The following is a 49,296-nucleotide window of genomic DNA, read 5'->3' on the forward strand; positions in this document are numbered from 1 at the left end:
GTGGTTCACGCTCCACGCCTGCGCGTCGTTGTGGATCCGCGCGATGTCCTGGTCCGCCTGGATCTTGTTCACCGTCAGCGACGCCGAATCGCTCAGCAACTGCCGCGTCGCGCTCAGGTCCTTCCAGAACGGCATCTTCACCTCGCGCCCGCCCTGCGCCGCGATCCGGTCAAACGCATCGCCCGTCTCGACGATGCCCGATCTGCCAAAGCGCGACAGCTCGGCTGTCCGCTCGATGGCGTATTTCTCAAACTCCGTGGGGATGATAATGTCCGCCACTGCTGTCTTAGCCATACTTCACAATCTCCGGTTGTGATCCGCAAAGTAGGGCAGGCGTCTCGCCTGCCTTCCCCTATGCAGCCGCCCTCAATCGGGCCGCCAACTGCGGATCGGATTTCTGCAACTTCATTTGCTCCGTGAGGTTCCACGTCTCCTTCCGGAACGGATTCCTCGCGGACCTGCCTGCTCGCGCCCCTGCGCCTCCCCCGGAAGCGTCGCCGGCAGCCCCGCCACCGGCGTTGGACTCGAACAAATGAGGAGCGTCGGCGACCTGCAGATCCACCCACTCCTCCAAATTCAACGGCGTGAGGCCATCCTTGCCCATGCGCACCGTCTGCCCATCCGCCTCAAACGCGGTGGGAACACCCTTCTCCAGCCGGAACACGCTCCGCGCCCGCGCCGTGATGTCCGGGATCGCCGTCGGCCGCAGCCCCCGCTTCGACGCCGCCGCCGTCACCCCCTGGTCAATTTGGATCGCCGTCAGCCGCGCATTCAGCGCATCCCGCTCCGCCACCACCGCCTGCACCTGCTCCGACTCCGACCGCTCGAACCGGCGCTTGATCTCGTCCCGCTCGCGCCTCAGCGCCACGTTGGCGTCCCGGAACTCGTCCACCTTCGACCTCTCCACCGCCCCCTCCACATCCAGCACCCAGGCTCCATCCCGCTCCACATACAGCCCCTGCAACTCCGCGGGGATTTCCTCCTTCGACTTCGCTCGAAACTTGATCGCCATGGCGCAAGCGTAGCATCGGTTTTGGCGAGCAAGTCCGGCCCGGAGCTGGACTACCGTCAGGAACCGTCAGGAGCCGTCACGGGCCGTCAGGAGCCGTCATTTTTGTTTTTGACGACCTCTGCCCGCCGCGAAGCCCTTGACATAGAAGGTGGTCTTCTATAAAAGCCGCTCAACTATGAAGGCACTCAGAGCGACCCTTTCAGCTTTCGCACTCTTCCTTCTCGGAGCCCCCAGTCTCCAGGCCACCACGGTGGCGTCCAACCTGGACCGGCCCTACGTCGGTTTCTATCGGAGCGTCACGTCCGGCGAATGGGCCGCCACTTCCTTCACGACCGGCAATCAGCCCGCAGTGTTGCACGCGGCCAGCCTCGAACTGTTCGCCCAAGGTGGCACCGCCACCTTTGTGCTGGACCTGCGACAGAACGCCATCGCGTTTCCAGGCACCGAGCTGGGGCAATTCCTCAACACCCCTTCCACCAGCAGCAGCAGCGCCGTGCTCCTGACCTTTGCCAGCGCTTTCACCTTGCAGCCCAATACGACTTACTGGCTGGCGCTGACGGCCACTTCCGGAACCGGAGCCTGGCTGCAAACCTCCGTTGGCCCCCCCGACACCTGGGCCATCAACGCTTTGGCCTACAGCCCCGATGATGGCACGGCGTGGGAGGGACCCTTTGCCCAGGCAGGCTATCTCAGCCTGGAGGCAACCATCATCCCTGAGCCCTCCGCCTGCGCGCTCCTGGGCGCGGCCACCGCCGGCCTGGCTTGCGTGCGCAGAAAGCTCCGGCGCTCGGCTGCTCCGGCGGCCGGAAAAAGGAAAAAGGGGTCAGACCATAGTTTGGTGCGATTCCCGCACCGGTGAGAGCAAACACACGAGCAAAACCGCACCAAACTATGGTCTGACCCCTTCATTCTAATGAAACCAGGAATTCTTTCCCAGTTTGTCCAGCATTATCCAATAACTAGGAATTCTTTCCTAGTAATCAAATAGTTCGGCGGTTATGCGCGTCTCCATTCTGATTCTCACGCTCGTTGTTCTTGCGACCGGATGCTCCGAGGGGCGCTTCCGGCAGAGCGGCTCGTCCGCCATGTCGCCAACCATCCAGCCGAATGAGGGCTTTGTGGCGGATATGTCCGCATTTCGTAAGGCCGGGCCGCAGCGATGGGATGTTGTCGTGTTTCATCCGCCGCCGAAGGAGACACTGACGCAGCCCCAGGAGATTTGGGCGATGCGAGTCATCGGTCTTCCGGGAGAGAGTTTGGAGATTCGAGACGACGGTGTTTACATTGATGGGAAGCGCGAGGCACAACCTGACCGGTTGGCAGGCATTCGCTACGTCGCGATTTCCCTGCCCACCGTCACCTACCCATACAAGATTGCAGCCGACGCGTACTTCCTAGTCGGCGACAATACCACGAACTCTTTCGACAGCCGGTTCTGGGGCGGGTTGTCGAGGCAGAGCATCTTGGGCAAGGTGAAGAACAAATGAGACCGCCGAACCAGATCACTGGACCGAACGCGGGCGGGCCACGTCAGTTTCCAATTCGGATGCCACTGGCCGCCCGCGTCGGTCAGTTCTGGCGTTCGACTGTGAAGATAATCTTCGCCTCCCTGTTCGCGTTGGTGCTGGTTCAGAGTGCGGCTGTTGCCGGCCTTGCCACCGATATCCCACAGACGAATCGAGTCATTCTGGATGGAAAATGGAAGCCATCCGAGCAGGACACCCAAGAAGCCCTCGTTGACATCCAAGCCTATTTGGAAACGCCGAGCCGTTCCACAAATGCGTGGACCTCCCAAGAAATTAGGGAAATCCTGGCGCATACAAAAGACTACCGTGTGAAATTCCAGGGGATGGTCCTTGAGGGAAGGAAAGTGATTCGTTGCTTATTTCTCTCCGGTTCTGATCCCGACCCTTGGTCTATCTTTTATGATCCGCGCACAGCCAAGTGTGCGAGATACTTCTCCCTTGGATATACATGACCCAGCCGAACCAGTCGCGTCAGCCAACTCCGGGAGAGCGTCTCAGTTGCAGTCGGACGTCAGCGGCCCGGCATGGCTGCGCTCACCGTTCGCCATAGTATGGAACACACCCTTCAGCACGCCTGTTTCACCTGTCGGAAGGTGTTCAAGAAGACGGTCCCCGGAAAGAGCAGAGAACTCCACAGGGATTGTTACGTGCTCGGCATGACGGAGACCGTTTCTTTCCGATGCCCGGAATGTGGCGGTTCTCTTCATGCGATGGGAAAGACTTTTCGCGCCCCTCGCTCATCCCAGCTCGAGCAGTGGAAAGTGGTCGAAGCCCTGTTTCAGGCAGGATTTCGCTTCATGAGCGGGCGAGGCTCCCACGCTGAGTTGCCAACCCGACTCCGCGATGTGGAGCAGTTCATCCGCGAGAATCCCGATCATCCTTTGAAGCTCACAAAGGCGAACCAAGCGCTGCACCGAATGGCGGCCCCCGCACGCCGTTCGCCAGTTCGGAGGTCGCGGAGGGGCCGCCATCGGTGAGCTGTTCGTTCGGCATTAGAGCATGGCTGAAGAACTTCCAACCCCATTTTCCGGGTCATACTGGGTGGTGCCGGAGCAGCTTCTGGCAGGCGAGTATCCGGGAGAGGTCAACCCTGAGATGACGCGCAAGAGGCTGCAGGCTCTCATTGCTCGTGGCATTAGGACGTTCATCGACCTTACCGATGAGGACGAAGTGAACGAGGATGCGAAGGTCATACCTCCGTATCGGAGCGTGTTGCGCCAAGTTTCCGAGCAGGAGTCCGTTCAGACGACTTACGCAAACATTCCGGTAGAGGACCGCGGTGTTCCGTCCCCGTGGACCCTGCGCTGTATTCTCGATGTAATCGACCGGTCCATTGCTGATGAGAATCCAGTTTACGTCCATTGCTGGGCCGGTCGGGGGCGGACCGGCACGGTGGTCGGCTGCTATCTGAAGCGCCACGGTATGGCGGAAGAAACGGATGTGATTCAAAAGCTCGCCGCTTTGCGACGAGGCACGCCCAACGGCAGGCAGACATCCCCTCACACGAAAGAGCAAGTCAGAATGGTTACGAACTGGAAGAAGGGGGTATGAAACCGAACCAGGCGCCTGCACCTAACCGCCGCCCGCGCTTTCCGCTCGGCAGTCCGGAAGAATTCGAATATCCTGTTTGCGCTCCATCTGCCTCCCCGGCGGCGGTAGGTGAGGCGCAGCGTTCGGCGGCGCATGCTAGTCGCAAAATGCTCAATCTATGAAGAAACGAATCATTATCATCGCAGTCACACTGATCGGCCTTGTTGCCATCTTGGTTATACTGACCGCATTCCCCACTGCGTCGGCCGCGACTCGTCCCGTGAGCTTGGTCATCGCTGGGCCGGATGGTCAGCGATTCACGGGTAGCTACGTGGCCGACGGCATCACAAATTCTGTAAGCGCCGTTGCTCCCGCGACGATCAGCCTGCAAGCCAGAGAGGTCGGTTATGAGTTCAAGCGGGAAGGGGGCGTCGGCGAGTTTCGTGTCGCCTTATTTGTTGGGGATCTTTGCCGAACGTCCACGACCAGCCACGAGCAGCCGGGCGTGCGTGGGGAATTGCGTTTCGCCGCCGGCAGAGAGAGTTACTGGGCGGCTGGTTTTTGACGGTTATCGGGCCGAACCAGATCACTGGAGCGAACAGCCGCCCCGCTTCGCCGTTCGAGAGTCGCGGACTTCGCCGACGCGCCCCGGTAGTCGGGAGTCACAAGCGTTATCACGGCGGGTCGGCTGTCGCTCGGTTCTGTCGTTCGGCGGCAGCATCCTGAGCATGCACCAAACCATCGAGCAGCAAGTGACGGAAGACGAGCGGAAACGCTTGCTCGATTCGATGCCGCTTACACCTTCCCCTTTCCGAACCCGGCAGTTTAAGCTCAGGCTCGTCGGCACAACCATCGGCGTGCTTGCAGCCGTCGCATTTGCCATAGCCACCAAGAGGGCGTCCGCTGGTGTCGCCATCGCCGTGGGCCTCCTCGTCTTCGCAATCTGGTGGCTGCTTGATCTCAAGAGCCGGGTGCTTACCCCCTTGCGCAGATACCGGGAGGCGAACGAGCGAGTGTGGAGGTTTCGCGGTGTGGTCAATGCCGCCAAAACCGTACGCGTCCATCGGGTTCAGTCGGATGCCGTTGTTCAAGTGGTGCATGATGAAGGAACCATCTGCCTTTTCGATGTCGGCGAGAACCGCACTTATTGGATTGACCCTTACTTTATGGTTCCCGGCCGCCCCCCCGAGGACTGGCCCAACCGCGAATTTGATGTGGTTGAGATTCCCGGCTGGGAGGGCGAGGTCGGCCCGTTTTCTCGCGGTACAAGGCTGCGGCCGCGAGAAACGCTGGAATTTCGGGACATGTTCGAGCACTATGATTTTGAACCGCCGGCGGACGGCATTATCCGGCAATCGCTAGACGCCTTTTTGCAGGATGTACGGGCGCGGAATCGTCCGACCTCAGGGGCCTCGAGGACATGAGACTTTCGTCAAAGGGGTCAGACCATCAAAGGGGTCAGACCATCAAAGGGGTCAGACCATCAAAGGGGTCAGACCATAGTTTGGTGCGATTCCCGCACCGGTGAGAGCAAACACACGAGCAAAACCGCACCAAACTATGGTCTGCCCCCTTCATCGAGCACGTGCAGGAATTCAAATGACCCAGGCCAGGACGCTTAACCCGCCTGCTTCAGAGCACGCGGCGATAGCGCTTCTGTTTGTATGCCGGCATTTTGGGCGCGGCGCCTCTGAGCAGGTTCGTTGGGCGACTACTGCGTGATGCGGCGCACTCTACCCTGTCAAATCGATATATGAACGAAATGAACGTTCCCGAAACAACCTTCGCCAACAGTCGGACCCGCAAGCGTGGTTTTGCGTTGTTTGCTCTGGGTGCCATTCTCTATGTCCTGGCTGTGTTCGTTATGGACCGATGGAGGGCTAATCGAGGTGCCTTCCACTACGCGCTCCTTCCCGCCTGGATACCTCTTGCGATGGCCTGCCTTGGTTATGTGGAGTTCGTCAGCGGCGCACCCTGCTATCAACTCAGGCAAAGGTGGGCAGAGCTACATGGATGGCAGTGCGCCGTGATCGGCGTGTTCCTCGCCGTGACCTCGCTGGTTGCCATCTTCTGCATCGCCGCGTTCTTTCTGATTTTGCGCACATGAACCAGCATTGGCCCAAAATCATTACAGCCAACGCCGGTTGGCCGCCTCAGTTCCGCTGTCGCGGTTCATGTCGTTGGCCCGGCGTGGCTGAGTTCTATCGTTAGGCGGACACGCGACGTTCACTGCCATGCGCTTTCATCTTGGAGCTATACCTAGTTCGCCAGACTTCGTGCCGGACACGCCGTGGAAGCCAGTGAGGCAGCCTTCACCTTGGATGGGGCTTTTGGCCGCGTATCCGATTGGCATTGTGACCGCAGGGCTGGTCGCCGTGCTTTGGTTGGCCATTACACCTTTCCAGTTACAGGATGTGACCTCCACCATGTCCTTGCGCGGCTTTTTAGTTTCGTTTGCAGGTATGGTCGTTGTCCACGAACTGATCCATCTGGTTGTTCACCCAATGTCAGGACGGTCGCCGCATTCGATTGTGGGTGCGGGAGGGCCGACAACGGGAGTTTACGCCCACTACGCCGGAGAGATGGCACGCAACCGCTTTGTCGCCATCCTCCTCATGCCTCTGGTGATCATCAGCTTTGTTCCATTGTTTGTGGCTGCCGTTGGACAGGTTTCCTCTGGCTGGATAGCGTTTATCTCCGCCTTCAACGCTTTTGGAGCTTGCGCAGATACACTCGACGCAGGGCTAGTTCTGTTTCACATTCCAGCTACCGCGACCGTTCGCTGTCGGGGCTTGAGGATATACTGGAGAGAGCATGACACACTGGCCGCCTACTTTTCGGTCGAGCGAATGGCGGCGGGCGATACCCGTCTGCAAATTCGAGCGCCTGGTGTCCGCCGCCATCGCTCACCTTCGCGTTGGCCGTGATGAGCAGCGACGAGTCGCGCGCGAGGGCTTCCAGAAGGCTGAGCACCTGCGCGGCTCTCATCACTCTCGGGGCGACGGTGGTCATTCCGACTCTCATTTTCGCTTATGCTGGTGCAGCTTGGAAGGCACTGGCAGTACCGTTAGGATTCCTGGGGGGCGCGGCCGCCCTCCAGGCCTCGCGGCCGGCTTATGGCAGATACCAGTATGCCCGGCTTGGTCCCGGAGGAGTTGGGCGGTGCTTTGCGCATATGTTCTCCCGGGCGTTTGGCGCCTCGGATTTCACTCGCTTCTGGCGCCACTGGAATCCCTTCTGGGGCTATTTTCTGGCCTACTACTGTTTTGCCCCGTTGCGGCGCTTTGCGCCGCGCCCCCTGTGCCTGATCGTCACCTTTGCACTCAACGGATTGTTTCATGACCTGGTGTATGTGTGGCCTTTCGGCTGGGCCAGGACCGAGCGGCTGCCGTTTCAGTTTCCCGTCTTTACTTTGTGCCTGGTCCTGATTGCCGGTATCATCCTGGCCGCCGAACGCTATCGGTTTACGCTGGCTCAGTTGTCCTTGCGCCGGCGTGTCGGCTGCCAGTTGCTCGCGTTTGTTGGCCCGTTCGCCCTTTCAATCGGCATTCTCCTCCTTACACGAATATGACCGCCAACCCGGCGCCCGCACCTAACCGCCGCCCGCGCTTTCCGCTCGCCAGCCTCAAAGGGGTCAGACCATAGTTTGGTGCGATTACCGCACCGGTGAGAGCAAACACACGAGCAAAACCGCACCAAACTATGGTCTGACCCCTTCATTGGTCATCTTTCCCGGCCCCCGCTTGCGCGTTCCTGCAGTTGCCGCCAGCCCCCGGAGCACGTCCGGCAGGTAGAACCGCACCAAGCTTCCCCGTAGCTTCATGCAAGGCAGCTCATCCTCGGCCAGCATCCGGTCCACCGTGCGCACCGACACGTTGAGGGCCGCCGCCAGCTCTCCCCTCGTCAAGAGCTGCGCCACCTCGCCCTGTCTTTCAGCTTTCAGCATTTCAGCTTTCTGCTTTCTGCTTTTTCTCCAGCCTATCCGTGCCCATCAGCGCCATCCGTGGTCAAACAGCTTTCTGCATTCTTCATTCTGCCTTCCTGCTTCGCTTCGCCGCCACTATCCGTTTGCCTGGGGTACTCGGGAAACGGCGAGGTCCGCCCCATCAGCGCCCATCTTTGTAGCCGCCGCCGTTAGTCGGCGCATTTGCCCCCTGCCATTCCCCTTTCGCGTCCTTTCGCGTCTTTAGCGGGCAATAAATCCGTGTCCATCAGTGTCCATCTGTGGTCGCCCTCTCCGAATTTCTGCTTTCTGCTTTCTGCTTTCCAGGATCAGCTCCGCCTCCTCCTCATTTGTCCGACCTTCGGGTAACACTTCACCCCGGCGGAACAACTCATGCATGGTGTCCTGGCTGATGGCGCCGGCTTGCCAGGCACTAACGATTGCCTGAATGTCCTGGCTCGCCAGACCCTTGGTGCTGAAATCCGTGTTGAGCTGAATGAGCACCTGCGTGTCGCTCACATCATCCGGGAGTTCCTCCGTCGAGTTCCACCAGTAGACCCAGCGCAGCATTTCCGTCAGCGACTCGCTCACACTGAACGCTACATTCCCCAGGATGCTGTATTCGCCGGACTGGCGTAGTTCGATCGCGGTAGCCGTCTCGCCCACCCGCTTTGCTTCCTCCAGCATCCGCGAACCGAGCACAGTCATGAGGCGCTCGTCGCGATCCATCGCCCGCTCGAAGGTCTCCAACCCCTGACCTTTGAACTCCAGGAAGCCCGCATTCGCCCCTGGTGTCTCACTCACCCACGCCTGGCTGGAACCAATCCGAAGCGACGCGCCCTTGTCGAAACCACTCACCCACGCGGTAGGCAGCGCCGTGAAATGCAGCCCGTGCTTGAAGTCGGCATCCAGACGGTAGTGGTCGAGGTTCACCGCGATGATGTCCTCCAGCGGCCCGCGATCCACATCCGGCCGCGAATGACGCGGCCCATGGAATACAAACGGAATCAGCGGCAACGGCTTGCCCAGCCGCCGCGGCACGCGCGACTCCACCAACACCCACTCCTTCTTGGCACGTCGCAGTCCCGCCCAGGAAGACCAAGCCCGCTCTTTTTCTTGCCAAACCTCCACGCGGCAGAAAGGAGTCCCATTGTCATCCACCACCAACCGCAGCACCCGGATTTGTTCCACCGGCGACGACTCAAATTCATCTTCGCCTTCTCCGCTCGTGCCTTGAGCAACCTCACGCAGCACCACCAGCGTAGGCACGCTTCGCCCATTCACGCGCTCCACTCGCCAGTTGATGATCTGCTCTTCCACCATGCACCGGTTTGGTCGTTATGGCTGGTGGTGCCGCCGGCGAGTTGTTCCCCCCCATTGCGGGGGAACACCAACGACCGGCGCATGATAATTCGGTCCAACAGCGCATCCGGCTGCCAAGAGGGCGGATGCAGCGCCAATGGTAGTTTTCGGTCTCATAAGGGATTCGTTGGGGATTGTGAATTATGCATGCCGGTGAATGTCTCGGGTCACGCCAGGCGTTTGCGAAGCAGCCAGTCTGCGGCGGCCAGTGTTCCAATGGCGATGACCAGCAGCGGATAGAGACTGTGAAACAAGGCAACATGGCTGAAGTCCTTCAGAAAAAGGCCTTTCGCTATGACGATGAAATGGCGCATGGGGTTCACCCAGTCCAGGCATTGCAGCCAGGCTGGCATATTATCGACCGGGGTGGCGTACCCGGAGAGAAGGATGGCCGGCATCAAGAAGCTGAAAACGCCGAGGAACGCCTGCTGCTGCGTGGCGCAGACGGATGAGATAAGCAGTCCGAACCCGGCCAGCGCCAGACTGTAGAAAATCATGCTGCCGTAAAGCGGCATAAACGATCCTTGAAACGGGATGCGGTAGAAGAAGATGGCTCCGAGCAGAACGATGGTGCCTTGCAGGATGGCCACGAGAATGGCCGGAATGATCTTGCCGATCATGATCATTCCGGGCGTGAGCGGCGAAACCAGGAGTTGGTCGAGCGTGCCCTGCTCGCGTTCGCGGGCAACGGAAAGCGCGGTGACAATGAGCACGTTTAACGAGGTGATGATGGCAATCAAGCAGGGTAGAATGTGCCAGTGATACTCCAGGTTCGGATTGAACCAGTAGCGGGCATTCAAGATTGAGGGAGCGACCTTTTGCCGGGAGTCAAGCCGTTCGGCGGTGAAGTCGTTGATGATCTGTTGCACGTAGCCGAGGGCGATCTGGCCGCTGTTGGAGCGGCGCCCGTCGAGGATAGCCTGGATTTTCGAAGGGCGATCCGCGGCGACATCGCGCGAAAAGTCGGGCGGGAAACGGAGGACCAACAACGCCACCTGGTTATCAATGGCGCGGCGCACCGCGGCTTCGCTGTGAAGGTTCAGGAGGCGGGTGAACGCCCTGGTTTGCGAGAAGCGCTGTATCAGCTCAGCGGATTCACGACCATGGTCCTCATTGTAGACCGCGAGGGTGTTGTTCTTGACCTCTAATGTGGCGGCAAAGGGAAACAACGCCAGCTGCAAAAGGACGGGCACGATGAGGAGAAGGCGGCTTTGCCGATCCTGCAGCAGCGTCTCGAGCTCTTTGATGACCAGTGTGAGAATGCGCGAGAACATCGTTACTCCAAGCGGCGGCGGGTTTTCAGCGCGGTTACGCCAAGGAACAGCATTCCCGCCACAACCAGGCACCCCGCGCTGTTCGAGAGGATGGGCCAGACGTTGCCGGCCTGGAAAAGCGTCTGCATGGCGGTGACAAAATAGCGGGCCGGTATCAGGTAAGTGACGGCTTGCAGGCCGGCGGGCATGCTGCGGATCTCGAACAGGAAACCGGAAAGCATGACGGCAGGCAAAAACGCCGCATTGAGGGCGGCCAGGGCGGCGTTGAACTGGTTGCGCAACACGGTCGAGAGCAAGAGGCCCAGCCCTAGACTGCTGGCGAGGAACAGCGATCCGATCAGCCACAACAACAGGAGCGAACCGCGGAAAGGCACTTTCATGACGAAGACCGCCACGCCGACACACAGAAACAGCGAAGCGATGCCGAGCGCGTAATAAGGCAACACCTTGCTCAAGAGCAATTCGGCGCGGGTGACCGGCGAAGCCAGCAACGCCTCCATCGTGCCGCGTTCCCATTCGCGGGCGACCACGAGGGAGGTCAGCAGCGCCCCAATGACCGTCATGATGATGGTGATGGAGCCCGGAATGAGGACGTTCCGGCTTACGGCACCGGGGTTATACCAAAAGCGCGATTCGACACCAATTCTGGCCGGCGGCCTCTCTCCGCGCTCGCTGGCGCGCTGCTGCATCCAGCCGTTCCACGCGCCGGCCACATAATTCTGCACGAAACTGGCGGTGTTGGGTTCCGAGCCATCAGCCACGACGAGCAACGGGGCGGTATCGGCGGGCCGTTTGATTCTCTCGGAGAAGTCCAGCGGCACGACCACGAAGCCTCGCACAGCGCCATCGGTTAGCGCCCGCTCGATTTGCGCCCGCGTCTCGGCGGTGTAGATGGCGAAATAAGGTGAGCCGTGAAGATTGTCCGCAAAACGGCGGGCCTCCGGGCTTTTGTCCTCCAGCACGAGGCCAACGTTCACGGTGGTCAAGTCCAGGTTGATGCCGTAGCCGAAAATGAACAGCATTACGACTGGCAACACGAAAGCGATGAGAATGCTGCTGGGGTCGCGCAGGATTTGCCAGGTCTCCTTCCGGCAGAGGGCACGCAAGCGGCGAAAGGAAAAGGACTTCATGCCGGGAACTCGGAGGCGTGTTGTTGCACCAGGGAGATGAAGGCATCCTCCATGGACGGGTCAGGATTCGATGCGGTCCCGACCTGCTCCCTGAGCTGGTCGGGGGAACCGGCCGCAATGATCCTGCCGCGGAATACCAGGGCGATGCGGTCGCAGTATTCGGCCTCGTCCATGAAATGCGTTGTAACCATGACCGTGACGCCCTTTTCGACCACGCCGTTGATATGTGTCCAGAACTCACGACGCGTCACCGGGTCAACGCCGGAGGTCGGTTCGTCCAGGAAGAGGATGGCGGGTTGGTGCATGACGGCGCAGGCCAGGGCGAGCCGCTGCTTGAAGCCGAGAGGGAGGGTGCCGAGGGTGGTGTCCAGGTAGGGCTGCAACTTGAAGACCTCGACCATTTCCGCCATGGCGGTCTTCCGTTGGGCGCCGCGCAGCCCGTAAGCGCCGGAGAAGAACTTCAAGTTCTGATGGACGGTCAGATTGCCGTAGAGTGAGAACTTCTGCGCCATGTAGCCGAGTCTCTGGCGGGCCTCGCTGGCGCTGGTTTTGAGATCTATGCCCATGACGGTGGCCGTCCCGGAGGTGGGCGCGAGCAGACCGCACATCATGCGGAAGGTCGTGGACTTGCCGGCGCCGTTCGGCCCGAGCAAGCCGAAGATCTCACCGCGTTTGACCGCGAAGTCAACGTGATCGGTGGCAGTGAAGGCGCCGAATTGTTTCGTCAGCCCCACCGCTTCCACCACCGTCTCGTGACTGGCCGGCACCGGCCGGAGGTGCTGCGCCAGAACTGAGTCGCCGCCCGGACCGCCGCCGAGCGCTTCAATAAACGCGTCCTCAAACCGCGGAGTGACAGGCACAAGCTCCGCCTCGTCGCCGGCATCGAGTTCTTTCAGATCGAGCCCGACCGCTCCCTCGCGAAGCACGAGACGGACCGCGCGGCCCTGGATGACGCCATCCATCACGGCGGGCTGCCGCAGCGCGCGGGCGAGCAATTGGCGGCGGTTGCCGGCGAGGCGCCGGATTTGCAGGCTGCGATTATGAATCCGATTGGTGATTTCCCGGGGGTTTCCGGAAAGAATCAGCCGCCCTTCGTTCATCAAGAGGACCTCGGCGCACAACTCAGCTTCATCCAGATAGGCCGTGCTCCAGACCACTGCCATGCCCTGGGCGACGAGCTCGTGGACCATCCTCCACAATTCGCGGCGCGAAATGGGGTCAACGCCCACACTCGGCTCATCCAGCAACAGCAGCTTTGGGCGTCCCAGGAGGGCGCAGGCCAGGCCGAGCTTCTGTTTCATCCCGCCGGAGAGCCGGCCGGCCTGACGGGCGGTAAAGCGGGCCAGGTCGGTGAACTCCAGGAGCCGTTTGAAGGTGGACTCGCGCTCCGCGCCCACCACTCCCCGCAAGTCGGCATGAAGTTCGAGATTCTCCTGGACCGACAGATCTTCATATAGGCCGAATTTCTGCGGCATGTAGCCGATGAACGCCCGCAGCTTGCCGGCATCGCGAATGGGGTCGCACCCATCTACCCTGATGGTTCCGGAGGAAGGCGGCAGCAACCCGGCCATCAGCCGGATGAGCGTCGTTTTGCCCGCGCCATCCGGTCCGACCAAACCGGTGATCTGGCCGGCCCGCAGCAGCGCCGAGACACTTTCCAAGGCAGGCTTCTTCGCACGGGGGAAGACTTTGCGGACCGAGTCAAGGGTGACGAGAGGCTCACTCATGAGCGCTGCGGAGCTAATTGCTGGCGAGCGTGACAGTCACTGGCATGCCCTGGCGGAGTCCCTGATCGGGATTGGCTACGACGACACGCAGCCGGTAAACCAGCGCTGTGCGCAGTTGGGTTGTTTCCACCGTTTTGGGAGTGAACTCGGCGCGCGGGGAGATGTATCCAATCTGGCCGGTGTATGGTTGGTCACGGCGGGAGTCGGTGTGAATCTCGACCTTCATGCCTGGATGAATGCGGCCGAGATCGGGCTCCTGCACGTAGGCGCGAACCCAAACCGGGCTCACCAACGAGAGAGTGAAAACGGTGGAACCGGCCTGCAGGATGGCGCCTCCTTCCTGTGCCCGCGTGAGCACGACCCCATCCGACGGTGCGGTCAGGACTGTGTCCTTCACTTGAAGTTGAGCAGTGGCCAGCGCCGCTTCGGCCTGGGCGAGGTCGGCTTTGGCCTGGGCAATGTCTTCGACTCGAAAGCCGGCTTCGGAAAGCGCGAGTTGGTCACGCGCGGACTTGAGGCGCGCCTCGGCCTCCTCGAAACTGGCTTTGGCGTTGTCGCGCTCCTGGACCGAAACGGCCTTGGTAGCCAGCAGCTCTTCGGCTCGCTGGTATAACCTCTCGGCATTGACGGCGGTGGCTTCGCGTTCGCGAACGAGCGACCGCGCTTGCGCAATTTCCTCAGGACGATTGCCGGATTCGCGCAACTGGAGGCGCGCCCGCAGTGATTCGACCTGCGCCTGGGCAACGGCGACCTGGTTGCGATAGGGCTCATCATCGAGAATCGCCATCACCTCGCCCGCCTTGACCTTGTCACCCTCGTCGAAAAGAAGTTTCGTTAGTTTGCCGCCAACACGGAAGCCGAGGGTGACTTCGCGGATATCCACATTGCCGTACAGCGTCAGCGTGGTGGTCTTTCGCGGAAGAAACTTGTGATAGGCCCAGCTTGCGCCCGCCACGACGGCCAACACAACAATTGCAATAAGGATGATCTTCTTCACAAATGGGGTATCAATTCAGCGCGCCGCGTTGGATCCAGGGGCCATGGCTCCTTCCAGCACGACTTTGGTGATAAGAGAGCAGCCGCTCTTGACCGTCAGGTCCAACTCCTCCATCCGCACCGGATTCAGGATCGACCGAAGCGCGGCGAGCAGGATTTCCATGATGAGAGCGGCGGGAATGTCTTTGCGAATGAAACCAGCGGCGCGCCCCCGGCGCATCAGTTCGCCGAAATACCTCTCGATGACAGCGCGGCGAAGCCGTTCCACGCGCTGGAAGGTCTCCGGCGCCTCCTGACGGATGTCCTTGATAAATGGGGGCTGGATTTCCGCTGTATAGCGTTGGAGGCAAGCCAGAAACGCCTGCAGGGTTTTGGGGAAATCCGCGCCCGCAACCGCGAGGATTTGCTCGCATTCGGCGCTCACCCTGCGGAATTGCTCATCAATCACCGCCTCCAGCAGATTGTGTTTCGTGGCAAAGCGCGAATAGAGCGTCTTCTTGCTCATGCCCAGTTCCGCGGCGAGATCATCCATGGAGACGCCGCGGAATCCATGGGCGAAGAAATGCCGGCGCGCCCCTTCCAGGATGCGGCATTTTGCCGGGTCTCCGGCGGGCACTGGCTCAGCGAGCGGGGCACCCAGCCCAGTAGGTTTGGCCATCTTAGGAAACTATACTAGTCTTATGAGTTTCCTCTGTCAACTCTCTTAGTCCTCCAGGGTTGACCTGGAGAAATGCAGAGCGGACTGCACTCTGTCGCACAGGAAGTGGTGGAAGAGAATGGCGGCTTAGGTTCGAAATCCTACCGCACATGAGATTTGATCAGCTTCACCTTGCTGCCTGGCCGAAGCGAAGGGAATACAAGGTTATCATTGCTCCCCTACCGGAACTGGATAGCCGCCCTGAATTCCCGCCTGCGCACTGTCCATATTTTGGACAGTGATGCTGCCTGGTTGCCTTCTCCAGCCCCCTCTGACGCTGGCATCTCTGGCTTGGGGTTACGGTGACGGCACGGTGGTGCTACGGTGTGTATCCCATGGGGAGCGCTCCCCATGGGATACACACCGTAGCCAGACCGCACTGACAGGCCAACCGCAAGCCAAAGCCCTCATGCGATTACCATAACGGCGCCGCAGCCCGTCCGGCGGGGAGCCGGAAGTCAAAAGCGGAGGGCGAGACGAGGAATCGCCAGCGGCGCTCCCCGGTCATCGTTCGATTCGCCCGGCCAGTTATCCATTGCTCGGAGTCACGCCCTACGCTATAGAAGCGGCATGAAGCGCAGGCCGAACCACGCGCGCCGCCGGACCGACGATTTCCGTTGTGTTCAAACAGCGAAAGCTCAACCGCGTGCCGGTTTTTCGCTCATCGAAGCAGTCGCGGTGGCAGCGATTCTCATTCTGCTCTTCACGCTTTATTGGGGGCCCAGCACCACCAGGAACCGCCAGCGGAAGGCGCAACGGGATTGTCAAAACCAATTGCAGCGGCTTTTCATCGCCTTGAACATCTATGCCACCGAGCACGACAGCCGGTTTCCCGCCGTGGCCGGCGCGCGCACCTCAGCGGAAGCGCTCGAGGCCCTGGTGCCCCGTTACACCTCCGATACGGCGGCCTTCTTTTGCCCCGGCGCCAAGCAGCCGGCGTCTCTCGCGGGCGACTCGCTCCGCCAGCAACGGATCAGTTATGCCTATTACATGGGGCGCAGCCTGCGGGAGCCACGGCAGCCGCTAATGAGCGATCAGCAGGTGAACAACCTGGCGAGAAACGCTGGTGAGCATGCGTTTTCCAGCAACGGCAAGCCGCCCGGCAACAACCACGGCAAGCGCGGCGGCAACTTCCTCTATTGCGATGGCAGCGTTGCAGCCACTCCGCCCTGTGTGCCCTTTTCCCTCCTGCTGACGCAGGGGGTCGTCCTCTTAAACCCCAACCCCGCTCCGTGATGAAAATTCAGTGTTCCTGTGGCGCCAAGTACTCCTTCGACCTCTCGCCAGACATGGCCAACAACCCGGTGCGCTTCGTTTGCCCCGCGTGTGGTCTCGACGCCTCCGACTTCGTCAACAACATGATTCGCCAGGAACTCGGCGCCCCGGCACCCGCGCCGGTCCCGGCGGCCATCTCGCCGCAATCCGCCCCGCAGCGAGCACCGGCCGCCCGTGTGCGCATCCCCAATCCGGAGAGCGCCGCGCCCATGGCCGCCAACTCCCCGCAACGCTGCCACAAGCATCCAGACCAATTCGCCCTCGAGAAGTGCCACATCTGCTCCAAACCGATCTGTCCCAAGTGCATGGAGCTGTTCGGGTATCTCTGTTCGCCGCTATGCAAAGGCAAGGCCGAGGCGCAGGGCATCGAGGTCCCGGTCTATGCCGGGCAGAAATCGGTCGTCGAGGCGCGCTCCTGGCGCAGGACGGTTCGCGTCACCGCCGGGATTTGCGGTTTGGCGCTGGCAGTGCTGGGGTTGTGGTTTTGGTATGCGTGGTTCGGCTCCGTTCCCGGGGTCCGCTATTCGGTGCGTTTCCCCGAGCGCTCTTACTCCGGCCAGTCCGCCTTTTGCGGCCGGGACCAGCTTGTCTTTCTGCACGGCGATGTCCTGGCGCGGCACGACCTCAAACTCAAGAAAGAGGTTTGGTCGCGGCAGCTCGTGGACACGAAGCAGATTGACGAGGCCATCGCCAGGAGCATGAAGAACATGCAGGCCATCATTGACAAGGCGAACAGCGATGACCCCGATAACGTGCCGAGGATGCCTGACCCGGAGAAGCTCAAGAAGAGCATGATCCGGGCAGCGCAGGAGGCCCTGGCGCTGCGGGTCCACGGCCAGAACATCTGGGTGCTTTCACCCGGCAAACTCACCCGCTACGACCGCGACAACGGCGCGCCGGTGAAAGAGATCCAAGTGCCCAATACCTATGGCGAACTCTTCCCGCAAGGCGATGAGTTGCTGCATTGGGATTCGGAATCCGGCACACCTGTTGTCACCCGCATCAACCTGAACACCGGTGAATCCCGCACCGAGCGTGTCGCCTCGCTGACCACAACCTCCGCCAGTACCGAACGCGCGGACGCCAATACCACCGGCAGCGCAACCGCATCGGCCAAGTCCGGCAGCGACAAGGCCGGTCTGCCCGTCGGCACTCCCCGCAAAGACACGGGCAAAGTCATGGACCCGAAGAAGGTGGCCGAACAGGCGGAGAATCTGTCTTACCCCGCCAGGATCGCGCTCCCGGCAATCCTCGCCCATAACATGCATCAGGCAAGGACTCTGGCCGCGTACGACGACGAGCCCGCCGGCAAGAATTCGGCGGCGGCCGCCGAGCCTGAAGCCGCGGACGACGCCTTGCTCATTCCCAGCAAGGCCGGTTTCATGCAGCTTTCCGTGAGGCTCCTGGAGCGGCGCATGACCACGCGCGCGGCCATGAAGGCCCCGCCGGCCAAGTCCGTGCTCGATGGCCATCTGACGGTGGCGCAGACGGCGGACCTGGCCAACGAAATGCTAAACGAAGCGCAACGCGCGGTTGGTGGGGACGTGGTGCGGGAGGACGAAAGCCGCTACCTGGTCACGATCCGGCAGCCCGAGGCATCCGACGCCTGGAGCGGCGAAGTCATCGGCCCCCCATCTTTGTATCCGCTGACGACAGTCAACGTGCTTGCCGCCAACAAGATGGTGCTGGTGCTGGATAAGGCCAACAAGAAGCTGTGGCAGAGCCCGCTCAGTTACAATGTGCGCGGCGGCTACGGCGGCCTGGAAGGCGATGACGCTCCCAATGGTGTCGGGCCCTGTGTGGAACGCAAGGGCACCCTTTACGTCATTGACGAGGGAGTATTGACGGCCTTTGACCTCGCGACCGGCCAGGCGCGCTGGCGCCTGCCGTCAATCGGCATTATGGGATTGTTCTTCGATGAGCAGGGCATGATCTATGCGAACACCACCACCGCCGGTCCCGACGCGCTCAAGTACCCCAACCAGATTGACATCACGCGCAAGGACAGCTCGCTCGTGCTGAAGCTGGAGCCCCGGACCGGCAAGGTCCTGTGGAAAGCCGACCTGGGCGGCGTGCTGAATTACCTCTCGGGCCAGTACATCTACAGCACGCGCGCCTACCAGGCCGACCTCGGCGAGGAAGGCGAGGCTTACACGGCGGATTCCATCGCGGGCCGGAGCTCCTTCCTGTCCATCAAGCGGATCAATCCCAAAAACGGCCGAGTCATGTGGGAGCACTGCCAGGACCGCGCCCCGCTGGACGTGCGGTTCGACCAGAACACGATCCGGCTGGTGTTCCGAAAGGAAGTGCAAGTGCTGCGCTTTCTGTCGCTGTAGAGTTCCCGAGCCGCGCTTGAAGCGGAGCGGGCAGGGGATTGGGGGTGGGCGCTCTTTGGAGCTAATAAGGGGGTCAGGAGGACAAAGCGCGAATCGGCAGTTCGGGAAGCTATCTCCCCAACGGAGGGCTTGGACATGTCCAGGCGTCGCCGCAAGCGGCGCGCAGCCAGGGACCTGGCCGAACTGATCCGCGCGGACGAGCGGCGGAGCCCCGGCTACGAGTTGTCACCGACAAACCGGGCCAGGTCCAGCACGCTGCCCGACAGCGCCAGGATATCATCGGCCTGGATGATGTCCTCGGGCATCGGAACTGCCTTGAACTCCGTAATGGGCTGGGTGCCTTTGGGGCCGGGACCCATTCGCTTGATCGCCAACAGGTTTACGCGAAACCGCTGGCGCAAGTCCAGGTCGCGCAACGCGCGTCCCACCACCTCCGGCGGGGCTTTCACTTCCACGACGCTGAAGCCATCGGCGAGCTCAAAGTAATTTCGGATGTTCGAGATGGTAAGCCGCTGCGCCATCGAGTGCGCCGCCTGCTCCTCCGGATTGAAGACCTCGTCGGCGCCGACAGCCTCCAACACCCTCCGGTGCTCTTCGGTGACGGCGCGAGCGACCACCCGCTTTACGCCAAGCCTCTTGGCGTGCACCACCACCAGGACCTGGGCTTCGAAGTTCTGGCCGATGGCGGCGATGAGCACGTCCGCCTTCGCCAGCCCCTGCGCTTCCAACGCGTCGCGGTGCGTCGCATCCATGCGGACGGCCAGCGCCACTTCATCCTGCACCAGCTTCAGCCGGTCCATATTGCGATCCACGGCGATGACTTCCGCCCCGGCGCGCGCCAGGCCAATGGCAGCGGCGCGGCCGAAGTCGCCCAACCCGATGACGGCACATATCATAAAGGTCCAGTATTAACGTTCGCGCGCGATCCGTCTAGCCCACGACCAGATCTTCCTCCGGGAATTGATAGCGGGGCGGCTGCCGGACGCGAGCGACCGCCAGGAACAACGAAAGCGGGCCCACCCGGCCGATGAACATCAATACACACAAAATCAACCGGCTCCCCGGGCCGAGTTGCGGCGTGATGCCCGTGGACAGCCCGGTCGTGCTGAGGGCGGAGACCACCTCGAACACCTGCGCGCGGAATGGAATTTGGGGATCAGACAAGGACAGGCCGAACACTCCCAGGGCAGTTGCCAGCACGAAAAGCACCGCTACTGCCAGAGCCGTGAGTAATACCCGTTGCGGCACGGTGCGTCCGTAAATCTCAACACGCTCGCGGCCGGTCACGAGGGCGCGCAGCGCCAGGAGCAAAACCGCCAGCGTGACGGTCTTGATGCCGCCACCCGTCGAGATCGGACACGCGCCCACGGTCATCAAAGCCATTATCATCAGCAGCGTAGCAGGATGGAGCTGGTCGGTGGGCACCGTGGTGAAACCGGCCGATCGGCAGGTGACCGATTCAAAGGCCGACATCCAGAACTGGGTGTGAAAAGGGACTCCCGCCAGGGTATTGCCGGCTTCGAGAATCCAGAATCCGGCGAACCCGACCGATAACAAAATGACAGTCATCAGTACTGAGAGCCGTGTCTGGACAGGAATCCGGTAGACCGGCACGCGCTCATTGTAGCGGCGCACCCAGGCAATACTGCGGATCAGCGGCAGCCGCGATACCCGCAGCCCCAGCAAATCAGTAATTACCAGGAATCCAAGCCCACCCAAAAAAATTAGCACCATAAATACGAGCAGCGCTCCGGGCTCCGTCCGCAAGGAGGTCAGGCTGCCGGCTGACAGGGTAAACCCCGCATTGCAGAAGGCACAGACCGAGTGGAACAAGCTCCAGCCAACCCGTGCCAGCCGGTCTTGCTCCGCGGGCAGAGAGGCATACAGGCACGCAGCCCCGGCGACCTCCACCAGTCCCGTCAGCGAAAAAATGGCCCACACTTGTCGCCGCAAGGTCGCGGACGTGCGCGCCCCCACCATTTTGCGGAACGCCAGCATCTGCGGCACCGGCAACGACTCCGCCGAGGTTATCGCCAGGAACGCCACGAACGTCATGATCCCGAGCCCGCCCACTTGAACCAGGGTGAGCAGAATTCCCTGCCCAAAGGGGGTGAAATCGGTGCCTGGGTCACGAACGCTCAAGCCCACCACACAACTCGCGCTGGTCGCGCTGAAGAAGGCGTCCAGCAGGCCGATCGGTTTGTCCGGCCTTGCGCTGACGCGTGGCAAGGACAGGAGCAGCGTGCCCGTCACGATCAACATTCCGAATGAGCCGGCCAGCATCCACTCGGGCCGCAACCCCCGGTACAAAAGGCGCTGCTGCAGGCGCAGGAGTTGCGCCAGGACGTTTGCCACCAAAAAAAGCATCACGCCATGCAGACGGAGGTCCCACAAATCCTCCAAGTGAAAGAAGCGCGCCAACTTGTGCGCCACCGCCGGCGAGATTGCCAACCCGATACCCAGAACGGCAAAAAGCGCGAGCACCCCGTACTCGACCTTGAATTTCTGGACAACCTCCCAGAGATTGCGCCCTCGAGCCAGCAATAGCACACGGTCGGCGAGGTAGACGCCGGCGAGGATCGCCTCAACCAGGTGAAACCGCGCCGTAGCCGCGGCCGAGAATTCATACCCATGCTCCGCCAGTAATGTGCCGAGTGAAAGCAGCCCGGTGCTCCACATCACGAATGGCGGCAGCCCGCACGGTCTTCGGCTCGACTTGCTGAACAACCTGAGCGTGCTCGGGATGTTAATGCTATGCATTTTTCAAGGGCCTGTTGCTTGCAGCACCAATCGAAAGGTCGTGCCCAGCTCGCGCATTAAGCCCTAAATCACGAGCCAGCGCGAGCGTTTCCTTCGTCCGGAATAATATGGGTCAGTCGGGAAGGCGCGCGGCCCTGGCTCGAGCGGCGGTTGCGTCCGCTGGGCACGACGAGGCTGCGCCCCTGCTCGTCTTTGCGGATTCTCCGGCTGCACCGCTGCCAGAATGCCCATATCGGCATTGGCTCGCGGGATTGGTTCAGGTATGCTCGCATGACGATGACTAAAACAGGATCAAGTCCCGTCTAAGGCCCATGGCAGTTGCGGGCTCCTCCACTCCACGCGTAACTGTGGACGGCAAGTTCTTCCGACTTGGCGAGAAGAAGTTCCATGCCAAGGGTGTGGCGTATGGACCGTTCGCGCCGAACGCGGCGGGGCAGCCGTTCGCCTCGCTGGAACAGACCGTTCGGGACTTTGAGCAAATTCGCGAAATGGGGGCCAACCTCATTCGGGTTTACGACGTCCCGGCGAAGGGATTTCTGGATTTGGCCGCCGAGCACGAGCTCAAGGTGCTGATTGGTATTCCCTGGAACCAGCACCTGTGTTTTCTGGACTCGCCCGCCCAGCGGAAGGAAGCGCGTGACGCAGTCCGCCGGGCTGTATCCACTTGCGCACGCCACCCGGCCGTCTTCGCGTTCAGTGTGGCCAACGAGATACCGCCGGACATCGTACGTTGGAGCGGGGCGCGGGCGGTTGCTGATTTCATTGATGACCTGGTCCATGAAGCCAAGCGAGCCGACCCCGGGTGCTTATGCACATTCACCAATTATCCGCCCACTGAATTTCTGCATCCGCAGAGCCTGGATTTCGCCTGCTTCAATATCTACCTGCACCAGCCGGAGCCGCTGGCGAACTATCTCGCGCGCCTGCAGATGCAGGTTGAAGGCAAGCCGCTGCTGCTGGGTGAATTCGGCCTCGACTCGCTGCGCGAAGGGGAGGCGCGCCAGTCTGAACTGCTGGAGCTGCAAATCGAAAGCGCTTTTCGCGGCGGTTTGGCCGGCGCGATCGTCTTCACCTTCACTGATGATTGGTGGCGCGGAGGGCGCCGAGTCGAAGACTGGCAAATGGGTCTAACCAGCCGCGACCGGAAGCCGAAGCCGGCTTTCCGGACAACTCAAAAGATGTTCCACGCGGCGCCATATTTCCCGTTGCCGCGCTATCCAAGGGTGTCCGTGGTGGTGGCCAGTTACAATGGCGAGCGCACGCTCAATGCTTGCCTGAGCTCGCTGGCAAGGCTCAATTACCCGGATTACGAAGTGATCCTGGTGGATGACGGATCGGCGGACGCCACACGGAAAATCGCCACCGCCCATCCCAACGTCCGCTACTTCCACCACGAACAGAACCTCGGGCTATCCGTGGCGCGTAACACGGGCATAGCCGCCGCCACGGGCGAGATTGTGGCGTTTACGGACTCGGACTGCCGGGTGGATGAGGACTGGCTGCACTATTTGGTGGGCGCTTTGCTCCGGAGCGACTTCGTGGGTGTGGGCGGCCCCAATCTCCTGCCGCCGGAAGATTCGCTGGTCGCCGCGGCGGTGATGGCTTCGCCCGGGGGGCCGGCGCACGTGATGCTGACCGACCGCCAGGCGGAGCACATTCCCGGGTGCAACATGGCTTTTTACAAATGGGCCCTGGCGAAAGTCGGCGGGTTTGACCCGACCTTTCGCGCGGCCGGCGACGATGTGGACCTGTGCTGGCGATTGCAGCAGGCAGGGCTCGACATCGGATTCAGCCCGGCGGCGTGTGTTTGGCATTATCGGCGCTCAACCATCGCCGCCTACTTGAAACAGCAACGCGGGTACGGCGAGGCGGAAGCCTTGCTGATTCGCAAGCACCCGGAGTGCTTCAACTCCTTCGGCGGCAGCCTGTGGCGCGGCCGCATCTATGCCTCCTCCCAATTTGGCGACTTGATGCGGCCGCCCATCATCTATCGAGGTCTCTTCGGCAGTGCGGGCTACCAGTTCCTTTATGCCTCCGCCCCGGCTTTCAACCTGATGATATGCACGACACTCGAATACCACGTGCTGGTCACGCTGCCATTGTGGGTGGTTTCGGTGGTCCTCCACCCGCTGCTGCCGCTGGCGATTACAAGCATGCTCATCTCCCTCGGGGTGTGTGTGGCCGCAGGCGCGCAGGCGGTTCCAGCCAGGAACAGGCGCCGCTGGTGGACGCGCCCGCTGGTGGCGCTGCTGTTTCTGTTGCAGCCGCTGGTCCGCGGCTGGGCGCGTCACCGCGGCGGGCTAACGCACCGGCCCGCAACGCTGGCCGCCCAGCCGAGCCTGGATTCGCTGGGATTGCGTTACAGCCCGGCATCTCTGCGCGAACGGCAATACTGGGCCGAACAGCGGATTGACCGGCTGGCTTGGGCGGCTGGAATTCTGCGGCAACTGGATCGGCAGGGCTGGCCGAACAAGCCCGACACCGGTTGGAGCGATTACGATGTGGAGGTGTACGACACGCGCTGGAGCAGGCTGCAGCTGAGCACGGTTGCCGAGGAGCATCCGCAGGGCAAGCAGCTCATCCGCTGCCGCCTCCGCCCGAGGTGGGCTCCGCGGGCCAAAGCCACATTCTGGCTGCTGTGCGGGACTGAACTGCTCCTGTGCGGTTTTGTGGGACCTCGGCTGCCTTGGTTGTGGTGGTTGTTGCTGACGCTGCCATTGTTTGCCTGGTTCCTTCGCTGCCAGCAGCGGAATCTGCGGAGCCTGATCGCCGTCTTTCTGGATGAGCTGGCCAAGGAATGGGGCCTGACGCGAGTTCCGGCACCGGACGCCCATCAATCTCCCGCAGCGCCACCGCGCGGGCCCTGATTGCGCGCGCCGGCATTGCTATGACCCAGTACCTCGAACTGCTGCGCCACGTGCTGGAGCAAGGGAAACTCAGGACCGATCGCACCGGCACCGGCACCTACTCGGTATTCGGAGTCCAGACCCGCTTCCCGCTGGCCGCAGGCTTCCCGATTCTTACCACCAAGAAGCTCCACCTCAGGTCCATTATTTATGAACTGCTCTGGTTTCTCCGCGGTGACACCAACGTCAAGTATCTGCACCAGCATGGTGTAACGATCTGGGACGAGTGGGCGGACAAGAACGGCAGCCTGGGCCGGATTTACGGCGCGCAATGGTGCGACTGGCGCGCTCCCGATGGGCGCTCCATCAACCAGATTGACCAAGCCATCAGCCAGATCCGCACGCGCCCCGACAGCCGCCGAATCGTTGTCAGCGCCTGGAACGTCGGCGAACTTCACCAGATGGCCCTGGCGCCCTGTCACGCGTTGTTTCAATTCTTCGTGCAGGACGGCGAGCTACACTGCCAACTGTACCAACGCAGCGCCGACCTGTTCCTGGGCGTCCCATTCAACATTGCCTCCTACTCCCTCCTGACGATGATGGTTGCCCAGGTCTGTGGTTTGAAGCCTGGCACATTCGTCCATACCTTTGGCGACCTGCACCTTTATTCGAATCACGTGGAGCAGGCCCGGCTGCAACTCACGCGCGAGCCCCGCCCGCTCCCGTGCCTGAAACTCAATCCGGCCGTGAGGAACATCCGCGATTTCCAGTACGCCGACTTCGAGCTGTCCGGTTACAATCCTCACCCGGGCATCAAGGCACCGATCGCGGTCTAGTTCGGCAGCCCGCAAGTTATGCAGCTCAAGGCTATCGCCGCCATGTCGCTCAACCGGGTCATTGGCGCCGGCAACCGCATCCCCTGGCACCTGCCCGAGGACTTCCGGTGGTTCAAGCGGATGACCACCGGACAAGTTATTGTGATGGGGCGCAAGACTTACGAATCCATCGGCAAGCCGCTGCCCAATCGCACCACTCTGGTCCTCACCCGCTCCGCGGCGCCTATCCCGGGCGTGCGCACAATCTCGGACTTGAGCCAACTGGACCCTTCAGATGCCGCCCTCGTCGGCCGGGAAATCTTCATCTGCGGTGGCGCTCAACTCTACCAGCAAGCACTGCCGCTTTGTTCAGACTTGTACCTCACCCTCGTCCAGCGCGTGATCGACGGCGACACCCTGTTCCCTCCCTTCGAGGAACAATTCGTCCTGGCCGAAGAAGTCCTTGTCCGCCCCGACTTCAAGATCCTGCATTATCGCGCCCGAGGTGGCTCCAACCCGCCTTGACCTAATACAACTTCCTCAATTCCGCCCCGCGGAAATAGTGCTTCACAATTGCCTCGGCCTCGAATCCCTTGGCGGCCATGACTGCAGCGCCGATTTGGCAGAAGCCGACGCCATGTCCCCAGCCCGCGCCGTGAAGGGTAAACTTCGCGGGCACACCGCCGGCGGCCTCATCCGTCCGAACGACAAAGGCGCTGCTATATAGATGCGAGGAACTGAGCCAGCGGCGTATCTCCAATTCCTTGCCTACCACAACCGTGCGCCGGGAGCCGACAATCCGCAGCCGCATGATGCGCCCCGACGAGCCGCGCTGCAGCGGCTCAAGCCGCCGAACATCGCCAAAGTCAATGCCCGACCGCTTGCGCAGCAATGCGGCAATTTCCTCCTGGGTATAGGCCACCCTCCAGCGATAGAAGTCTGTGGTTTCCTGGTCGAAGGAAGGGAGCACCTGGCGCAGAATGTCTCCGTCATTGGTGTTGCAATAAGCAACTGGCGAGGAGCGCACCCACTGTTCCGCTGCTTCCTCTGAAGCTATCAGCGGGTGCTCCGCGGCCGCATCGGACACGGACTCGAGATACGGGACTGAGACATCCTCCCACGCGCTGGCGAACTTCTCGCTGCGCCCGCCGCAGGACTTCGAGTACCGCGCGTCGCAAATTCCTCCGTCGTGCACGAGGAATACCCCGCGTGTATCCTGCACCGCCTGCGCTGCCGCCGGCGAGATGATCTTCGTGATGCCGTGATAACGCTGGCAGTGGTCGTCCGCGCAGACATCAAACAGCTGGTGATCCTCCCGATCGTACCAGCGCACAATCTCATCCGCCGTCTCCCGTCCGCGCCGGGCCGGGCCGCCAACATTCTTGAACCGTTTCTGGCGTTCGAGCATGGCCACGAGCCAGCTTCGCGACGTGATCGCGTGGGCGCGCAACAGTTCGAGCGGCGCCGTGGCGCTCATCTCGGACGAAATGACGCTCTTGAGATACTGCTCAACTCCCGCGTCATTGATGGCCGTAATCGTGCCGTCCGCATTCGGCAGCAGCCGCAAGCCGCCTTCGAACGTCTCATCCTCCTTCCGTTCCCAGTGGAAGTTAATGCCGATGGTGACGCCCCGCAGCGTGAAGGTCGCGTTCCCCTCCGGGACCAACCGGATCTCCGGCCCGCGGGCAAGCTCGCGTCCCTCGCTCCCAGTCAACACGAGGCGGCCTTCGCTTGGCCGTACCGCAAACTCGCCACTGATCGCGGTTTTGTCGGGCAAAACAAACCGGCCATTCAGCACGCCGCGCGTCTCAGCCTCGCGTTGATAGATGCCAACCGATAGAAGAGGTTCTTCGTGAATCATACCGCAGCCTATTTCCTGACGCCCGTGGCGAAGTCTTCGACGAACCTGACACACTGCTCGACTTCATGAACCAGTTGCGGCGACAGGTGCTCGTATTCCACCGTCATCACGCCGCGCCACTTCCAGTCATAGAGCTGCTTGAGAATGGCCGAAAAGTTGGCTTGCCCGGTGCCGAGCGGCACGTCCCGGCAATTTCGTTTGCCCGATTCCGCCGCGTCCTTTAAATGCACCGTAATAAGGCGATTCTGATATTTCTTAAGGCTGGCCAATGTGTCCAGGCCTGACCGCACCCAGTGGCCGGTGTCCGGGCAGCCGCCGACCCTTGCGCTTCGCCCCTCGCAGGCCTTGATTACCGTGTCCGGGTTCCAGTACTTCGAGCCTGGGCCTTGCGGGTGATTGTGGACCGCCAGGCTGATCTTGTACTCCCGGCACAATCCATCGAGCGCCTCCAACGCCTCTGGCGGGGGCTCAGCCACGAGCGTCTTAACCTCCATCTCTTTCGCAAAGTCGAAGATCTTGCGGTAGGCGCTCTTGTCTCCCTCGATCGGCGCGTAACAACTGGGCATGCTGATTCCCAGGTCAGCCATTCGCTTCTTCATCTCGCGCCGTTTTCCGGGGGCCAGGCTTTCGCTGGTCTTCAGGCCGGGCTCGTTTTTGCTCAGTGGCAGGAAGAAACACGGTTCCACTCGCCGCACGCCCATTCCGGCGAGGACCTCCAGCGCCTCGTAGAAGCTACGGTCGCGGAATGTGTAAAGACCGCAGCAGAGGTGCCAGCCCAGTTTCTCCGCGTTAGGAGTGCTTAGCTTGGCCTTCTTTGCGGCGGGCCGATCCGCCGCCTGCGACAGGGATGTCATTGCCAATGTCGCGCCGGCTCCGGACACAACAACGTGTCTCAGGAAGTCACGGCGAGTATAGGTGGTTGTTCTCATAATCTTTGCCTCGTCCTATTGGTTCATGCTCCTACAGAGTCCTTTTGCCCTTGCGCCGGGAAGCGACTCTGGCCGTGCTCCCAACGCCCGATAACTTGCGTGCCTTTCCGCCGGCGATATCCGCGGCCAGCGCCAAGTACTGCTGTGCATTCCCATAGCAGATGCCGCGAATCATCTCTCCAAGCAGCTTCTCGTCCTTTGGCAATTCCCCATTCTCCATGTCCCGGCCGATCAGGTTGCACAGCACCCGCCTGAAATACTCATGCCGTGGATAGGACATGAAGGAACGCGAATCCGTCACCATGCCGACAAAGCGGGAGAGCAGGCCCAGGTTGGACAACGCGTTGAGCTGCCACTCCATTCCCTCTTTCTGGTCGAGAAACCACCAGCCTGAGCCCATCTGGACCTTGGCGGCGACTCCGTCGCCCGGAAAATTCCCCAGCATCGCGGCAAAGACGTAATTATCCGCCGGGTTGATATTGTAGAGAATAGTCCTGGGCAGCGACTGCTCGCGGTCCAGCGCGTCTAAATAGGCTGCCAACGCCACACCCTGCGGATAGTCGCCGATGGAATCAAAGCCCGTGTCCGGACCAAGCTGGCTCAACAATCGCGTGTTATTGTTGCGCAGCGGACCCAAATGAAGCTGCATGGTCCACCCCCGCTCTGCGTTCAACCGTCCGAAGAACAGCATCATGAAGGCGGCGAACTGCCCGTGCTCGGCCGGCGACGCCGCCCGGCCGCGGCGCGCTCTGTCAAAAATCGTTGCCGCCGTCTTCTCGGGACGGAAGTCGGTATAACACTGGGACAAGCCGTGGTCCGACAGCCGGCAGCCTTGCGCATGAAAGTAATCGTGCCGTTTCCTCAGGGCGTCCAGGAATTGTCCCCACCCGCGCACATCCATGTCTGCCGCCTGCTCCAACCGCCTGACCCACTCGTTGAACTGCGCCGGCTGGTGCACTCCCAGTGCTTTATCCGGCCGGAACGTTGGCAGCACCCGCGTCGCCAAACCGGAAGCCGCCAGCGCCTTGTGGTGGACCAGGCCATCCGTCGGATCGTCCGTCGTGCACACCGCGGCGACCCTGAATCGCTTAAGAATGCCTCGCGCGCTAAGCCCTGGCGTGGCCAACTGCTCGCCCGCCTTCCTCCAAATCCGCGCCGCGCTCTTCTCGTCGAGCAGCTCGTCTATGCCGAAATAGCGCTTCAGCTCCAGATGCGTCCAATGGTAAAGCGGGTTGCGCAGCGTGCGTGGCACGGTGGCGGCCCAGGCCTGAAACTTCTCAAATGGCTTGGCTGCTCCGGTGCAGTAACGTTCCGCCACGCCGTTCGCGCGCATGGCCCGCCACTTGTAGTGGTCTCCTTCCAGCCAAATCTCGAACAGGTTTCTGAACTGCCGGTTCTCCGCTACGTCCTGCGGCGGCAGGTGGCAATGGTAGTCCAGGATCGGTTCCCCCTCCGCATATTGGTGATAGAGCCGCGCCGCCGTCCGCGTCTGCAGGAGAAAATCTTCGTGAATGAACTTCATAGGCCGGCAAAGTCTTAACCGCGCGCGCGCCGGATATCAAGCCTTGTCGAGGAACAACGGCTTGATGCCCCAACCCTCAGCAAACTGCGAAAATGCTTCACCGATTGGTGAAGGTGGGGCGCTCTCGCCGAGAGCGCCGGGGGACGGCGGTGTGCGGCGAAACCGCCCTACCTTCGCTGAGGCTTGGGGCTTGCTGTGCTCCGCATACAGGTTCTCCGTCACGTCCCGCGATGCGCCAGATCCCGGTGTTGAAGGCCGCGGGACAACGCCGGTGAATGAGCTTGCCCTTTTACCTGAACCGGGCAGAATGAACTTGTGATAGCTGGGAGTGGTTTAGGGTTGCTAACTGCGTTTTCCGGGCAGCGGGAAACTGGCGCGGTTGGCCGCTGCGGCCGTTCGCAGCATCAACAACAGTTTGCAGGCTGGGATTCGTGGTATGCCGCAGACTGGCTCGGGGGACATCGTATCGGAGCGTAGCTCAGCCTGGCTAGAGCACTTGGTTTGGGACCAAGACGTCGCAGGTTCAAATCCTGTCGCTCCGACCACTGTTTTCTTAGGAAAGTGAGATTATTCTTGATCCGCTGACACTTTGCTGACACAATCGGCGGCATGAGTTTGACACTTGCTGTCAGCAGCCAAATCGGGGGCGCGGAAGGCGCCGAATCTACCACCAACAACAATTGCAGCGCGGAAACCGCGGCGGCGGAGGCTTCGCGCACTGGCCCGACTGAGGCTGTTTCGGCACCGGCGCCGGGGCCGAATGACGTGCTGACAGTTCCTGTCAGCGGGAGCTCGGGCGCGGTGGCCACTGCGGTCGCCAACGGGTGCGTGGTTAAGCCGAAGCAGTTCAAGGCCAAGGTGACGGAGCGGCCTGGCGTGGACGGCGCCGGGCCTAACTGGCTGGTCGAGGTCGGGTCGGCGCATCTCAAGGTCTATTGCACGCCGAACGGCGACCGGGAGCTTTACACGATTTCCTACTGGATTGATCGGAAGCGGAAGCGTCTGGTGTTTCCCACATGGGAAAAGGCCATCGAGGAGGCGAAGAAGCTCGGCGGGCAGATGGCTCTCGGCGACATGGGCGTGCCGCAACTGAGCAGCGCAGACTGGGCGGCCTACGCCCGGGCCCGGCAGTTGCTGGACCCGGTCGGCGTGGCCTTGGAGACGGCGGCGGCGGAATATGCGGATGCGGTGCAGAAGCTGGCGGGCCGGGCCTCCCTGAGCGCGGCGGTTGAGTTTTACCTGAAGCGGCACCCCATTGGCACGCAGCCGAAGCGGGTGGCCGAGGTAGTGAAGGAATGCCTGGAGTCGAAGCGGCAGGACCGGCTCAGCGCGCGGTATTTGAAGCAGTTGGAATACGACCTGAACCGCTTCGCGGCGAAGTTCAAGAATTACCTCGGGGACATTTCCGGAGTGACGATCAATGACTGGTTGCGGTCGCTGGACGTGTCGCCCAGGACGCGCAACAACCTGCGCGGCTCGTTTCAGGTGCTTTACAGCTTCGCCAAGGCTAAGCGGTATGTGCCGAAGGACCATGACGAGCTAGACGCGGTTGCGCTGGCGAAGAACCTGGAGGGCGAGATCGGCATCTTCCGGCCGGATGAGTTCCGGGAGGTGCTGGCGGTGGCGAGGCGGGAAATGGTGCCGGCGCTGGTGCTCGGGGCGTTCGCCGGTGTGCGTCACGCCGAGATTCAGCGGCTGGACTGGCAGGACATCCGGATGAAGGCGGGGATCATCGAGATCCGGGCGGCGAAAGCGAAGACGGCCAGCCGGCGGACAATCCCGATCATGCCGAACCTGAAGAAGTGGCTGAAGAAGTATCGCAAGGAGAGCGGGCCGGTTTGCCCGTTCGCCAACCTGACGGAGCAGTTCCTGGATCTGACGGTTGCGGTCAACGAGCGCCGGAGCAAGAAGGACGTCGAGGGCGAGTTCAAATGGCAGCACAACGGGCTGCGGCATTCGTTCATCTCGTACCGAGTGGCGGTGGTGAAGAACGTCGCCCAGGTCGCGCTGGAGGCGGGGAACAGCCCGGCAGTGATCTTCAGCAACTACCGGGAGCTGGTGACGCCGCAGGACGCCAAGGCGTGGTTTGCGATTGTGCCGCCGGCTCGGGGCAAGCGAGCGAAGGGCAAGGGGGCGGCGTAGGGCCAATGAACGCTGCAGGGTTGCCAACGGAAGGGGAGATGCAGGCGCTTAAGCGTGCGCTCAACTCTCTGCTTTGGACGAAGGATGCGCCGGAGGTGCCCGAGGACATGAAAGCGCTGTCGGTCACGGGCGGGCAGTTCGAGACAGCAAGGGTGAACATCCAATGCGTGGCGCATATGGTTGTGGTTTCCGGATTGCTGGCGCGCCGGGGATTCCAGACGGTGACGCGGCGCGGCATGGCGTTCGTCATCGAAAGCAGTCCAGATGGAAACCCGCGGAAAGCCCTACTGAACCAGATCGCCAAGCATTTCTGGTTCACGGTCAAGGGGCATGGCCTGGTGGACTTGAGTTTGCATGGCGAGAAGGAGAGCCCGCTGGTGTATTGCAACAGGACGCCGGGCAACCGGTGGGAGGTGGACTTTGCCGACGATGGGGAGAAGGTTGAGCGGTTCATAAGATCAAAGCGGCAGGGGTGTCTGTATGTGACGCTGGGCAAAAAGGCGGTGAGCCAGGCGGATACAGAGCAGTCATTGGGCGAGTGCTTCGCGCCGGCGAAGAGGGCCGGCATTCAACTCACTTACGGCAAGTTAGTTGATTTCTGCGAGCGGGTGTTGGCGGGAACCCAAGAGCCGCTAGATGGAGGAGCGCAGCCCGAGGTCTGGGAGAAGCTGGCTAGGTAGGTTACTCCAGAGAAGGCGCCGTGCGCGGTGGGCCTGCCCGGCCTGAGGGCTAGAGGGACGCGGCTGGGGCCCGCCGGCGGGGAGGGGCATAAGCACTGTAAGCGCGGCTGGGGGTGTCCGATCGCTGGCTACGTGCATCGCCTCAGGAGGAAGATGGGTATTCTAGTCCGTGGACTGATAATCGTCCTCTGGAGACTATGTTCCGCTGATGCGCAAGCGCTCAGCCGAACTGCAAGAGCTTGGCCGCCGGATTCGGGCGGCGCGCATCGCTTTGGGATTCAGTCAGGAGGAGCTGGCTTACGAGAGCGAAATTGACCGCAGCTACATCGGCGGGGTGGAACGCGGGGAGCGCAACATCACGTTCAATGTGCTGTGCAAGATTGCGGTGGCGCTCAAGTGCGATGTCGCGGCGCTGACGAAAGACCTTCCCCGGAGGCCGCGATGAAGTTTGTCCGGACAGTCGTGGTCTTTGACCGGGGCGGGCTGATGGCCAGCGAGCCGTGGGCGCGCATGCACGAGGCGATTACTGGTGCGGTTCAGAAGATTGTCCACCCGCCGGGAAGCGACCGTTTTGTGATACGGCGCAGGATACCGAAATCAGATGCGCAGGGACGGCCAAGCAAGCAGTGGATGAGAAACGGCGTGGTCCCGATAAAGCGGCAGTTCCTGGCCAACTTGACAGAGGCGGGGTGGCGCGCCGAAATGCCAGTAGGGCTCGGACGCTCAGTGCTGGCCGAGGCAGAACCCACTGCCAAGACCACGCTCAAGGAATTCCCGTCAATGCGAGACTACGGTTTCGATGACGCCCATTGGTGCGAGGTGTTTCGTGAAGGGCTCGGCGACTTTGATTTCTACTCTCAGTCGGCAGATGGATTGCGCTGCGTAGTCGAGTGGGAGACCGGCAACATATCCTCGAGCCACCGATCGATGAATAAACTGTGCTTGGTGATGCTGGCTGGCCTCATCGACATCGGGGTGGTGATCCTGCCGAGCCGCCAGCTTTACCCCCACCTCACAGACCGCATCGGCAACTGGGAGGAGTTGTCGCCATACCTGGCCCTATGGCACCACGTAGGCAATAGTGTTAAGCGAGGCCTATTGGCGGTGACGGTGGTGGAGCACGACGAGCTTACGGATGACGCGGGGGTACCGTTCATTTCGCAGGGCACCGACGGACGTAGCGCCGAGGGCGCGAGCAAGCTACTGTAAAACGAGTGTCTTCTGACGGGTTTGCTCGTTCCCATTCGCCTGAACCTGGTAGCGGTCGGAGCGGTGGCCGTTTTTGTGGCGCAGTTGAAGTGCCGCGCTTTTGAATAGGACGTTCTTCTCAAGGGCCAACTTCTCAAGATATTCCAGGTCTCCAGCGGTGTCGCGCAGGCGTGCTATGGCGTCGGCGCAGTGAAGTTCAACGCCGATCCAACGACGGCCCAAAAGCTGTGCTGCGACGAATGTCGTGCCGGAACCACCAAATGGGTCGAAAACGAAAGAGCCGGGATCGCTGGCCATCGCAAGGACGCGGTCGAGCAGTTTCAAGGAGAGTTCGTTCGCCTTGCGACGCTTATACTTTTGGTGGCGAACGGGAGGGATGTCGTCCCACACGTCAGCGAGATTGACGCCGCGCGGGTTCATCTTGTTCTTGTAGCCGCCGTAGTCGTGTTTTTCGCCGCCACAATGGCGGCAGGTTTCAATTGGCAGGCGGTCTGGGTGGAAGATCGAGGGCTTGGGGCCTTTGACAAAGTAAAGGAGCGAGTAGTGCGACGGGTACAACCGGCCTTGGATGGGCAGCCGATACGTCATGTTGATGGCGACCCAGTGCCGGAATGTGAGGCGGCTGGCCAGGAAGTCCCCGAGCCGGAGGTTCCATTTGGGCAGGTTGTATACGAAAAACGAGCCGCCGGGTTTGAGGAGCCGTATGGCCTCGTTGATCCAGCGCTTGCTCCAGTCGAGGTACTCCTGATCCTCCAGAGCGTCGTTGATTTTCGAGGAGTAGGATTTTCCGAGGTTGAACGGCGGGTCTGCGAAAAGGAGATCTACCGAGCCAGCCGGCAGCGATGGCATTACCGTTAGGCAATCGCCCTCGTAGAGCTGGCCCAAGTCGGTCTGGAATACTGGCTGCAACGGCACGATACAAGGTTAGTTGGTTCGCTGGAGCGCGCAACAGCAAAGGAGTGTGAAAGGGCGAGGTTGACAAGTGGAGCTGAAGCGCGGGACTCTTTGGCATGCAGCAGGCTGAACCAGGTTTACAGGCAGCGCCACGCAAACCGGCGGCGTCACGGCTGGGAAGCGACAGGCGGCCCCGGCTCATAGCCGAGGTGCTTCAGGCGGGATTCACGCACAAGCTATTTCCTGCCCATCTTCAGCTTATCCCGCACATGAATGAATTGTACGAGATGGAGCTAGCGTCCGCAGAGGCCGGGTTGATGACTAACGAGGAGCTTGTCAGGAATGCCGGCTATTTTGGGCGAGTCGGAGACGAGTGGACGCGGCACTTTCTTATTTGCAGCGGTGAGCCTCTAAGGCTGCCGAAGCACTCCTCCTCGCAACTGCGCTCGTTTTTCGAGAGGAACCAGTTCCGGACTGGCTATGCAACGCATGGGCTGTTTCCTTACCGTGGGAAGTTCCACCCGCAGATGATTAAGGGCGTGCTGAATGCGATGGGGCTTCGGCCTGGCGAAACCGTAGTGGACCCGATGATGGGCTCAGGAACAGTGCTCATTGAGGCGAAGCTTATGGGCATTAAGTCCGTTGGGCTGGATGCAAGCCCGTTCTGCCGGTTCATGGTCCAGGCCAAACTGGATGGATTGACGGTGGCCCTTGAACCCTTGCAGGCGGCCTGCCGGGACAGCAAGGCTGTATTCGAGCACTTCAAGAAGCGCGCTGGCCAGCCGAGTGCGGGGAGCAAGGTTCGGTACTATGCGCCCGCAGAGCCTTGGGATGAGGGCTTAAAGGACGGATCTGGGCCGTTCGCGTATGACGCCAAGTTCGGCGCGCTACCGAAGGGCTGTGAAGCCGCGAAGGTGTATGACTTCCTCCTGCTCGCATACTTGGACAGCGCTGGCTATAGCGAGCGCAGTGAGAGAAAGGCCCCCTACGATCAGTTCCACGCGATCTTGGAGCGGTACTACTTCGTAGCCAGGAAGATCCAGAACGTGCTCGGCGGGTTCGAGTCAGAGATGGCCGAGGCCACGGCAGTTCGGGGTGACGCGAGGAAGCTGCCACTCGAGAATGAGTCCGTGGAGGGCGTTCTGTTCTCTCCACCGTATAGCTTTGCAATCGACTACCTGGAGAATGACTCCTTCCATCTAAACTACTTGGGCGTGGATTTGGAGGAGCTGCGTAAGGGGATGGTCGGGCTTCGCGGCGGATCATTGCGGGAGAAGTTTGAACTGTACCGTGAGGACATGGAGCAAGTGATGGCCGAGTGTGCCAGGGTGCTCAGGCCGGGACGTTTCTGCACGGTTGTGGTCGGCACAAACAACAACCAGTTGGGTAAGATTCTCGGCACGCCAGCCGAGGAGGTGACGGGCATTGACGAGCTGATTTCAGATTGGGCGCGCGGGCATGGGCTGCAGCGCGTGCGGAAGCTGCACCGGCAGATCCATGGGATGTCTAACACGATGCGGACGGAGTACATTGTGTTCTTCCAGAAGGGCTGAAGCCTTCCAGATTCCTGCTTTTCTTCCGCTGAGATTTGAGGGTGTCCGTAGCCCGGAGGGTGGCTACGTCTTCAACCGAGGCGGGTTGCCAGGCGGCGGTCCTCGCGTCGGGCGCTGGTGGGGGCGGGGGTCGTCACCAGATTAATTTTCTGGGTTGGACAGCCTTTGTCCTAGGGGGCTGATACTTTGGGAGGCATGAACATCATTAATCAGCGAGAAGTTTTGAAGCGGATAGCGGGGGTGCGGTTGTTGTCGGCCAAGGCGCTGGGGCTGGCGCTGCAGGCGCCGGTGTTCGTGTGGGATATGCCTCCCGAAGGACGAATTTACAGCAAGGAGGAGCTGGAATTTCTCAATACCAGCGTTCTGGAGCCGGGGACGCAGTGCCCGAAGTTGCTACCGTTTCCTTTGTTTCGCGTAGCGACCTGGGCGGGCTTTGATTTGTGGTTCCACACCGGGACGATGTCGCTGACGTGCCTGAGTTACACACGGCCGGGGGATTTGGGGGTTGAGGATGAACCGAAGAGCGAATCGCTGTTCGAGCACGAATACCGCTGGGTGCTGGAGGAGGGAAGCGTGCAGGGGGAAGGCGCGGCGCCGACACGTATCAAGGGCCGTTTGACTGCGATGGTCGATTGGAAGCCGGTGCCGGAAGGGAAGGTCCTGGCGATGAAGGAGAAGGACCCGAAAGGTTTCGAGGGGATGTTCATGGAGCCGCTCCGTAACTTGCAGGGTTTCCTTTTCGATATGGAGTACCCGGGGAACGTAGTGGTGAAGGTGGAACCGGCGGAGAAGCCGGGCAAGAGCGTGGAGTGGCGGCTGGCACGGACGCATTACTGCATTTTGCGGCGGGGGGATGCGCGGGCGTGCCAACGCCAGGCGACTGGCCCGAGCGAAGAGCAGATCGTGCGGGCGGCCCATTGGCGCAGGGCGCATTTCCGGCGGCTGCGGAGTGCCGTGTTTACGCAGAAGCGAGGGCAGCTCGTGGCGGTGCGGCATGCCTGGGTGGGGCCGGCCGAGTGGAAGGGGAATGACGGCAAGGTTTACAGGGTGGTGACCTTTGAGCGAGGCGAGGCTGGGCACGCTGAGAACTGAAGCGAGCGAGACGCGGCTGGTATGGGAACCGTTGAAACGGCTCAGCGCAGGGGGCCGCTTCACACCGCGCTGAAGCGTGTTAATGAGAGCGGCTGTAACGGCCAGCGTTCGCTGTGCCGCGTGGTTTGATTCAGCGTCCGCGGCGTGGCTTGCGCGCATCTTGGGCCGGCATTCCGTCCAGCAGTTGTGGTTTGCGCTTGGGGAGTGAGCGGCCGGATTTTGATTCAATGATCTTGTTGGTGGCATGTGAGCAGTCGCTCAGGATCTGCGCAACCAATTGGTAGCAGTTGTTGCCTGCGTCATTGGAACTCACCGCCTCATTGAGGCGATGGCCCCACTTTTCCAGCAGATCCTCGAATCCGTCCATGGGTTCAACAACCTCGCCGATGGCTTTGGTGATCCGGTAGCCAAAGAGGTCCACTGCACCGACCTCGTTGGCGGCCAAGGCCGATAGGGCACCTCTGGTGATATTCATCACACAGGCCGCTATGATCGCCGGGACGTCGAAGTACGACAGGAACAGGAGGTTTGGGTCCTTGGGATTGATGGACTGGCAGCGCTCGAAGGTCTCCCGGGTGTAGGGCTTGTGGCGCGCGTCGAGAATGGGGGCACTGATGTCGTTCTTCATCAGCCACTCGAAGTTAACCCCGGTACGCATGGCAATTTCGCCGCCGAGGGATTCCGCCAGCGGGAGTTTGCAGAGCTCAATCTTCTGGATGGTGACGGGGGAGCGTTTGACCAGGCGCGCCATTTCCTTTTGCGTCATGTCGGGGCCGATGGTGTGCCGGAGGATCGCCAGCGTGTGCTTCAGAGGTGATGGTTTCATAACGGGCATACCATATACGCAATAAACCTACGTGTCAACGTTGCCCGCATACGCATTGCGTGTATGCTCGCAGGCACGCAGATGAACGCCAGGTGGGCCGGCATGCAGGCAAGCGTTTTTTTCGGGAAAAGTGGCGGCTCCTGACGGCCCGTGACGGCTGGTGACGGTTCCTGACGGTGGCGCCGGCGGCGGCCTGGGCGGCGTGGCCAACGTGGTGGGTATGGTCGAGGCGCGCGCGAGCGGGCGGTGGGCGGCGGAGGGGGCACCTGGGGGACGCCTAGGGGTGCTAAGGGGCACTCCGGGGGCGCTGAGGATCTGGTTAGTAGCGCGGCTGCTGAGAGGGCAGCTATGGTGCGCGGGCTGGGAATGAACCCGTGTGCAGGCAAGTGCGTTGGTGGTGAAAGCAGAAAGCGTGAAGGAAATGACGAAAAGTGAAAAGTGGGTTTCAGGCCCGTGGAATAAGGGTCTGGTTGAGGTCGCGATTTTCGGCGCCGGATGGCGGTCGAAAACCGTCAACAGTTTTCTGAAATATTTTTGTGCGCAAGAACTGTGGTCACGGGTGGTTGCTTTCGCATGCCTTCGCATGCGTGCAGGTGGTGCTTTTGGCACCCCGATTGGTTGCGAAAAAAAGGCTTTATAACAGGTGCGCGCGCGAATGGTCAGGCGGGCTGAGCAGCGCGGCGTGAAGTGAACAGATGGGTTGAACAATGATGACGATGCAAGCGAATCAAGTGGTGGCGACCGGAACGCAGAGCGTGCCGGTCGAGGAGTTCATCAACAAGAGCGAGGTGGCGCGCCGTCTGAAGAAGACGGTTCGCTGCATAGATAACTGGATGTCGAGAGGCATCCTTCCCTACTACAAGATCGGGCGCTCGGTGGCGTTCAAGTGGAGCGAGATCGAAGCCGCGCTGGCCAGGACGTGCCGGGTCTGCAGAGGTTGAGAGTTGAGGGTTGATGGACCCGAACACTGGCCGATGAACTCCAGGGAAAAAGGCAAGCGCGGTGAGCGGCAGTGGCGCGACGCACTTCGTGCGCACGGCTACATGGCACGCCGCGGCCAACAGTTTTCCGGCTCGCCAGAATCCCCTGACGTTATCTGCGAGGAGCTGGCCTGGTTGCATTTCGAAGTCAAAGCGGTCGAGCGGCTCAATATCGAGGATGCGATGGAACAGGCGCGACGCGACGGCGTCGGCAAGGTGCCGGTGGTCGCGCATCGCAGGAGGTTCTGCCCGTGGCTGGTGACGATGGATGCCGAAACATTTTTCAAATTCCTGCGCGGGGATTTCACAGGAGGCAACGGAGGCAACGAAGGCCGGAATGGGACCGATGGGACGAATGGCCAATCGCAAATGGCCAATGGCAAAACGGGTAGCCCTGAGCACTGGACCCAGCGGAGGGATTGAATTTGGGGGCGCATTGGCGTGCGTTCCCAGCGACAGAAAACAACAAACGACAGAAAGAGAACAAACGAATGAAGATCAAGAATAACAATGGGAACTTCGAGCCCTGCCCGGAGTTCACGGGCAAGGGTGTGTGTGTGGACGCGACGCCGCTGCGCAAGCAGCAGAGTCAGTTTGGCGAACGCGATGTGTTCAAGCTCGTGTTCGAGGTGGACCTGTTGAAGGACGACGGCAGCCGATACTGCGTCTGGTCGAAGAGCTTCACGCCCACCCTGAATGAGAAAGCAAACCTGCGGAAATTTGTGCGGGGCTGGTTCGGACGCGACTTGACCAAGGCGGAGCTGGATGACTTCGACACGGAATGTCTGATCGGCAAGGCGGCCCAGCTCGTGGTGGTCCAGGAGCACAAGGACAGTGACACCTACGCCAACATCGCGGCCTGCACGCCGGACAAGTCGGGGGCGCCGTTGCAGCCGTCGGGGAAGTATGTGCGGGTCAAGGACCGCCAGGCGAACGGCGCTGGTGCTGCGACGGGCGCCGGAGCCGCGCAGGGAACGTATCGGCGGGCTGAGCAGGCAGCGGGCGATAGTGGCGACCTGGGCGCGACCAAGATCCACGTGGGCCGGTGCAAAGGGCTGGAGGTTCGCGACCTGGCCCCGGAGCAGGTGCAGGCGCTGATCGAGAAATGGTTGCCGACAGCGAAGGCGAATCCGAAGCCGTTGGCGGATGACAAGCGGCTGATTGCGGCGCTGGATTGGTGGGCCGCAGAGCGGGATGAACTCGCGGACAACGTTCCGTATTGAACCGCGATACCGAAGTTCGGCCTCCCAATGCGAGCCACGCGAATGAAATTGGCCCCTCTCCCTACTCTCTCCCCGGTGCGAGCCGCACAGGCCAACCCGGGGAGAGGTAGGGCCCAGCGGGTGAGTCGGTCGTTAGATGATGAGTATCGCAACGGCGGCGCCATTCGCGAGGACCGCGAGTGGGGTCGAGACCTGGTAACTGAGATGGCGATGCTCTCGTGCCGGCCGGATGTGCTGGCCAATGAGCTGAGGTGCATGGGCATCACGCCCGACGGTGATGAAGTGCTGGACGACTAAACAACTATGCAAACGATTTTTTTCGACATTGAAACGTGCGCTCTGCCGGAGGCAGAGATCGCAGCGATGATGCCGCCCTTCGACCCGGCTGAGGTGAAGACGGGCAATCTGAAGGACCCGGACAAAATCGCCGCCAAGCTGGCGGAAGCGGAGATGAATCACCGCCGCGATTTTGTCGAGCGCGCGGCACTGGACCCTTTGACGGGTCGGGTGGTCGCGATTGGGATGCTTTACCTGGCCGGCGGCAGATTCGATGTCATCGGCCACGATGACGAGGCGCAGACGCTGCGCGAGTTCTGGCAGGCCTGCCGCGGCGAGATGGGCCGCGTTCACCAGATGGTGGGCTTCAACATCTACCAGTTTGATCTGCCGTTCCTTTTCCGGCGGTCGTGGAAGCATCGGGTCGAGATGCCGTTCGGCATCCGACGCGGGCGATACTGGGCCGACGAGATGGTTGACCTGCGCGACAACTGGCAGCTCGGCGACCGCCAATCGCGTGGTTCGCTGGACAGTATTTCCAAACATCTCGGGCTGGGTGCGAAGAACGGTGACGGGAAGCAGTTCGCCGAGCTGTGGCGCTCGGATCGCGACAAGGCCGTCGCGTATCTGCGGAACGATGTGGAGCTGACGGCGCGGGTTGCCGGCGTGCTGGGTGTGACGCCGATGGTCGCAGAGGAGCTGGCGTATTGAAAGGAAACCACCGATGAACACGAACGGACACGGATTGCCCCTCACCCCCGCCCCTCTCCCCATCGGATGGGGCGAGGGGAGAATTTCAATTTATGCGCTGCTACCCAGGGCGGCGCTCGTTCCTCACTTGCCCTGGGCTGATTTCGTCTTGCCCCGTTGGGGCGGCAGTTACAGCCGGCTGACGCCGGCTGAGTTGTGGAGTTGAAGCTATGAACGAGCGGGAACAATTGGCTACGAGCAAGGCTTACACGTCGAAGCGGTTCGTCGTGCGCGGGGATTTCGGGGCGATGGCGCTTGGTGACCTGCAAGGCGCAAAGCGCCACGTGTCGAAACGGATCTGCCGAGACCATACCTGGGTGATGGCGAAATGGTCGCGGCGATGCACGGTGTGCGGCCTGGTCGAGGATCGGTGAAGGGTCTTCACAGAAGGCAACTAAGGAAACGAAGAGCGAATGCATCAGATGGACCTGAATGAAACCACAATGCAGGGGGCCACCATTGGGGCTCTCCCCGACGAGGGGAGAGCCGTTCGTCCGCGCTGGACTCCTGAGCAACTGGCGAAGATGGAAGCGCCGATTGATGAAGGGAGACGGTTTGTGGCGGCGGCCCTGGCCGGTCGGAACTGTTTTCTGACCGGCATGGCCGGCACGGGCAAGAGCACGCTGTTGCGGCGCTTTATCGAAGAGTGCCTGCACAGCACGAACATCCAGCGCGTTGACGTTACCGCGCCGACCGGCGTGGCGGCCTTGAACGTGGGCGGCATGACGATTCACCGGTTTTGCGGGATGATGCTGGGGCCGCAGGCGGGGCAGTCGAATGAAGAGTACTTCGCCCTGCTACAGCGCGACCCGCGGCGGTCGATTCTGGCGGGGTTTAACCGGGTGCGGCGCTGCGAAGTCCTGGTCATTGACGAAGTATCCATGCTCCAGGGCCGACATTTTGACTTTGTCGAATTTCTGTTCCGGCGACTGCGGGGCCGCGATGAACCTTTTGGCGGGTGCCAGGTGATCGCCACCGGTGACTTCCTGCAACTGCCGCCTGTCCGGACCAGCGAGAGCGAGCCTTATGACTGGGCATTTCGGACGCCGGCCTGGGCGGCGGCCGAGTTCAAGACCGTGGTGTTAGACACGGTCCGGCGGCAGGATGAGGCGTCGTTCGTCCAGGCGCTGGCCAGCTTCCGGGTTGGCCGCGTGTGGGGCGAGTGTGCCCGTCTGCTGCAATCGCGGGTGCGGCGCAATCCGCCGGCCACCATGCCGCGCCTGTTTACTCACAACGCCCAGGTGGACAGGTGGAACGCATTCCAGCTTTCCGAGCTGCCGGGCGAGGAAAGCGTGTTGGAAGCCGAGCAGAGCGGTCCGGAGCACCAACGCGAGTTCCTCGTCAAGAATCTGCTAACCCCGGAGACGTTGCGGGTGAAGCCCGGAGCGCTCGTTATGTTCACCGTGAACAAGAACGAGCCGGACCGGCGCGAGCCGTTGTTCGTCAACGGGCAGATTGGCACGGTCGAGGCCGTCGAGCCCGGCAGGGTGGTGGTGCGCACTGGCGGCGGGGTGCTGAGGGTCGAGCGGTTCGCCTGGCGTTTTGATGCGCAGGACGACAGCTCGGCGGCCTTCAGCCAGTTCCCGCTACGGCTGGCATGGGCGATGACAATTCATAAGGCGCAAGGGTTGACGCTGGATTCGGCGTTCCTGGACATCCGCGCCGCCCGGGAACCGGGCCAGGCCTATGTTGCCGTGTCGCGAGTGCGGTCGCTGGCGGGGCTGAATTTCAAGGAGTGGTTCAAGGGGGTCCACGTGGCGCCCGAGGCAATCGAGTTCTACAGGGCGATGGCGGCTTAGACACGAGACACGAATTTCACGAATTTTCACTAAACACGCATGAAGACACTCATTGAGGGCCGGACGGGACTGAACGAGGCCATTGGCGGCCAGGAACTATGTGCCTGGCAGCCGACGCGCGGCGTTGTTTGGGTGCAGACCCGCAATCCGAAGCACGCGCGGCGGATGGCCCAGCGCGGCGACAGCCGATTGGTCGCGCGCGGCGTAGCCGGCGGCTACCTGAAGACCTTTGAATTCCGGCGGTCCCTGACGTGGGGAATGCGACTGATGAAACGATACATGTCCGACGTAGCGGCGACTAATGAGGGGTTGGGCCGCGCCAATTGCCCTACGGCAAGCCGGAAGTGCCCGGTTGGCAGAGGACAGGGTGACAGGCTGGCGGCGCAGGCCGCGGCCTGAAATGAGCACTAGGACGGTCGCTAACGCGCATGCGCCCGAGACGAACCATTCCCGTCAGACGCGGCCGGCCCATGTTTTGGCGCGGGTCGGCGGTGACAGCGAAGCTGTATCCGGGGTTGGCGAGGAAGCTTTCGTGCCATGGCCGGCGCGAAGAGGTGCTGGCTGGCATTTGGGCCGGGAAGGGAACGAAGGAAATTGCGGCTGACCTGGGCATCAGCGCCAAGACGGTGGAATACCACCGGGCGATGCTGTTTAGCGTCTTTGGGGTGCGCGACACGGTCAGCCTGTGCCGGCGCGCGCTCTTGGCAGGGGTCATCCATCTGGATGGCCGGCGGGATGAGCAGGGCAGGCAACTGAGATGAGAGGTCTTCATGACTGAAGCTTTGATGGAAATCGAAAATGGCTTGGAGAGCACCCCCCAGCGCGTTAACGGGGAGTCTGAGGGGTCTGCTTTGGAGCGGTTTACTGCGCGGCTGGGTGAAGACGTCTTCTTCGTCCCGTGCGAGTGGGGCACGAAGAAGCCGCTGGTGACCTACGTTGAGCGGCCGTTCGAGGGAACGAAGACGCCGGCTTACCAGGCGCTGTTTGAGGTCGAACCGACCAACATCGCTGTTTACCTGGGCAAGGCATCGGGCGGGCTCTGCGCGATTGATTTTGACGCGGATGAGGATTTGGCCGCGTTCCTGGCGGCCAATCCGAAGCTGGCGGGCACAATGCAGTCGCGCGGGAGCCGCGGCGGCATGGTCTGGCTGCGGATCGAGGGGGACTACCCCGAGAGCTGCAACCCGGAACACAAGCGCTTTGAATGGCGGGCGGACAGGCGGCTTTCGACCATCTACGGCCTGCATCCGAAGGGGATGGAGTACAGCCTGGTGGTTGATGCCGCGCCCGTGACCTTGCCGTTCTCAGAAATCGTGTGGCCGGCGGAATGGGAATTGCCGTGGCTGAATGGGGGCGACGGAAAGCTGCGGCTGCTTTACGGAGAACCTTTCTACACCAATGACAAGGGCGCGCTGACGGGTATCAACGAGGCCTATTGGGCGGGATTGCACGCGTCGGAGAATGAAATCCTGTTCGAGAAGGATGAGAAGGCGTTTTACGCCTACGCGGGCGACACCGGGCTTTACGCGGTCGAGTCGGATGATGGGATTCGGACGAAGATCTCAGGGCGGATGCTGGAGGCATCGCGCCAGGCGAACGTGTTCGACCTGCAGAAGCGGCGCACAGCGAAGACGCTGAACAGCGTCATCTCGCATTTGCGCGGGATTGTGGAACAGGAGAAGCCGTTCGCCGAGCGGCGCAAGGTGATCCACCTAGCCAACGGGGTGATTGTCTTCAACGGAGCGGACGCGGAGTTGCGGCCGTTCTCGCCGGAATACCGGTCGCGGCACCGGTCGCCGATCGCTTTCGACGAGAACGCGAAGTGTGAGCGGTTCCTCAACGAGCTGGTCCTGCCCGCGGTGGATCCCGAAGACGTCGAGCTGTTGCAGAAGTTCGCCGGCATGTTTCTGCTCGGCTACAACCGCGCCCAGCGATTGCTGATCCTGGACGGCGAGGCCGGGCGGGGCAAAACGCAGTTTGCCAACGTCATGCAGGGGGTGGTTGGCATGGCCAATGTGACGCAGCTTCGCACGAAGCACCTCGCCGAGCGGTTTGAGCTGTTCCGCTATCTCAAGCGGACCCTGTTGGTGGGCGTGGACGTGGAAGCGGATTTCCTGAGCACCAAGGGCGCCGCCGTGCTGAAGGGGTTGGTCGGCGGCGATTGGTTCGACGCCGAGCAGAAGGGCGGGACTGGCAGTTTCCAACTGCAAGGCACGTTCAACGTGATGATCACGTCCAACGCGCGCTTACGGGTGCGCTTGCAGGGGGATGTTGGGGCGTGGGCGCGGCGGTTGAACATCGTGCGGTATGAAGCGCCGCCGCCGGCGAAGAAGATCAACGATTTTGGGGCTTACCTCGTGCGGACCGAGGGCAGCGGCATTTTGAATTGGGCGCTCCTGGGCGCGCAAATGGTGCTGAGCGAGATCCCGGACGATGGCGGCGATTTGAAGCTGACGGCGCGCCAGCGCGGGATTGTGGATTCCTTGCTCGCCGAGAGCGACAGCCTGCGACACTTCCTCCAGGACCGGGTTATCGCCGACAGCTACGGCGATTTGACCGTGACCGAGCTGGTCGAGGGCTACGGCGCGTATTGCCCGGAGCGCAAGTGGCAGCCGTTGCCGATTACCGAGGTCCATAACAAGCTGGAAGGGCTGATGCTGGAGCTGTTCGGCGTGACCAAGCGGCATGACGTGAAGCGCGAGGACAAGAACCAGCGCGGGTTTAGCGGGGTGAAATTCCTGACGGAGGGGGAGACTTTGCAGTCGGCCACCATATGAGCCTGGACGTGAAAAAGCTCGAGAAGGTGGTGGACCTGGCCGACGGGGTGAAGCGGGCACGGTGCCCGGCCTGCGCCGAAAAGGGGCAGGACAAGAAGGGCGAGCACCTCCGGATTGCGGCCGATGGCAAGTTCGGCTGCTGTGTGTTCCCGGGCGACCGCGAGCACCGGAAGCGGATCTATGCCCTGGCCGGAGAGCGGGGGCCTCGGGCGATCAGGGTCAGGGTTGCGGGCGTCACGGTTGCGCCGACGGTCCAGTCCGGGATTCTCGGACGCCTCGGACGGGTGTTTGGAAGTCCAGCGGGCACCTATAGTACTATAGGCGGCTCGGACGCCTCGGACGGGGTCCGCGAAGTCCAGAACCAGGAATGCAGCGTGCAGGATGAGCCCCGGACGCCTCGGACGGGTGTTTTGAAGTCCAGCGACGGTTCTGCGTTGGTGCTGGAGCTTCCTTTGGGAGAATCTCGGACGCCTCGGACGCCTGTTGAAAACTCTCACGTGTATCTTGAAGAGGTTCCTGTAGAGGAGTGTACTAATGCGAGCACGCAAGAAGAGTTTCGGGAGGGCGTCCGAGGCGTCCGAGAAGGGGGGGCGGCTGTGGAGCCGCCGAAAGCCGCTGAAGGGGGGGCCAGGCTGCCGTTCTTCACCGCTGACGGGACGCTGAGGATCCCATTCGACTCGCCGGAGCGGTATCACTGGTGGAAGCCGCCGCATGACCAGCGGTTGCGGGTGAAGGAAATCATCGCCGAGCTACGGGCTCGGCAAGAGGAGGTTGAAAATGGCGCTGGCTTTTGAGCAACAACCGCGTGAGAGCGATAAGGCGTTCGCCGCGTTCAGTTTGTATCTGAGCCTGGGGGCCGAGCGGTCCACCCGCGAGGTGGGGAAGCAGTTGGGAAAGAGTGAGGGTTTGGTTGAGCGCTGGGCCGCGAAATTTGACTGGCGGAGCCGGGTGGCGGCGCACGCGGCGCACCTGGCGGTGGTCGAGCGCGGAGCGATCGAGGCCGCGGCGCGAAGCAAGGCCGCGGAGTGGGCGGCCCGCGAGCACCAACTCCGTGAAACGGAGTGGGCGATGCACGAGCGGGCCATCGCCGCCGCGAAGCGGGGGCTGGATGCCTACATGGCCCGCGAGAAGGTGTATGCCAACCTGGCGGACATCGCCCGGATGCTGGAGATCGCCAGCAAGCTGGGGCGGCTGGCGACGGGGCTCGGCACCGACGGCGATCGGCGCAAGGGCGACGAGCTGCCGGCGGTGCGGGTGGAGGTGACGGTCGCGCTCGAGAAGATCTATGGCGAACCACTTCCTGGGGAAGTGGTGGACGTCGAGGTCGTTAGAGGGCAGCCTCCGGCGCAAAACAGGGTTTTGGCGGCGCAAACAGGCATTCCGGTGTCGCAAACAGGGGAATTGGGTGCGCAAACAGGGAATCCGGGGTCGCAAACAGGGGAGGTCGGCACGTGACGCCCTGGGAGCGCTATTTCCTTGTCGGGCGGCGGGCTGGGTGCCCGAAGGACCAAATGGACCGGTTCCAAGCGGCGGATGTTGTCCTGCAGAGCCGCCAGCTCGCCGCCTCGGCGGCGGCGCGGCTGTGCGACCGGGCCGACGGGCCGACGGCCGTCGGCTACGGCGGGGCCCGAGGCGGCGGCAAAAGCCATTGGCTTTTGGCGCAGATGGGTGCCGATGACGCACAGCGCGTGCCGGGGTTGAAGTGCCTGCTGCTGCGAAAGGTTGGCAAAGCCAACCTGGAGCACTTCGAGGACCTGCGGCGGAAGCTGTTTGCGAACCTGGGGCATCAGTTTTCGGCCTTCCGGGGGATCCTGACCTTCGACAACGGTTCCCGGATCATCGCGGGCCATTTCCAGAACGAGAAGGACATTGATGCCTACCTGGGGCTGGAATACGACGTAATTGGGATTGAGGAGGCCACGACGCTCACCGCGCGGAAGTATCAGGATATCACGACGTGCTGCCGCACGTCGAAGCCGAATTGGCGCCCGCGCATCTATTCGACCACGAACCCCGGCGGTGTTGGGCACGGGTGGTACCGCAAGCGGTTCATCGAACCGTGGCAGCGGCACGCGGAGAGCGAGACGCGGTTTATCGCGGCGCGCGTGACCGACAACCGGTGGAACAACCCGGAGTACATGCGCGTTCTCGAGGGCCTGACTGGCTGGCAGCGGCGGGCCTGGCTGGATGGGGATTGGGACATTGCGGCGGGGCAGTTCTTCACGACGCTGCGTCGGGAGGTGCATATTGTGTCGGACTTTGATGAGACCAGGGCGCGGGAATGGTTTTGCGCCCTGGACTACGGGTTCACCCATTACACGGTCGTGCTGCTCGGGTGCACGGATGGGGATGGCAACCTGTTCGTGGTGGATGAGCACGCGGAGCGGCTTTGGTTGCCGCAGCGGCACGCGCCGGCCATCGCGGCGATGCTTGCGCGGCATGCAATCTCCAATCGCAGATTGGAGATTGCGGACCTGAAGAGGTTTGTAGCCGGCGCGGATGTGTTCAGTCGGCAGAGCGACGGGTCGACCGTCGCGTCGCAATACGGCAAGCTGGGCATCACGTTGAAGCCGGCGAATATGGAGCGGGTGAGCGGGTGGGCGGAGATGCTGCACCGGTTTGGTGATCCGGCGAACGGAGTGAAGCCACGGTTGTTCATCCACGAGCGGTGTGCACGGCTCGTGGAATGCCTGCCGGCGCTCCAGCACGATCCGAATCGGCCTGAGGACGTGCTGAAAGTGGACTGTGACGAAGATGGCGCTGGCGGTGACGATGCCGCCGACGCGCTGCGGTATCTGGTGGCGACGAAGTCGCGGACCGTGACGCAGCGGAAGCTGAGAGGGCTGTGATTACCGAGGGCTAGAGGAGCCCCTCGTAGTCACCTGGCATCCCCCGCAACTGAGCGGAGCAGCGCCTTGGGGACGGTGTCGTCTTCCGGCTTGAAGAAAACAACCTTTCCTGCCGGCTTCTCAATCCTCAAGCAGCCGCAATCGGGGCACTGATAAATGGCCGTCACCAAGCGCTGGTCATAATACTCTGCCTGTTCACAAGACTCGGTGAAGCGGTTCCAGTCTTCGTCGGCAACCATGCGCGCCTTGTATGGAATGTCATCTGTGGTGTCTGACAAAATCTTCCCGCAAAGGCACATGAATTTCATGGCGTGCGCCTTCAGTGTAAGCGGAAGAATGAGGAGCGCAACGGAAAAGGCGGAGCCCCCCTGGGGGACGGCAGGGGGGCGAGCATTGGGGGTTGGGTGGGGGAGCGAACGGGAGCAGCAAGCCGAATGACGGCGCGGGCCTTGGCACCCGCAAGGGCCGTGACGGCGTGAGGCTTGCGGCGGGAGTGAGCGGTTTGGGGTTGGTCCTGTTCGCGAGCAGAAGAAAATCCCCGGCCGGAGCCAGGGATGTGTGACCTACGCGGCCACCGGCTGGGGCTCGGGCGCGGGGGTGGTCTCGGGCTGGGCGGCGGGGCGGGGCTTGGTGACGCCGGCGATGAACCTCTCGGCCAGCTTGGTGGCACTCTCCAGGGAGCGGCAGGGATAGGAGCGGACATCC

52 protein-coding genes and 1 tRNA gene are annotated in these 49,296 nt (G+C 61.7%); 35 read left to right on the forward strand and 18 right to left on the reverse strand.

Annotated elements, in window-relative coordinates; translation table 11 throughout:
- The coding region (locus P5205_19055; protein ID HSA12463.1) for a coat protein at positions 1 to 294 on the reverse strand (294 nt) is incomplete at its 3' end.
- Between the two features lie 58 nt (positions 295 to 352).
- Complete coding sequence (locus P5205_19060) at positions 353 to 1,012, reverse strand: hypothetical protein (GenBank protein HSA12464.1); 660 nt, start codon at positions 1,010 to 1,012, stop codon at positions 353 to 355.
- 175 nt (positions 1,013 to 1,187) lie between these two features.
- Between P5205_19060 and P5205_19065 the strand changes: the two genes are divergently transcribed.
- From P5205_19065 to P5205_19075, 3 genes are all read left to right on the forward strand, one after another.
- Positions 1,188 to 1,871, forward strand: coding sequence for a choice-of-anchor R domain-containing protein (locus tag P5205_19065; GenBank protein HSA12465.1), 684 nt, complete (start codon positions 1,188 to 1,190; stop codon positions 1,869 to 1,871).
- A 139-nt stretch (positions 1,872 to 2,010) separates the two neighbouring features.
- Positions 2,011 to 2,499: a signal peptidase I gene (lepB, locus tag P5205_19070; GenBank protein ID HSA12466.1), complete on the forward strand. Its 489-nt coding sequence runs from the start codon at positions 2,011 to 2,013 to the stop codon at positions 2,497 to 2,499.
- 101 nt (positions 2,500 to 2,600) lie between these two features.
- Positions 2,601 to 2,990, forward strand: coding sequence for a hypothetical protein (locus P5205_19075; GenBank protein ID HSA12467.1), 390 nt, complete (start codon positions 2,601 to 2,603; stop codon positions 2,988 to 2,990).
- Positions 2,991 to 3,275: 285 nt separating this feature from the next.
- Here the strand turns inward: P5205_19075 and P5205_19080 are convergent, their stop codons facing one another.
- On the reverse strand, positions 3,276 to 3,416 hold the full coding sequence (locus P5205_19080; protein ID HSA12468.1) for a hypothetical protein: 141 nt from the start codon (positions 3,414 to 3,416) through the stop codon (positions 3,276 to 3,278).
- 121 nt (positions 3,417 to 3,537) lie between these two features.
- Between P5205_19080 and P5205_19085 the strand changes: the two genes are divergently transcribed.
- The 6 genes from P5205_19085 (at position 3,538) to P5205_19110 (ending at position 7,639) form a co-directional block, all read left to right on the forward strand.
- Positions 3,538 to 4,089 carry a tyrosine-protein phosphatase gene (locus tag P5205_19085; GenBank protein ID HSA12469.1) on the forward strand — a complete coding sequence of 184 codons (552 nt, stop codon included), beginning with the start codon at positions 3,538 to 3,540 and terminating at the stop codon, positions 4,087 to 4,089.
- A gap of 157 nt (positions 4,090 to 4,246) precedes the next feature.
- On the forward strand, positions 4,247 to 4,633 hold the full coding sequence (locus P5205_19090; protein HSA12470.1) for a hypothetical protein: 387 nt from the start codon (positions 4,247 to 4,249) through the stop codon (positions 4,631 to 4,633).
- 163 nt (positions 4,634 to 4,796) lie between these two features.
- Entirely contained in the window at positions 4,797 to 5,492 is a 696-nt protein-coding gene (locus P5205_19095; protein ID HSA12471.1) for a hypothetical protein, read from the forward strand.
- Between the two features lie 329 nt (positions 5,493 to 5,821).
- The gene (locus P5205_19100; protein ID HSA12472.1) at positions 5,822 to 6,175 is read left to right on the forward strand and encodes a hypothetical protein; all 354 of its coding nucleotides are present in this window, start codon (positions 5,822 to 5,824) and stop codon (positions 6,173 to 6,175) included.
- 247 nt (positions 6,176 to 6,422) lie between these two features.
- The gene (locus P5205_19105) at positions 6,423 to 6,995 is read left to right on the forward strand and encodes a DUF3267 domain-containing protein (GenBank protein HSA12473.1); all 573 of its coding nucleotides are present in this window, start codon (positions 6,423 to 6,425) and stop codon (positions 6,993 to 6,995) included.
- Positions 6,996 to 7,243: 248 nt separating this feature from the next.
- A complete protein-coding gene (locus P5205_19110) occupies positions 7,244 to 7,639 on the forward strand; it encodes a hypothetical protein (GenBank protein ID HSA12474.1) in 396 nt (131 codons plus the stop codon).
- 129 nt (positions 7,640 to 7,768) lie between these two features.
- Here P5205_19110 and P5205_19115 read toward each other — a convergent pair whose 3' ends face one another.
- The 7 genes from P5205_19115 to P5205_19145 form a co-directional block, all read right to left on the reverse strand.
- The gene (locus P5205_19115; protein ID HSA12475.1) at positions 7,769 to 8,014 is read right to left on the reverse strand and encodes an excisionase family DNA-binding protein; all 246 of its coding nucleotides are present in this window, start codon (positions 8,012 to 8,014) and stop codon (positions 7,769 to 7,771) included.
- A gap of 240 nt (positions 8,015 to 8,254) precedes the next feature.
- Positions 8,255 to 9,334, reverse strand: a complete 1,080-nt coding sequence (locus tag P5205_19120; protein HSA12476.1) for a DUF4055 domain-containing protein — start codon at positions 9,332 to 9,334, stop codon at positions 8,255 to 8,257.
- Positions 9,335 to 9,540: 206 nt separating this feature from the next.
- A complete protein-coding gene (locus P5205_19125) occupies positions 9,541 to 10,647 on the reverse strand; it encodes an ABC transporter permease (GenBank protein ID HSA12477.1) in 1,107 nt (368 codons plus the stop codon).
- 2 nt (positions 10,648 to 10,649) lie between these two features.
- A complete protein-coding gene (locus tag P5205_19130) occupies positions 10,650 to 11,777 on the reverse strand; it encodes an ABC transporter permease (protein HSA12478.1) in 1,128 nt (375 codons plus the stop codon).
- Positions 11,774 to 13,504 (reverse strand): ATP-binding cassette domain-containing protein, encoded by a 1,731-nt coding sequence (locus P5205_19135; GenBank protein HSA12479.1) that lies wholly within the window; start codon positions 13,502 to 13,504, stop codon positions 11,774 to 11,776. The genes P5205_19130 and P5205_19135 overlap by 4 nt, the downstream gene beginning before the upstream one ends.
- A 13-nt stretch (positions 13,505 to 13,517) precedes the next feature.
- Positions 13,518 to 14,501, reverse strand: coding sequence for a secretion protein HlyD (gene hlyD, locus P5205_19140; GenBank protein ID HSA12480.1), 984 nt, complete (start codon positions 14,499 to 14,501; stop codon positions 13,518 to 13,520).
- 15 nt (positions 14,502 to 14,516) lie between these two features.
- Complete coding sequence (locus P5205_19145; protein ID HSA12481.1) at positions 14,517 to 15,158, reverse strand: TetR/AcrR family transcriptional regulator; 642 nt, start codon at positions 15,156 to 15,158, stop codon at positions 14,517 to 14,519.
- A 609-nt stretch (positions 15,159 to 15,767) separates the two neighbouring features.
- Here P5205_19145 and P5205_19150 point away from each other — a divergent pair.
- Positions 15,768 to 16,433, forward strand: coding sequence for a type II secretion system protein (locus P5205_19150; protein HSA12482.1), 666 nt, complete (start codon positions 15,768 to 15,770; stop codon positions 16,431 to 16,433).
- Positions 16,433 to 18,808, forward strand: coding sequence for a PQQ-binding-like beta-propeller repeat protein (locus P5205_19155; protein HSA12483.1), 2,376 nt, complete (start codon positions 16,433 to 16,435; stop codon positions 18,806 to 18,808). The genes P5205_19150 and P5205_19155 overlap by 1 nt, the downstream gene beginning before the upstream one ends.
- Positions 18,809 to 19,023: 215 nt before the next feature.
- Here the strand turns inward: P5205_19155 and P5205_19160 are convergent, their stop codons facing one another.
- Together P5205_19160 and P5205_19165 are read right to left on the reverse strand one after the other, a co-directional pair.
- A complete protein-coding gene (locus P5205_19160; protein ID HSA12484.1) occupies positions 19,024 to 19,704 on the reverse strand; it encodes a TrkA family potassium uptake protein in 681 nt (226 codons plus the stop codon).
- A gap of 34 nt (positions 19,705 to 19,738) precedes the next feature.
- Complete coding sequence (locus P5205_19165; protein ID HSA12485.1) at positions 19,739 to 21,568, reverse strand: potassium transporter TrkG; 1,830 nt, start codon at positions 21,566 to 21,568, stop codon at positions 19,739 to 19,741.
- A 311-nt stretch (positions 21,569 to 21,879) separates the two neighbouring features.
- Between P5205_19165 and P5205_19170 the strand changes: the two genes are divergently transcribed.
- Genes P5205_19170 through P5205_19180 form a run of 3 tightly spaced genes read left to right on the forward strand, consistent with a single transcriptional unit; the run spans position 21,880 to position 25,754 of the window.
- The gene (locus tag P5205_19170; GenBank protein ID HSA12486.1) at positions 21,880 to 24,435 is read left to right on the forward strand and encodes a glycosyltransferase; all 2,556 of its coding nucleotides are present in this window, start codon (positions 21,880 to 21,882) and stop codon (positions 24,433 to 24,435) included.
- A 20-nt stretch (positions 24,436 to 24,455) separates the two neighbouring features.
- A complete protein-coding gene (locus tag P5205_19175) occupies positions 24,456 to 25,250 on the forward strand; it encodes a thymidylate synthase (GenBank protein ID HSA12487.1) in 795 nt (264 codons plus the stop codon).
- Between the two features lie 18 nt (positions 25,251 to 25,268).
- Complete coding sequence (locus P5205_19180) at positions 25,269 to 25,754, forward strand: dihydrofolate reductase (GenBank protein HSA12488.1); 486 nt, start codon at positions 25,269 to 25,271, stop codon at positions 25,752 to 25,754.
- Position 25,755: 1 nt separating this feature from the next.
- Here the strand turns inward: P5205_19180 and P5205_19185 are convergent, their stop codons facing one another.
- Genes P5205_19185 through uxaC form a run of 3 tightly spaced genes read right to left on the reverse strand, consistent with a single transcriptional unit; the run spans position 25,756 to position 29,541 of the window.
- On the reverse strand, positions 25,756 to 27,090 hold the full coding sequence (locus P5205_19185) for a SpoIID/LytB domain-containing protein (GenBank protein HSA12489.1): 1,335 nt from the start codon (positions 27,088 to 27,090) through the stop codon (positions 25,756 to 25,758).
- 8 nt (positions 27,091 to 27,098) lie between these two features.
- Entirely contained in the window at positions 27,099 to 28,019 is a 921-nt protein-coding gene (locus P5205_19190; GenBank protein HSA12490.1) for a sugar phosphate isomerase/epimerase family protein, read from the reverse strand.
- Between the two features lie 31 nt (positions 28,020 to 28,050).
- Positions 28,051 to 29,541, reverse strand: coding sequence for a glucuronate isomerase (gene uxaC / locus P5205_19195; GenBank protein HSA12491.1), 1,491 nt, complete (start codon positions 29,539 to 29,541; stop codon positions 28,051 to 28,053).
- A gap of 467 nt (positions 29,542 to 30,008) precedes the next feature.
- Between uxaC and P5205_19200 the strand changes: the two genes are divergently transcribed.
- The 5 genes from P5205_19200 (at position 30,009) to P5205_19220 (ending at position 33,572) form a co-directional block, all read left to right on the forward strand.
- Positions 30,009 to 30,086 (forward strand) — tRNA-Pro (locus P5205_19200).
- A gap of 64 nt (positions 30,087 to 30,150) precedes the next feature.
- A complete protein-coding gene (locus tag P5205_19205) occupies positions 30,151 to 31,683 on the forward strand; it encodes a site-specific integrase (GenBank protein HSA12492.1) in 1,533 nt (510 codons plus the stop codon).
- A gap of 5 nt (positions 31,684 to 31,688) precedes the next feature.
- The gene (locus P5205_19210; GenBank protein ID HSA12493.1) at positions 31,689 to 32,363 is read left to right on the forward strand and encodes a hypothetical protein; all 675 of its coding nucleotides are present in this window, start codon (positions 31,689 to 31,691) and stop codon (positions 32,361 to 32,363) included.
- Positions 32,364 to 32,571: 208 nt separating this feature from the next.
- Entirely contained in the window at positions 32,572 to 32,808 is a 237-nt protein-coding gene (locus P5205_19215) for a helix-turn-helix transcriptional regulator (GenBank protein ID HSA12494.1), read from the forward strand.
- Positions 32,805 to 33,572 (forward strand): hypothetical protein, encoded by a 768-nt coding sequence (locus P5205_19220; GenBank protein ID HSA12495.1) that lies wholly within the window; start codon positions 32,805 to 32,807, stop codon positions 33,570 to 33,572. Before P5205_19215 ends, P5205_19220 begins: the two co-directional genes overlap by 4 nt.
- Here the strand turns inward: P5205_19220 and P5205_19225 are convergent.
- Positions 33,564 to 34,487, reverse strand: a complete 924-nt coding sequence (locus P5205_19225; GenBank protein HSA12496.1) for a site-specific DNA-methyltransferase — start codon at positions 34,485 to 34,487, stop codon at positions 33,564 to 33,566. The two genes, P5205_19220 and P5205_19225, sit on opposite strands and share 9 nt — an antisense overlap.
- Before the next feature lie 248 nt (positions 34,488 to 34,735).
- Here P5205_19225 and P5205_19230 point away from each other — a divergent pair, with 248 nt between their 5' ends.
- Both P5205_19230 and P5205_19235 read left to right on the forward strand, forming a co-directional pair.
- Positions 34,736 to 36,019: a hypothetical protein gene (locus P5205_19230; GenBank protein ID HSA12497.1), complete on the forward strand. Its 1,284-nt coding sequence runs from the start codon at positions 34,736 to 34,738 to the stop codon at positions 36,017 to 36,019.
- Between the two features lie 195 nt (positions 36,020 to 36,214).
- Entirely contained in the window at positions 36,215 to 37,111 is an 897-nt protein-coding gene (locus P5205_19235) for a hypothetical protein (GenBank protein ID HSA12498.1), read from the forward strand.
- A 130-nt stretch (positions 37,112 to 37,241) separates the two neighbouring features.
- Here the strand turns inward: P5205_19235 and P5205_19240 are convergent, their stop codons facing one another.
- Positions 37,242 to 37,937: a hypothetical protein gene (locus P5205_19240; protein HSA12499.1), complete on the reverse strand. Its 696-nt coding sequence runs from the start codon at positions 37,935 to 37,937 to the stop codon at positions 37,242 to 37,244.
- A 376-nt stretch (positions 37,938 to 38,313) separates the two neighbouring features.
- Between P5205_19240 and P5205_19245 the strand changes: the two genes are divergently transcribed.
- The 14 genes from P5205_19245 (at position 38,314) to P5205_19310 (ending at position 48,591) form a co-directional block, all read left to right on the forward strand.
- Positions 38,314 to 38,577 carry a hypothetical protein gene (locus P5205_19245; protein HSA12500.1) on the forward strand — a complete coding sequence of 88 codons (264 nt, stop codon included), beginning with the start codon at positions 38,314 to 38,316 and terminating at the stop codon, positions 38,575 to 38,577.
- Positions 38,578 to 38,653: 76 nt separating this feature from the next.
- The gene (locus P5205_19250; protein ID HSA12501.1) at positions 38,654 to 38,878 is read left to right on the forward strand and encodes a helix-turn-helix domain-containing protein; all 225 of its coding nucleotides are present in this window, start codon (positions 38,654 to 38,656) and stop codon (positions 38,876 to 38,878) included.
- 33 nt (positions 38,879 to 38,911) lie between these two features.
- Positions 38,912 to 39,340, forward strand: a complete 429-nt coding sequence (locus P5205_19255; GenBank protein HSA12502.1) for a hypothetical protein — start codon at positions 38,912 to 38,914, stop codon at positions 39,338 to 39,340.
- Positions 39,341 to 39,408: 68 nt separating this feature from the next.
- Complete coding sequence (locus P5205_19260) at positions 39,409 to 40,140, forward strand: hypothetical protein (protein HSA12503.1); 732 nt, start codon at positions 39,409 to 39,411, stop codon at positions 40,138 to 40,140.
- Between the two features lie 120 nt (positions 40,141 to 40,260).
- Complete coding sequence (locus tag P5205_19265; protein ID HSA12504.1) at positions 40,261 to 40,437, forward strand: hypothetical protein; 177 nt, start codon at positions 40,261 to 40,263, stop codon at positions 40,435 to 40,437.
- A 6-nt stretch (positions 40,438 to 40,443) separates the two neighbouring features.
- A complete protein-coding gene (locus P5205_19270; GenBank protein HSA12505.1) occupies positions 40,444 to 41,127 on the forward strand; it encodes a ribonuclease H-like domain-containing protein in 684 nt (227 codons plus the stop codon).
- A 209-nt stretch (positions 41,128 to 41,336) separates the two neighbouring features.
- A complete protein-coding gene (locus P5205_19275; GenBank protein HSA12506.1) occupies positions 41,337 to 41,540 on the forward strand; it encodes a hypothetical protein in 204 nt (67 codons plus the stop codon).
- A 48-nt stretch (positions 41,541 to 41,588) separates the two neighbouring features.
- Entirely contained in the window at positions 41,589 to 42,965 is a 1,377-nt protein-coding gene (locus tag P5205_19280; protein HSA12507.1) for a PIF1 family DEAD/DEAH box helicase, read from the forward strand.
- 39 nt (positions 42,966 to 43,004) lie between these two features.
- The gene (locus tag P5205_19285; protein HSA12508.1) at positions 43,005 to 43,364 is read left to right on the forward strand and encodes a hypothetical protein; all 360 of its coding nucleotides are present in this window, start codon (positions 43,005 to 43,007) and stop codon (positions 43,362 to 43,364) included.
- A gap of 29 nt (positions 43,365 to 43,393) precedes the next feature.
- Positions 43,394 to 43,726 (forward strand): LuxR C-terminal-related transcriptional regulator, encoded by a 333-nt coding sequence (locus P5205_19290; protein HSA12509.1) that lies wholly within the window; start codon positions 43,394 to 43,396, stop codon positions 43,724 to 43,726.
- Positions 43,727 to 43,735: 9 nt separating this feature from the next.
- On the forward strand, positions 43,736 to 45,742 hold the full coding sequence (locus P5205_19295) for a bifunctional DNA primase/polymerase (protein HSA12510.1): 2,007 nt from the start codon (positions 43,736 to 43,738) through the stop codon (positions 45,740 to 45,742).
- Positions 45,739 to 46,536, forward strand: a complete 798-nt coding sequence (locus tag P5205_19300; protein HSA12511.1) for a hypothetical protein — start codon at positions 45,739 to 45,741, stop codon at positions 46,534 to 46,536. Before P5205_19295 ends, P5205_19300 begins: the two co-directional genes overlap by 4 nt.
- Entirely contained in the window at positions 46,520 to 47,197 is a 678-nt protein-coding gene (locus tag P5205_19305) for a hypothetical protein (protein ID HSA12512.1), read from the forward strand. Before P5205_19300 ends, P5205_19305 begins: the two co-directional genes overlap by 17 nt.
- A 56-nt stretch (positions 47,198 to 47,253) precedes the next feature.
- Positions 47,254 to 48,591 (forward strand): terminase family protein, encoded by a 1,338-nt coding sequence (locus P5205_19310; GenBank protein HSA12513.1) that lies wholly within the window; start codon positions 47,254 to 47,256, stop codon positions 48,589 to 48,591.
- Positions 48,592 to 48,620: 29 nt separating this feature from the next.
- On the opposite strand, the gene P5205_19315 is transcribed toward P5205_19310, so the two are convergent.
- Entirely contained in the window at positions 48,621 to 48,869 is a 249-nt protein-coding gene (locus P5205_19315; protein ID HSA12514.1) for a hypothetical protein, read from the reverse strand.
- Positions 48,870 to 49,296 lie beyond the last annotated feature (427 nt).

It is taken from the genome of Candidatus Paceibacterota bacterium (genome assembly GCA_035452965.1).
Lineage (GTDB): Bacteria > Verrucomicrobiota > Verrucomicrobiia > Limisphaerales > UBA8199 > UBA8199.

What these genes read in the sequence shown, in the direction of transcription:
- P5205_19060 (HSA12464.1), bottom strand. Translation starts at nt 1,012, where the DNA reads ATGGCGATCAAGTTTCGAGCGAAGTCGAAGGAGGAAATCCCCGCGGAG.
- P5205_19065 (HSA12465.1), top strand. Translation starts at nt 1,188, where the DNA reads ATGAAGGCACTCAGAGCGACCCTTTCAGCTTTCGCACTCTTCCTTCTC.
- lepB (HSA12466.1), top strand. Translation starts at nt 2,011, where the DNA reads ATGCGCGTCTCCATTCTGATTCTCACGCTCGTTGTTCTTGCGACCGGA.
- P5205_19080 (HSA12468.1), bottom strand. Translation starts at nt 3,416, where the DNA reads ATGATCGGGATTCTCGCGGATGAACTGCTCCACATCGCGGAGTCGGGT.
- P5205_19085 (HSA12469.1), top strand. Translation starts at nt 3,538, where the DNA reads ATGGCTGAAGAACTTCCAACCCCATTTTCCGGGTCATACTGGGTGGTG.
- P5205_19090 (HSA12470.1), top strand. Translation starts at nt 4,247, where the DNA reads ATGAAGAAACGAATCATTATCATCGCAGTCACACTGATCGGCCTTGTT.
- P5205_19095 (HSA12471.1), top strand. Translation starts at nt 4,797, where the DNA reads ATGCACCAAACCATCGAGCAGCAAGTGACGGAAGACGAGCGGAAACGC.
- P5205_19100 (HSA12472.1), top strand. Translation starts at nt 5,822, where the DNA reads ATGAACGAAATGAACGTTCCCGAAACAACCTTCGCCAACAGTCGGACC.
- P5205_19110 (HSA12474.1), top strand. Translation starts at nt 7,244, where the DNA reads ATGTTCTCCCGGGCGTTTGGCGCCTCGGATTTCACTCGCTTCTGGCGC.
- P5205_19115 (HSA12475.1), bottom strand. Translation starts at nt 8,014, where the DNA reads ATGCTGAAAGCTGAAAGACAGGGCGAGGTGGCGCAGCTCTTGACGAGG.
- P5205_19120 (HSA12476.1), bottom strand. Translation starts at nt 9,334, where the DNA reads ATGGTGGAAGAGCAGATCATCAACTGGCGAGTGGAGCGCGTGAATGGG.
- P5205_19125 (HSA12477.1), bottom strand. Translation starts at nt 10,647, where the DNA reads ATGTTCTCGCGCATTCTCACACTGGTCATCAAAGAGCTCGAGACGCTG.
- P5205_19130 (HSA12478.1), bottom strand. Translation starts at nt 11,777, where the DNA reads ATGAAGTCCTTTTCCTTTCGCCGCTTGCGTGCCCTCTGCCGGAAGGAG.
- P5205_19135 (HSA12479.1), bottom strand. Translation starts at nt 13,504, where the DNA reads ATGAGTGAGCCTCTCGTCACCCTTGACTCGGTCCGCAAAGTCTTCCCC.
- P5205_19145 (HSA12481.1), bottom strand. Translation starts at nt 15,158, where the DNA reads ATGGCCAAACCTACTGGGCTGGGTGCCCCGCTCGCTGAGCCAGTGCCC.
- P5205_19150 (HSA12482.1), top strand. Translation starts at nt 15,768, where the DNA reads ATGAAGCGCAGGCCGAACCACGCGCGCCGCCGGACCGACGATTTCCGT.
- P5205_19155 (HSA12483.1), top strand. Translation starts at nt 16,433, where the DNA reads ATGAAAATTCAGTGTTCCTGTGGCGCCAAGTACTCCTTCGACCTCTCG.
- P5205_19160 (HSA12484.1), bottom strand. Translation starts at nt 19,704, where the DNA reads ATGATATGTGCCGTCATCGGGTTGGGCGACTTCGGCCGCGCCGCTGCC.
- P5205_19165 (HSA12485.1), bottom strand. Translation starts at nt 21,568, where the DNA reads ATGCATAGCATTAACATCCCGAGCACGCTCAGGTTGTTCAGCAAGTCG.
- P5205_19170 (HSA12486.1), top strand. Translation starts at nt 21,880, where the DNA reads ATGGCAGTTGCGGGCTCCTCCACTCCACGCGTAACTGTGGACGGCAAG.
- P5205_19175 (HSA12487.1), top strand. Translation starts at nt 24,456, where the DNA reads ATGACCCAGTACCTCGAACTGCTGCGCCACGTGCTGGAGCAAGGGAAA.
- P5205_19180 (HSA12488.1), top strand. Translation starts at nt 25,269, where the DNA reads ATGCAGCTCAAGGCTATCGCCGCCATGTCGCTCAACCGGGTCATTGGC.
- P5205_19185 (HSA12489.1), bottom strand. Translation starts at nt 27,090, where the DNA reads ATGATTCACGAAGAACCTCTTCTATCGGTTGGCATCTATCAACGCGAG.
- P5205_19190 (HSA12490.1), bottom strand. Translation starts at nt 28,019, where the DNA reads ATGAGAACAACCACCTATACTCGCCGTGACTTCCTGAGACACGTTGTT.
- uxaC (HSA12491.1), bottom strand. Translation starts at nt 29,541, where the DNA reads ATGAAGTTCATTCACGAAGATTTTCTCCTGCAGACGCGGACGGCGGCG.
- P5205_19205 (HSA12492.1), top strand. Translation starts at nt 30,151, where the DNA reads ATGAGTTTGACACTTGCTGTCAGCAGCCAAATCGGGGGCGCGGAAGGC.
- P5205_19210 (HSA12493.1), top strand. Translation starts at nt 31,689, where the DNA reads ATGAACGCTGCAGGGTTGCCAACGGAAGGGGAGATGCAGGCGCTTAAG.
- P5205_19215 (HSA12494.1), top strand. Translation starts at nt 32,572, where the DNA reads ATGCGCAAGCGCTCAGCCGAACTGCAAGAGCTTGGCCGCCGGATTCGG.
- P5205_19220 (HSA12495.1), top strand. Translation starts at nt 32,805, where the DNA reads ATGAAGTTTGTCCGGACAGTCGTGGTCTTTGACCGGGGCGGGCTGATG.
- P5205_19230 (HSA12497.1), top strand. Translation starts at nt 34,736, where the DNA reads ATGAATGAATTGTACGAGATGGAGCTAGCGTCCGCAGAGGCCGGGTTG.
- P5205_19235 (HSA12498.1), top strand. Translation starts at nt 36,215, where the DNA reads ATGAACATCATTAATCAGCGAGAAGTTTTGAAGCGGATAGCGGGGGTG.
- P5205_19240 (HSA12499.1), bottom strand. Translation starts at nt 37,937, where the DNA reads ATGAAACCATCACCTCTGAAGCACACGCTGGCGATCCTCCGGCACACC.
- P5205_19250 (HSA12501.1), top strand. Translation starts at nt 38,654, where the DNA reads ATGCAAGCGAATCAAGTGGTGGCGACCGGAACGCAGAGCGTGCCGGTC.
- P5205_19255 (HSA12502.1), top strand. Translation starts at nt 38,912, where the DNA reads ATGAACTCCAGGGAAAAAGGCAAGCGCGGTGAGCGGCAGTGGCGCGAC.
- P5205_19260 (HSA12503.1), top strand. Translation starts at nt 39,409, where the DNA reads ATGAAGATCAAGAATAACAATGGGAACTTCGAGCCCTGCCCGGAGTTC.
- P5205_19270 (HSA12505.1), top strand. Translation starts at nt 40,444, where the DNA reads ATGCAAACGATTTTTTTCGACATTGAAACGTGCGCTCTGCCGGAGGCA.
- P5205_19275 (HSA12506.1), top strand. Translation starts at nt 41,337, where the DNA reads ATGAACGAGCGGGAACAATTGGCTACGAGCAAGGCTTACACGTCGAAG.
- P5205_19280 (HSA12507.1), top strand. Translation starts at nt 41,589, where the DNA reads ATGGACCTGAATGAAACCACAATGCAGGGGGCCACCATTGGGGCTCTC.
- P5205_19285 (HSA12508.1), top strand. Translation starts at nt 43,005, where the DNA reads ATGAAGACACTCATTGAGGGCCGGACGGGACTGAACGAGGCCATTGGC.
- P5205_19290 (HSA12509.1), top strand. Translation starts at nt 43,394, where the DNA reads ATGCGCCCGAGACGAACCATTCCCGTCAGACGCGGCCGGCCCATGTTT.
- P5205_19295 (HSA12510.1), top strand. Translation starts at nt 43,736, where the DNA reads ATGACTGAAGCTTTGATGGAAATCGAAAATGGCTTGGAGAGCACCCCC.
- P5205_19300 (HSA12511.1), top strand. Translation starts at nt 45,739, where the DNA reads ATGAGCCTGGACGTGAAAAAGCTCGAGAAGGTGGTGGACCTGGCCGAC.
- P5205_19305 (HSA12512.1), top strand. Translation starts at nt 46,520, where the DNA reads ATGGCGCTGGCTTTTGAGCAACAACCGCGTGAGAGCGATAAGGCGTTC.
- P5205_19310 (HSA12513.1), top strand. Translation starts at nt 47,254, where the DNA reads ATGGACCGGTTCCAAGCGGCGGATGTTGTCCTGCAGAGCCGCCAGCTC.